The following is a 57671-nucleotide window of genomic DNA, read 5'->3' on the forward strand; positions in this document are numbered from 1 at the left end:
TGAACGAGCCGCCGGACCACACCGCGGAGTTCAGCGACGCGAACTTGTTGTCACCCACCGGGATGACGGTGCCGAAGTACTCCTTGAAGAGCTCCGGGTGCTCCTTGAGCGCCGTGTCGGTGTCCATGAAGATGACACCCTGCGCCTCGAGCTCTTCGTTGATCTGGTGGTAGACGACCTCGGACTCGTACTGGGCCGCGACACCGGCGACGAGGCGCTGCTTCTCCGCCTCCGGGATGCCGAGCTTGTCGTACGTGTTCTTGATGTCCTCGGGCAGGTCCTCCCAGGACTCCGCCTGCTTCTCCGTGGAGCGCACGAAGTACTTGATGTTGTCGAAGTCGATGCCCGACAGGTCCGAACCCCAGTTGGGCATGGGCTTCTTCTCGAAGAGGCGCAGGCCCTTGAGGCGGAGCTTGGTCATCCACTCGGGCTCGTTCTTCTTCGAGGAGATGTCGCGGACGACGTCCTCGTTGATGCCGCGCTTGGCAGAGGCGCCGGCCGTGTCGGAGTCGGCCCAGCCGTATTCGTACTTGCCCAGGCCCTCGAGTTCGGGGTGAGCAGTCTCCGTGGGGAGCGTCATGCGGGGTTCCTCCCGGCCGTGCTTGCAGATGCGTTATGAGTGGTTTGCGAAATCTTGGGGATGAACGTCGTGCACACCCCGTCGCCGTGGGCGATGGTGGCCAGCCGCTGGACATGCGTGCCGAGCAGCTGGGAGAAGAACTCCGTCTCCGCCTCGCACAGCTGCGGGAACCGCTCGGCGACATGCGCGACCGGGCAGTGGTGCTGGCAGAGCTGCTCGCCGACCGGTGCGCTGCGCGCCGTGGCAGCGTACCCGTCGGCACTCAGCGCCTTGGCCAGCGCTTCCGTGCGCTCCTCGGGGGTCGCGGCCTCGACGGCCGCGCGGTACGCCCCGGCCTGCTCGGCGATCCGGGCGCGGGCGAAGGAGAGGATCGCCTCGTCCCCGCCCTCGCGCTCGGCGATCCAGCGCAGGGCGTCCTCGGCGAGCTTGTCGTAGGACTGGTCGAAGGCGTCCCGGCCGCAGTCGGTCAGGGCGAACACCTTGGCGGGACGTCCGCGCGTACGCGCTCCGTAGACCCGCTGCTCACGTGCTTCCACGACGTCGTCGGCGACCAGCGCGTCGAGATGACGGCGTACGGCGGCGTGGGTCAGCCCCAGCCGGCCCGCCAGGTCGGCGACGGTCGACGGGCCGTGGTCCAGGATGGACCGCGCGATCCGGTTGCGCGTCGAGCGCTCACCGGTCGCGAGTTCCTCCTGCGGGGCACCCGTGGGGGTCTCCCGAGCCTCGCCAACGTTTTTCACAACACCATTGTTGCGTAATTCCTCAGGCCCTGACAAGCCGCGCCCTCCGGGGTGGGCGGTGCGCTGCATCACTTAGGTATACCTAATGCGACCTGGGCAAACGATCTTTGATCGATCAATTCGCTGGCTTACGAAGCGTCTCTCAGGAAGACTCCCGGACCATGCCGACACCCCCTCCGACCGGCCCACTCGTCACCCGGGACACCCTCGCCGGGGACCTGCGCACCCTGGGCGTACGAACGGGAGAAACGCTTCTTGTCCACTCCTCGCTCAGCGCCCTCGGCTGGGTCAACGGCGGGCCTGTAACCGTTGTAAAAGGACTGCTCGACGCCCTCGGTCCGCACGGCACCCTGGTGGTCCCGACCCAGTCCGGCGACCTCTCCGACCCGGCCCTGTGGAGCCGTCCGCCGGTTCCCGAGGAGTGGTGGCCGACCATTCGGGCGACGATGCCCGCCTACGACCCCCGCGTGACGCCCTCCCGCGGGGTCGGCGTGATACCCGAGACCGTCCGCAACTGGCCGGGCGCCCTGCGCAGCGCGCACCCGGAGACCTCGTTCGCGGCGCTGGGCCCGGGTGCGGCGGCGGTCGTCGACGGACACGCGCCCGACTGCCGGCTCGGCGAGCGCAGCCCGCTGGCCCGCCTGGAGGCCCGCGGCGCCCGCGTCCTGCTGCTCGGCGCGGGCTACGACACCTGCACCAGCTTCCACCTGGCCGAATACCGCGTCCCCTCACCCGTCGTGGAGGTCGGACGGCCGTCCCCCACGGGCTGGGAGACCGTACGGGAGGTGTCGATCACCTCCGAGCTGTTCGAGGAACTGGGCTCCGACTTCGAACGGGACCGTCCCGTCCTACGGGGCACCGTGGGCGCGGCCGCGGCGCGGCTCTTCCCGGTGGCCGACGCGGTGGCGTACGCCGAGCGGTGGCTGCCACTGCACCGGCCGCGGGACCTGTCGGTGGATGCGGCCCCCGGCGGGTCCGTGCGGCGCGGACGTCCCTAGACTTGCTCCTCATGCGAAGCGAGCCCGTGGTCCAGGTCCAGGCACTGGTGAAGCGGTACGGCACGAAGACCGCGGTGGACGGCCTCGACCTGGTGGCCACGGCGGGCATCACCGCCGTACTCGGACCCAACGGCGCGGGCAAGACGACCACGGTCGAGACCTGCGAGGGGTACCGGAAACCGGACTCCGGCACGGTGCGCGTCCTGGGCCTCGACCCGGCGAGACAGTCCGGGGAGCTGCACACCCGCATCGGCGTGATGCTCCAGTCCGGCGGCGTCTACTCGGGCGCCCGCGCCGACGAGATGCTCCGCCACATCGCGAAACTGCACGCCGACCCCCTGGACGTGGACGCGCTCATCGAGCGGCTCGGCCTGGAGGGCTGCGGCCGCACGACGTACCGGCGGCTCTCGGGCGGCCAGCAGCAGCGCCTCGCGCTCGCCATGGCGGTCGTCGGCCGCCCCGAGCTGGTCTTCCTGGACGAGCCGACCGCCGGCCTCGACCCGCAGGCCCGCCGCGCCACCTGGGACCTGGTCCGCGACCTGCGGTCCGACGGCGTCTCGGTGATCCTCACCACGCACTACATGGACGAGGCCGAGCAGCTCGCCGACGACGTCGCGATCATCGACGCGGGCCGGGTCGTCGCCCAGGGCTCCCCCGAGGAGCTGTGCCGCGGCGGTGCCGAGAACACCCTGCGCTTCACCGGCCGCCCCGGGCTCGACGTGGGCTCCCTGCTGAAGGCCCTCCCCGCGGACTGCACGGCGGCCGAGCTGACACCGGGGGCCTACCGGGTCGGCGGCAAGGTCGACCCCCAGCTGCTGGCCACCGTGACGTCCTGGTGCGCCCAGCACGGTGTGATGCCGGAGAAGATCTCGGTCGAACGCCACACCCTGGAAGACGTCTTCCTGGAACTGACCGGCAAGGAGTTGCGCTGATGAACCAGGCTCGACCGCGCGACGGCCGGGGGTCCGGGGGCTGTCCTCCGGAAGGGCACAGTTTGGCACCGACCGGCAAGGAACTGCGTTCATGAGTCAGGCACAGCTTGGAGCCGACCGGCAAGGAGCCGCGTCCGTGACCACCGCCGGCACGTACACCCCGAAGCCGGGCGCCGCCCCGCTGCCCCGCATGATCCGCGCGCAGGCCGCGCTGGAGACGAGGATGCTGCTCCGCAACGGCGAGCAGCTCCTCCTCACCGTCGTCATCCCGACGCTGCTGCTCGTCCTGTTCAGCTCGGTCGACATCATCGACACCGGTGCGGGCAAGGCGGTCGACTTCCTGGCGCCGGGCATCCTGGCGCTCGCCGTGATGTCGACGGCGTTCACCGGCCAGGCCATCGCCACGGGCTTCGAGCGCCGGTACGGCGTCCTGAAGCGGCTCGCCGCGTCCCCGCTGCCCCGCTGGGGCCTGATGACCGCGAAGACGGCGTCGGTCCTGGTCACCGAGATCCTTCAGGTGATCCTGCTCACCGTGATCGCCTTCGCGCTGGGCTGGTCGCCGCACGGCAACCCGCTCGCCGTCCTGTTCCTGCTGGTCCTCGGCACGGCGGCCTTCTCCGGACTCGGCCTGCTCATGGCGGGCACGCTCAAGGCCGAGGCGACGCTGGCCGCCGCCAACCTCGTCTTCCTGCTGTTCCTGGTCGGCGGCGGGGTGATCGTGCCCCTGGACAAGTTCCCCGCCGGCGCCCAGGACGTGCTCGGTCTGCTGCCCATCTCGGCGCTCTCCGACGGTCTGCGGGACGTGCTCCAGCACGGGGCCGCGATGCCTTGGGCCGACCTGGGGATCCTGGCCGTCTGGGCGGTCGTGGGGCTCGGCGCGGCCGGCCGGTTCTTCCGCTGGGAATGACCGGGCTGAGCACCCCGGGGCGGCCCCTCGTGAAAGCGTGCACAAGCGGCCCCCTACGATGGTGCGCGTGCCGAACCTGACCCGAGCCGACGCCCTCAGCGCGGTGCGCAACCCGCTCGCCTTCATCGCCGAACGCTGGACCCCGACCTCCCGGACGGTGCAGCGCGCGGCCCTCTCCGCGCTCGTCATGGCGGTCGTCATCGTGGTCACCGGCGGTGCCGTGCGGCTCACCGGCTCCGGCCTCGGCTGCCCGACCTGGCCCAAGTGCACCGACGACTCGCTCACGACGACGAGCGCGATGGGCCTGCACGGCGCCATCGAGTTCGGCAACCGGATGCTGACGTACGTGCTGTGCGCCGCCGTCGGATGGGCGATCATCGCGGCGCGTTCGCAGAAGCCGTGGCGGCGGAGCCTCACCCGGCTCGGCTGGGCCCAGTTCTGGATCGTCATGAGCAACGCGATCCTCGGTGGCATCGTCGTCCTGGTCGGCCTCAACCCCTACACGGTCGCCGCCCACTTCCTGCTCTCCACCGCGCTCATCACCGTCGCCGCGTTCATGTGGCAGCGCACCCGCGAGGGCGACGCGGCGGCACGTCCGCTCGTCGGCAAGTCGGTGCAGCAGCTCGTCTGGTTCCTGGTCGTCGCCGCCGTCCTGCTGATCGCGGTCGGCACGGTCGTCACCGGCGCCGGCCCGCACGCGGGTGACTCCAGCAAGGTCGACCGCATCCACCTGAGCTGGGAGACCGTGGCCAAACTGCACGCCGTGCTGGCCTGGATCGTCGTCACCCTGACCTTCGCCCTGTGGTTCGTCCTCAAGGCGGTCGACGCCCCCCAGGGCCCCCTGCGGCGCACCCGCGACCTGTTCCTGATCCTCCTGTCCCAGGGCGTCATCGGCTACATCCAGTACTTCACCCATCTGCCCGAGGCCCTGGTCGCCCTGCACATGCTCGGCTCCTGCCTGGTGTGGATCGGGGTGCTGCGCGTCCTGCTGGCCCTGCGCGAACGCCCGGAGACCGTGGCGGACCTGCCGGGCCCCGCTACCCAATCGGCGCTCACGCGCGCGTAGCCCTCCGCGGGCGCGTACCACCGGACACGGCACCTTCACCCGCGCGTGGACCCCTCGTAGGCGGCCACCAGGCCGTCGATCGCGGGGCCGAGGAAGTCTCTCGTCAACTCGGCCCGGCGACGCGCCCACCCGGGAGTGGGCGGCACGGCGCTCCCGTAACGCCGGCTCCTGATGTCGTCGACGACCTCCACCGGAGCCCCGAGCCCGGGGAGCAGGCCCAGTGCCTCCCCCTTGGAGATCAGCCGCCCGTCCCGCAGCGTCGCCTTCGCCCGGGCGAAGGTGACCGTGCCCAGGTCGACCCACACGTCCTGGGTCCACAACCCGGCCTTGTCCACCGCGGGGCGCCAGAACTCCTTCTGGTCCCGGACGACGAAGGCGCGCAGTTCCCCCTCCGGAACAGCCGGCAGCAGGTCCGCCGGGGGTACGCCGTGCAGGACGTGACCGAAGGCGTGCAGCTCACGGCGGGTGACCGGAGTGACCGGCCGTCGCAGCGGACCGTTGTGGGCCCAGGTGATGTACGACCGCTCGGCGTCGGCCGCCGTCCCGGGCGTGAGGTAGCTGCAGTGCAGCCGCGCGGCCAGTGGCTCCTCGGCGCGCAGCCGCCGGTGCAGCCTGATCAGCGCGCGTACGGTGCCGAGCCGGACGGGGTCCTCCAGCACCGCGATCAGGTCGAGGTCGCTGCGCCCCTCCTGGTAGTCGCCACCGGCCAGCGATCCGTGTGCCCACACGGCGACCGGGTCGAGGGCGCGCAGACCGGTGAGGAAGCGGTCGAGCAGCCGGGCGGTGACTTCGTCGGTCATCAGGACAGTCTGGTGCGGCCCGGCACTCCGGGGAACGCATCCGGCCGCATCCGGCGATCGCACCCCCGGCGCTCACTCCACCGCGTACACCCGTCGGGCGTTCCCCGCCGCGATCAGGGCCGCCACTCGCTGGGCGTCGGTCAGTGACCAGGCTCCCTCGGCGACCCAGTTGCCGAGCACCCGTTCGAGTGCGTCGCGGAACAGGCGGGCACCGATCACATGGAGTTCGGGCAGCCCGTGTGCCCCGCTGGAGAACAGGAGCTTGCCGAAGGGTGCCAGCTCCAGGATCTCGGCGAAGACGGCCGCCGCACGGGCGCCGGTGCGGACGAGGGCGGCGCCCAGGTCGGCGTACACATGCGGGAAGACCCCGGCGAGGTGGGCCGCGTGCCGGTGGTACGGGTAGCCGTGCAGCAGGACCAGGTCGGTGCCGAGACCGGCCGTGGCGCGGACGAAGTCGGTGAGCAGCACGGGGTCGGTGCGGTCGATGCGCATCCCGGGCTCGCCGAGTCCGGCGTGCAGTTGCAGGGGCAGCCCCGACGCGACCGCGATCCACAGCAGATGGCGGAGCAGGACGGGGTCGGTGAGCGTGCCGCCCACCCGGCGGCCGGCGAGCCAGCGGCCCGCCGCGCCCCGTACCTCCCCGGGCCCGGGCGGTTCGGGCGCCAGCGCCAGACCGTGCCGCACACCGGCCACGGAGGTGAAGGCCACGGCGTTCACGGCGGCTCCGTGGACGGACTCGGCGAGATTGGCGAGAAAGCACTCGACGGTCCCGGAGGTGTCGGCGACCTGTTCGGCGAGCAGTTCCAGACGGACGATCTCGTGCGCCCTGGCGGCTCCCGCGGAGGCCATCTCGCCGGGCCCGGTCAGATCTCCGGGCAGCCCGGTGTCGACGAGATACGTGGTGATGCCGCTGCCGCGCAGCAGTCTGCGGCCCGATTCCAGGACGCCGAGTTCGCGGCGCCGGGCCAGATAGAGGGCGGGCGTGCAGTGGGGTTCGAGCCCGAGCAGGGGTGGGCACCAGCGTCGTAGGGCGAACCCGGTCTGGGTGTCGAAGAACGTGGTGCCGGCGGCCGGCGGTCCCTCGGTCCTGGCGAGGTGGGCCTCGAACGTGCCGAGGCCCAGCTCCGTCCGCAGCACGCCGTGGCAGTACTGGTCCACCAGGGACGGCGTTTCGATCATCCGGACTCCCCGCGAATGGACCGTTGCTTTCAGGTCCTAACGGCTGAGCCGGGTGTCAGGTGTTGGTCGCTCACACCCCGTGCGAACGGCCGATGATTGTCGGCCGTCCGTGCGACGGGTGATCCGTCAGCTGTTGGAGGGGCCACCGAGCTGGATGCCGGCCATGCGCTTCCATTCGTAAGGACCGGTCTTCACCTTGGCCGCGAACTCTCCGTCGAAAGCCTCGTGGACGGTGATCCCGGCCTTCTTCACGGCCTCCTCGGCGATCTCGTAGCTCGTCGCGACGAGGTCGCCCCAGCCGCCGTCCTCGCCGACGAGGACGATGCGGGCGCCGCGCTGTCCGATGTACGCGACCTGCGCCTCGGCCCCGCCGTGTGCCTTGGAGAAGGCGGCGATCCGCTGGGCGAGCTTGGCGGCGGCACGGTCGGCCTTGGGGTCCTGGACGGTGCCGGGGGTCTCGTCGATCTGCTGGATGTCTGCCATGGCCAGGATGCTACCGACGGGTAGATCGAACGGCGACGGGAGGGGTGCGTGGCCTTGGCCACGCGGCCCCGGGCGGTCCGGGCGGTCCGGGCGGTCCGGGCTGTCCGGGCCTCTGAGGGGCCTAGCGGAGGAAGGGGTCCACCGCGACGGCCACGAAGAGGATCGACACATAGGTGATGGACCAGTGGAACAGCCGCATCTCCTTGAGCTTGCCGCCCGTCACCTCGGCCTTGGCGCGGTTCTGCAGACCGTGCGCCTCCCACAGCCAGAACCCGCCCGCGCCGAGCGCGACCACGGTGTAGAACCAGCCCGTGTACCCGAGCGGGGTGAGCAGCAGCGAGACCGCGACCATCACCCAGCTGTAGATGACGATCTGGCGGGCGACCACCTTGTTGCTCGCGACGACCGGCAGCATCGGCACGCCCACGCGCGCGTAGTCGTCCCGCACCTTCATGGACAGCGGCCAGTAGTGCGGCGGCGTCCAGAAGAACATGACGAGGAAGAGGATGACCGGCGCCCACGACATGGAGTTCGTGACGGACGACCAGCCGATGAGCACGGGCAGGCAGCCGGCGATGCCGCCCCACACGATGTTCTGCGAGGTACGGCGTTTGAGAATCATCGTGTAGACGACGACGTAGAAGAGGAGCGCTCCGAGCGACAGCCAGGCGGACAGCCAGTTGACGGCCAGACCGAACAGCAGTGTCGACACGACCGCCAGCGTGATGCCGAAGGCGAGGCACTCACGCGGGCTGACCATGCCGGTGACGAGCGGCCGCTGCGAGGTGCGCTCCATGAGGGCGTCGATGTCGCGGTCGATGTACATGTTCAGCGCGTTGGCGCCGCCCGCGGACAGGTAGCCGCCGAGGCAGGTGAGGAGCACCAGCTTCAGGTCGGGCACGCCCTGCTGGGCCAGGAACATCACCGGAACCGTGGTGATCAGCAGCAGTTCGATGATCCGCGGCTTGGTCAGCGCCACGAACGCCTTCAGACGGGCCCCGAACGACCGCTGGCCCCGGCTGCTGCTCGTCCCGAGCTCCCCCACAGCCCTAACGGCGTGGGAGGTGCCCCCAGCCGCTGGACGGGATTCGACGGCCGTCACGCACACCCCTGACAGAGACATCCCAGCAAGCCCCGGGAATGAATTCCCCGTTAAGGCTCACGCGTACCACGCCACTGTAGACGTTGCCCAGACCCCGGCATTCGCGGGGGTGCGCTCGTGTTGAGGAGTGCCGCTGGAAGAGCTGATCGACACTCGATTGAGCACTCGGACGAGCGGCTCCGTATTCACGTGTCGAACACGGAACGGCCCAGTCGGGAGGCGGATCCCGATGAGTCCCGGCAGTCTGGAATGACTCGAAAAAACGCACGTACTCACGGGGGTAGGCTCGACAACGGCCGGGGCGCCCAGTGCACCGGCATTTCGACATGTGTGACATGTGGAGAGGAGCCCTGACCCAGGGTGAGCACCAAGCCGACCACCACAGACCTCGAGTGGACCGAGCTGGACCAGCGGGCGGTCGACACCGCCCGCGTCCTGGCCGCCGATGCCGTACAGAAGGTCGGCAACGGCCATCCCGGTACGGCCATGAGCCTGGCGCCCGCCGCCTACACCCTCTTCCAGAAGGTGATGCGGCACGACCCGGCGGACACCGACTGGGTTGGACGCGACCGCTTCGTGCTGTCCGCCGGCCATTCGTCCCTGACCCTCTACACCCAGCTCTACCTGGCCGGGTTCGGCCTGGAGCTGGAAGACCTCGAGTCCTTCCGGACCTGGGGCAGCAGGACCCCCGGGCACCCCGAGTACGGCCACACGCCGGGCGTGGAGACCACGACCGGTCCGCTCGGCCAGGGTGTCGCCAACGCGGTGGGCATGGCGATGGCGGCCCGCTACGAGCGCGGCCTGTTCGACCCGGACGCGCCGCAGGGCGAGTCCCCGTTCGACCACTTCATCTACGCGATCGCCGGTGACGGCTGTCTCCAGGAGGGCATCTCCGCGGAGGCCTCCTCCATGGCGGGGCACCAGAAGCTCGGCAACCTCGTCCTGCTGTGGGACGACAACCACATCTCGATCGAGGGCGACACCGAGACCGCGGTCTCCGAGGACACGGTCAAGCGCTACGAGGCGTACGGCTGGCATGTGCAGCGCGTCGCCCCGAAGCCCGACGGCGACCTCGACCCGCACGCCATCTACAACGCCATCGAGGCCGCGAAGAAGGTGACGGACAAGCCGTCGTTCATCGCGATGCGCTCGATCATCGCCTGGCCCGCCCCGAACGCGCAGAACACCGAGGCCGCGCACGGCTCGGCGCTCGGCGACGACGAGGTCGCGGCCACCAAGCGCGTCCTCGGCTTCGACCCGGAGAAGTCCTTCGACGTCGCCGCCGAGGTGCTGGCCCACACCCGCCAGGCCCTGGACCGGGGTGCCCAGGCCAAGGCCGAGTGGGAGAAGGGCTACGCCGCCTGGCGTACCGCCAACCCGGCGCGCGCCGCGGAGTACGACCGCATCGCCGCGACCGAGCTGCCGGCCGGCTGGGAGGAGAAGCTCCCCGCCTTCGAGGCGGGCACGGGTGTGGCCACCCGCGCCGCGTCCGGCAAGGTGCTGCAGGCCCTCGGCGCGGTCATCCCCGAGCTGTGGGGCGGCTCGGCCGACCTGGCCGGCTCGAACAACACCACGATCGACAAGACCAGCTCGTTCCTCCCGGCGGACAACCCGCTGCCGGAGGCCGACCCGTACGGCCGCACGATCCACTTCGGCATCCGCGAGCACTCCATGGCCGCGGAGATGAACGGCATCGCGCTGCACGGCAACACGCGCATCTACGGCGGCACCTTCCTGGTGTTCTCCGACTACATGCGCAACGCGGTCCGCCTGTCGGCCCTGATGCACCTGCCGGTGACGTACGTCTGGACGCACGACTCGATCGGCCTCGGCGAGGACGGCCCGACGCACCAGCCGGTCGAGCACCTCGCCTCGCTGCGCGCCATCCCCGGCCTGAACGTCGTCCGTCCCGCGGACGCCAACGAGACGGCCATCGCCTGGCGCGAGATCCTCAAGCGCTACACCAAGGTGTACGGCAAGGGCGCCCCGCACGGCCTCGCGCTCACCCGTCAGGGTGTGCCGACGTACGAGGCGAACGAGGACGCCGCCAAGGGCGGTTACGTGCTGTTCGAGGCCGAGGGCGGCTCGCCCGAGGTCATCCTGATCGGCACCGGCTCCGAGGTGCACGTGGCCGTCGAGGCGCGTGAGCAGCTCCAGGCCGCCGGCATCCCCACCCGGGTCGTTTCCATGCCGTGCGTGGAGTGGTTCGACGAGCAGGACCAGGGGTACCGGGACAGCGTCCTGCCGCCCTCGGTGAAGGCCCGTGTCTCGGTCGAGGCCGGAATCGGTCTCACCTGGCACCGATTCGTCGGGGACGCCGGACGCATTGTTTCGCTGGAGCACTTCGGTGCTTCGGCCGACGGCAAGGTGCTCTTCCGCGAATTCGGTTTCACTGCCGAGAACGTCGCCGAAGTCGCCCGGGAATCGATCGCCGCAGCCCAGCGCTGACGCCGACAAACGACACGTAGGAGATGCAATTTCCATGACAGACGCACTCAAGCGCCTCTCCGAGGAAGGCGTCGCGATCTGGCTGGACGACCTGTCGCGCAAGCGGATCACGTCCGGCAACCTTGCCGAGCTGATCGACCAGCAGCACGTCGTGGGCGTCACCACCAACCCGTCGATCTTCCAGAAGGCGATCAGCAGCGGAGACGGTTACGAGCAGCAGGTTTCCGAACTCGCCGCCCGCAAGGTCACCGTCGAGGAAGCCATCCGCATGATCACGACGGCGGACGTCCGCGACGCCGCCGACATCCTGCGCCCCGTCTTCGACGCGACCGGCGGCCAGGACGGCCGGGTGTCGATCGAGGTCGACCCGCGTCTGGCGCACAACACCCCCGCGACCATCGCCGAGGCCAAGCAGCTGGCCTGGCTGGTGGACCGCCCCAACACCCTCATCAAGATCCCGGCCACCAAGGCGGGTCTGCCGGCGATCACCGAGGTCATCGGCCTCGGTATCAGCGTCAACGTCACGCTGATCTTCTCGCTGGAGCGCTACCGCGAGGTCATGGAGGCCTTCCTCCTCGGCCTGGAGAAGGCCAAGGACCGCGGCCTGGACCTGTCGAAGATCCACTCGGTGGCGTCCTTCTTCGTGTCCCGTGTGGACACCGAGATCGACAAGCGGCTCGACGCGCTGGGCACCCCCGAGGCCAAGGCCGCCCGCGGCAAGGCGGGCGTCGCCAACGCCCGGCTCGCGTACGAGGCGTACGAGGAGGTCTTCTCCACCGACCGCTGGGCCGTCCTGGACCGGGCGCAGGCCAACAAGCAGCGTCCGCTGTGGGCCTCGACCGGCGTCAAGGACCCGGCGTACAAGGACACCCTGTACGTCGACGAGCTGGTCGCGCCCAACACGGTGAACACCATGCCGGAGGCCACTCTGGAGGCCACCGAGGACCACGGTCAGATCACCGGCAACACCATCGCCGGTACGTACGAGCAGTCCCGCGCCGAACTCGACGCCGTCGAGAAGCTCGGGATCGCCTACGACGACGTGGTCCAGCTCCTTGAGGACGAGGGCGTCGAGAAGTTCGAGTCCGCCTGGAACGACCTGCTCAAGTCGACCGAGGCGGAGCTCCAGCGCCTCGCCCCTTCGGAGGGCTGAAATCTTGTCGAGCAGCAACCCGCTGCGTGACCCCGCAGACCGACGGCTCCCGCGTATCGCGGGGCCGTCGGGCCTGGTCATCTTCGGCGTCACGGGCGATTTGTCACGTAAAAAGCTGATGCCCGCGGTGTATGACCTCGCCAACCGGGGACTGCTGCCGCCGGGCTTCTCCCTCGTCGGGTTCGCCCGTCGCGAGTGGGCCCACGAGGACTTCGCCCAAGAGGTCCACGACGCGGTCAAGGAGCACGCCCGGACGCCCTTCCGCGAGGAGGTCTGGCAGCAGCTCGTCCAGGGCATGCGTTTCGTCCAGGGCACCTTCGACGACGACGACTCCTTCGAGCGGCTGCGCTCCACCATCGACGAGCTGGACAAGGCACAGGGCACGGGCGGCAACTTCGCCTTCTACCTGTCCGTGCCGCCGTCCGCCTTCCCGGTGGTCATCCAGCAGCTCAAGAAGCACAGGCTGGCGGACCAGTCGAACGGCTCCTGGCGCCGCGCGGTCATCGAGAAGCCCTTCGGCCACGACCTCAAGTCGGCCGAGGAGCTCAACGCGATCGTGCACGAGGTCTTCGCCCCGGACCAGGTCTTCCGCATCGACCACTACCTGGGCAAGGAGACGGTCCAGAACATCCTGGCGCTGCGCTTCGCCAACACGATGTTCGAGCCGATCTGGAACCGGTCCTTCGTCGACCACGTGCAGATCACGATGGCAGAGGACATCGGTATCGGCGGCCGGGCCGGCTACTACGACGGTATCGGCGCCGCCCGTGACGTCATCCAGAACCACCTGCTCCAGCTGATGGCGCTGACCGCCATGGAGGAGCCCTCCTCCTTCGACGCGGACGCGCTCGCCGCGGAGAAGACCAAGGTGCTCGGCGCGACCCGGCTGCCCAAGGACCTGGGCAGGAGCACGGTCCGCGGCCAGTACGCGGCGGGGTGGCAGGGCGGCGAGAAGGTCGTCGGCTACCTCCAGGAAGACGGCATCGACCCCAAGTCGAAGACCGACACGTTCGCCGCGATCAAGGTGGAGGTGGACAACCGCCGCTGGGCGGGAGTCCCGTTCTATCTGCGCACCGGCAAGCGTCTGGGCCGCCGCGTCACCGAGATCGCGGTCGTCTTCCAGCGCGCCCCGCACTCCCCCTTCGACCACACGGCCACGGAGGAGCTGGGCCAGAACGCGATCGTCTTCCGCGTCCAGCCCGACGAGGGCGTCACGGTCCGCTTCGGCTCCAAGGTCCCCGGCACCTCCATGGAGATCCGGGACGTCTCGATGGACTTCGCGTACGGCGAGTCCTTCACCGAGTCGAGCCCGGAGGCGTACGAACGTCTGATCCTCGACGTGCTGCTCGGTGACTCGAACCTCTTCCCGCGCACGGAGGAGGTCGAGCTGTCCTGGAAGATCCTCGACCCGATCGAGCGGTACTGGGACAAGCACGGCAAGCCCGCGCAGTACCCCTCGGGCACCTGGGGTCCCGTCGAGGCGGACGAAATGCTCGAGCGAGACGGACGGAGCTGGCGTCGCCCATGAAGACCGATCTCACGGACACCACGGCCAGCAAGGTCAACAAGGCGCTCGTACAGGGCCGCCGCGCCATCGGCACCCCCGCCGTCGGCATGGTGCTCACCCTCGTCATCGTCACCGACGAGGAGAACGCCTACGACGCCCTGAAGGCCGCCAACGAGGCCTCGCGCGAGCACCCCTCGCGCACCCTCGTGGTCATCAAGCGCGTCTCCCGCTCGCCCCGCGACCGCACGAAGTCGCGGCTCGACGCCGAGGTGCGGCTCGGGGCGGAGGCGGGCACCGGCGAGACGGTGGTGCTGCGCCTGTACGGCGAGGTGATCAACCACGCCCAGTCGGTGGTCCTGCCGCTGCTGCTGCCGGACGCGCCGGTCGTCGTCTGGTGGCCGGTGAACGCGCCGCTCGACCCGGCGAAGGACCCGCTCGGCTCGCTCGCCCAGCGCCGGGTGACCGACACCTACGCCGCCGAGGCTCCGGTACGGGAGCTCAGCGCCCGCGCCGACGCCTACACCCCCGGTGACACGGACCTGTCGTGGACCCGCATCACGCCCTGGCGTTCGATGCTGGCCGCGGCCCTGGACCAGGTCACCTGCGACGTGGACGCGGTCGAGGTGGAGGGCGAGGAGTTCAACCCGAGCTGCGAACTGCTCGCGATGTGGCTCGCGGACCGGCTGGAGGTCCCCGTCAAGCGGTCGCTGTCCTCGGGCCCCGGCCTCACCGCGGTGCGGCTGGAGACGAGCTGCGGCCCGATCGTCCTGGACCGCGCCGACGGCACGCTCGCGACGCTGTCCATCCAGGGGCAGCCCGACCGCGCGGTGGCGCTCAAGCGCCGCGAGACGGCCGAGCTGATGGCGGAGGAGCTGCGCCGCCTCGACCCGGACGACACCTACGCCTCGGCGCTGCGCTACGGGGTGGGCCGACTGAACGCGGAGGCGGACACCGCCGGGGCCGGGTCCGCGGGCGGTACCGCGACCGCCACGAAGACGACCCCGGCCGCCAAGGACTCCCCCGCGGGCGTGGCCGAGACACTCGCCAAGAAGGCGGCGGACAAGGCGGCCGCCGAGTGAACACTCCGCAGCTCGTCGTCCACCGCGACAAGGAACTGATGGCCCAGGCCGCGGCGGCGCGGCTGATCACGAAGATCGTGGACGCGCAGGCCTCGCGCGGCTACGCCTCGATCGTGCTCACCGGCGGGCGCAACGGCAACGGGCTCCTCGCGGCGCTCGCGTCCGCGCCCGCGCGGGACGCGGTCGACTGGGCGCACCTCGACCTGTGGTGGGGCGACGAGCGGTACCTCCCCGAGGGCGATCCCGAGCGCAATGACACGCAGGCCCGCGCGGCCCTGCTCGACGCGGTGCCGCTGGACCCGGCCCGGGTGCACATGATGCCCGCGTCCGACGGTCCGTACGGCGCCGACGTGGAGGCGGCGGCGGAGGCGTATGCGGCGGAGCTCGCGAAGGCCGCCGGGCCGGAGAACCACGGCTCGGTTCCGTCCTTCGACGTCCTCATGCTGGGCGTCGGTCCCGACACCCACGTGGCCTCGCTCTTCCCGGAGCTGCCCGCGGTGCGGGAGACGGAGCGGACGGTGGTGGGCGTGCACGGCGCGCCCAAGCCGCCGCCGACCCGGATCTCGCTGACCCTGCCCGCGATCCGCTCCGCCCGCGAGGTGTGGCTGCTCGCGGCCGGCGAGGACAAGGCGCAGGCCGCAGCGATCGCCCTGTCCGGCGCGGGTGAGATCCAGGCCCCGGCGGCGGGCGCGTACGGCCGCTCCCGCACCCTGTGGCTCCTGGACGCGGCGGCGGCGTCCCAGCTGCCGCGGTCGCTCTATCCGCCGGCTTCCGCCTGAGCGGCGGGCGGGACAGCGTTACGGGAAGCGGGCGGACTCCCACCGCCCGCTTCCCCGCATCAGGGGCCTAACGGCCGCGCAGCGTGCGGTACTTGGCGACCAGGGCCTTGGTCGACTCGTCCAGTCCCGGCACGTCCGCGCCCTCGGTCAGGGCGGGCTCGACGCGCTTGGCGAGCACCTTGCCGAGCTCGACGCCCCACTGGTCGAAGGAGTCGATGTTCCAGATCGCGCCCTGGACGAACACCTTGTGCTCGTAGAGGGCGATCAACTGGCCGAGGACCGAAGGGGTCAGCTCCCGCCCGAGGATCGTGGTCGTCGGGTGGTTGCCCTCGAACGTCTTGTGCGCCACCAGCTCCTCGGGCACCCCTTCGGCGCGTACCTCGTCCGGGGTCTTGCCGAAGGCCAGCGCCTGCGTCTGCGCGAAGAAGTTGGCCATCAGCAGATCGTGCTGGGCGACCAGACCCGGCAGCAGGTCGGCCACGGGCTCGGCGAAGCCGATGAAGTCGGCGGGGATCAGCTTCGTGCCCTGGTGGATCAACTGGTAGTACGCGTGCTGGCCGTTGGTGCCGGGCGTGCCCCACACCACCGGTCCTGTCTGCCACTCGACCGGACGGCCGTCACGGTCCACGGACTTGCCGTTGGACTCCATGTCGAGCTGCTGGAGATAGGCCGTGAACTTCGACAGGTAGTGCGAGTACGGCAGCACGGCGTGCGACTGCGCGTCGTGGAAGTTGCCGTACCAGACACCCAACAGACCCAGCAGCAACGGGACGTTGGACTCCGCGGGGGCCGTACGGAAGTGCTCGTCGACCAGGTGGAAGCCGTCGAGCATCTCACGGAAGCGGTCCGGGCCGATCGCGATCATCAGCGAGAGGCCGATCGCCGAGTCGTAGGAGTAGCGGCCGCCGACCCAGTCCCAGAACTCGAACATGTTGGCCGTGTCGATCCCGAAGCCGGAGACCTTCTCGGCGTTCGTCGACAGCGCCACGAAGTGCCGCGCCACCGCCTCCGGCCCGGCCTTCAGACCGGTCAGCAGCCAGTCGCGCGCGGAGGTGGCGTTCGTGATCGTCTCGATCGTGGTGAACGTCTTGGAGGCGACGATGAACAGCGTCTCCGCCGGGTCCAGGTCCCGCACGGCCTCGTGCAGATCCGCGCCGTCCACGTTCGACACGAACCGCACGGTCAGCGAGCGGTCGGTGAACGAGCGCAGTACCTCGTACGCCATCGCCGGGCCCAGGTCGGAGCCGCCGATGCCGATGTTGACGATGTTCTTGATGCGCTTGCCGGTGTGCCCGGTCCACTCGCCGGAGCGGACCCGCTCGGCGAAGCCGGCCATCTTGTCGAGCACGGCGTGCACGGCCGGCACGACGTTCTCCCCGTCGACCTCGACGACCGCGTCCCGCGGCGCCCGCAGCGCGGTGTGCAGCACCGCCCGGTCCTCGGTCACGTTGATCTTCTCGCCCCGGAACATCGCGTCCCGCAGCCCGAACACATCGGTCGCCGCGGCCAGCTCGCGCAGCAGCCGCAGCGTCTCGTCGGTGACCAGGTGCTTGGAGTAGTCGACGTGCAGATCGCCGACCTGGAGCGAGTAGCCGGAACCGCGCCCGGGATCGGCCGCGAACAGGTCGCGCAGATGGGTGTCCGCGAGCTCCTCGCGGTGCTTGGCCAGAGCGGTCCACTCGGGTGTCTGGTTGAGCCGGGTACGGCTTTCTGCGTTCATCTCGGACTTCCGCCTTCTTTCCTGCCTGTGCTGCTGCGTACCTTGCCCCGCTGCCGGTCCCAACCTAATTGATCAGGGCTGGACACGAGCTGTCGTCGTGCGTCCTCCGGCTCAACAACAGATACGTCCCGCTTGACCTCAGGTGTCAGCGCGATGACGGCGAGGGAGAGGAATCCGGCCGCGAACAGTGCGGCTCCGCCCGTCCGCGGGCCGCTCCACCCGTGCCGCCCGGCAGGCCCTCGGAGCCGGCCCCGATGCCGGGACCGCGCGGAATACCGGGCCGACGCGCACCGGCGTGAATTCCGGTCCGCGCTGCTGCATCAGCGTGACCGGATCGAGCATCCGCGCGCGGTACGAGAACCGGGCGCGGTACGCATACGAACATCCGGACGCGGCAGAGCGATCGGCCCGGGACTCGGGCAGCAGGTGATCAGCCTCCGAGCGCGGGCAGCCGAGCGATCAGCTCGGAACGCAGGTGGCCGAGGCGTCGGCCCGCGGCGCAGGTGTCCGGGCGCGGCGGACCCGGCGACGGGGCGGTGTCCCGGCCTCGACGTCGCCGTGAAACGGTTCCGGCCAGACACCCGAGGGCGCCCGGCCGGCTCTCAACTCCTAGATTTCGCCCCGCAGTTTGGCGAGCGCCTCGGCGAGGATCGCCTCGCCGTCCGCGTCGCTGCGGCGCTCCCGCACGTACGCGAGGTGCGTCTTGTAGGGCTCGGTTCGCGGCGGGTCCGGCGGGTTGTCCCGGTCCTGTCCGGCGGGGAAGCCGCAGCGCGGACAGTCCCAGGTGTCGGGAACCTGCGCGTCGCTGGCGAAGCTGGGCTGCGTCTCGTGCCCGTTGGAGCACCAGAAGGAGATGCGCAGCCGCGGCGCGGACTCGCCGCGCTCGGCCTCACCCATCGGCCCCGCCCCGACCCGGCTTCCTCGGATCGCGTTGCCACTTGCCACGGTCGTAACTCCCTGCGTGATGGTGCCGCGAAGCGAGTCGGCGTGACGCTTCGCTGCGAGCGCCTCAGTCTACGTAAGGCCCAACGCGCGTCCAGTGATTGGAGTTACATCCCCACCCCTAGACGCAAGCCCCATGATAGGCGGCGCCTGGAGGCGCGTACCGGACATGGGGCCTTACGTGCGGAATGTGCTTGCGTAATGTGCAGTTGTGCTGCTGTAACGATGCCGGCCGACGATCAGTTGTTGATCTTCATCAGGATACCGAGCGCGACGATGCACGCGAACCAGAGCAGACCGATCATCAGAGTGATGCGGTCGAGGTTGCGCTCGGCGACCGAGGAACCGCCGACGGACGACTGCATGCCTCCACCGAACATGTCGGACAGGCCGCCGCCCTTTCCCTTGTGCATCAGCACCAGCAGCATCAGCAGCAGGCTGAAGACGATCAGGGCGATCTCGAACCCCAAAACCACGGCTGGACCAACTTCCTCGGAACTGGATGGACGACGGGGGCCCGGCGCGATGGCACCAGACCCCCGCAAGGGTACGACGAATCGCCGCTACCGCATACTTACTGGTCGCGGAACCGGACGATCTTGACGAACTCGTCGGCGTCGAGCGACGCGCCACCGATCAGAGCGCCGTCGATGTCGGACTTCGCCATGATCTCGGCGACGTTTCCGGACTTCACCGAGCCGCCGTACTGGATACGGACCTGGTCGGCCAGCTCCTGGGAGTACAGCTCGGCGAGCTTGGCGCGGATCGCGGCGCAGACCTCCTGCGCGTCGTCGGCACCGCAGACCTTGCCGGTGCCGATGGCCCAGACAGGTTCGTAGGCGATCACGACGGACTCGGCCTGCTCGGCCGGGAGGTCCTTCAGGCCGCCCTCGACCTGCGCGAGCGTGTGCGCGACGTGGTTGCCCGCCTCGCGGACGTCCAGTTCCTCGCCCACGCACAGGATCGGGGTCAGACCGTGCTTGTAGGCGGCCTTGACCTTGGCGTTCACGATCTCGTCGGTCTCGTTGTGGTACTGGCGGCGCTCGGAGTGGCCGACGGCCACGTACGTGCACTTCAGCTTGGCCAGCATCGAGCCGGAGATCTCGCCGGTGTAGGCACCGGAGTCCTGCGCCGAGAGGTCCTGGGCACCGTACTTGATCTTGAGCTTGTCGCCGTCGACCAGGGTCTGCACGGAGCGCAGGTCGGTGAAGGGCGGAAGGACGGCGACCTCACAGGCCTCGTAGTCCTTGTCCGCCAGGGCGAAGGCGAGTTTCTGGACGTGCGCGATGGCCTCGAGGTGGTTGAGGTTCATCTTCCAGTTGCCCGCCATCAGCGGCGTGCGCGTGCTCATCTAGGTCAGTCCTCCAGTGCGGCGAGGCCGGGGAGCGTCTTGCCCTCGAGGTATTCGAGGGAGGCGCCGCCACCGGTCGAGATGTGGCCGAATGCGGTCTCGTCGAAACCGAGGGTGCGCACCGCGGCGGCGGAGTCGCCCCCGCCGACGACGGTGAAGCCCTTGGACTCGACCAGAGCCTGGGCGACCGCCTTGGTGCCCTCGGCGTAGTCGGGGTGCTCGAAGACGCCCATGGGACCGTTCCAGAACACGGTCTCGGCGTCGGTGAGCTTGGTCGCGTACAGGGTGCCGGTCTTCGGGCCGATGTCCAGGCCGAGCTGCCCCTCGGGCATCTTGTCCGCGTCGACGGCGGTGTGCTCGGTGGGCGCCTTGGCCTTCAGGTCCGGGAATCCGGGGGAGACCACGACGTCGACCGGGAGCACCAGCTCGACGCCCAGCTTCTCGGCGCGCTCCATGTACTCGGTGACGGCCGGGATCTGGTCCTCCTGCAGGAGGGAGGAGCCGACCTCGTAGCCCTTGGCCTTGAGGAAGGTGAAGGCCATGCCGCCGCCGATCAGGATGCGGTCGGCCTTGCCGAGGAGCTGGTCGATGACGGCGAGCTTGTCGGAGACCTTGGAGCCGCCGAGCGCGACGACGTAGGGCCGCCGGACGTCCTCGGTGAGCTTCTTCAGGACGCCGACCTCGGTGGCGATGAGGTAGCCGGCGTAGTGCGGCAGCCGGGCCGGGAGGTCGTACACGGAGGCGTGCTTGCGGTGCACGGCGCCGAAGCCGTCGCCCACGTAGACGTCGGCCAGGGCGGCGAGCCGGTCGGCGAACTCGCCGCGCTCGGTGTCGTCCTTGGACGTCTCGCCGGCGTTGAAGCGGAGGTTCTCGATGACCGCGACCTGGCCGGGCTGCAGGCCGTTGACCGCGTCGTGGGCGGCGGGGCCGACGGTGTCCTGCGCGAACGCGACCGGCGCGCCCAGCAGTTCACCGAGTCGCTCGGCGGGCTGGAGGAGGGAGAACGCCGGGTCCGGGGCACCCTTGGGGCGGCCCAGGTGCGAGGCGACGATGACCTTGGCGCCCGCCTCGGCCAGGGCCTTGACGGTCGGGAGGACGGCGCGGATGCGGCCGTCGTCGGTGATGAGGCCATTGGCCAGCGGCACGTTGAGGTCGGCGCGGACGAAGACCCGCTTGCCGTCCACGCCTTCGGCGAGAAGCTCGTCGATCGTCTTCATAAAGGGACTCCTAGGGAAGGCTCTTCAGATCCGAGAGGGCTGATCGATCACTACGTAGCACAGGGCCCGGACAGCGCGGCGTCGCGCTGCCCGAGCCCTGGCTCACATCGAGGTGCCTGCTCTGGGAGTTAGAGCCGGCCGCCGACGAAGACCGTGAGGTCGACGAGGCGGTTGGAGTAGCCCCACTCGTTGTCGTACCAACCGAGGATCTTCACCGTGTTGCCCTCCTGGACCATGGTCAGGGAGGAGTCGAAGGTGCAGGAGGCCGGGTCGCTGACGATGTCCGAGGAGACGATCGGGTCCTCGGTGTACGCCAGGTAGCCCTTGAGGTCGCCGTCCTCGGAGGCCTTCTTGAACGCGGCGTTGACCTCGTCCTTGGTGACCTCGCGCGCCAGCGTCACGACCAGGTCGGTGGCCGAGCCGGTCGGGACCGGCACGCGCATGGCGATGCCGTCCAGCTTGCCCTTGAGCTGCGGGAGGACCAGGGCGGTGGCCTTGGCGGCACCGGTCGTGGTCGGGATGATGTTCTCGGCGGCGGCGCGGGCGCGGCGCAGGTCCGAGTGCGGGAAGTCCAGGATGCGCTGGTCGTTCGTGTACGCGTGAACCGTCGTCATCAGGCCCTTGACGATGCCGAAGTTCTCGTCGAGAACCTTGGCCATCGGCGCCACACAGTTGGTGGTGCAGGAGGCGTTGGAGATGATGTTGTGGTTCGCCGGGTCGTACTGGTCCTGGTTGACGCCCATCACGATGGTGATGTCCTCGTCCTTGGCCGGAGCCGAGATGAGGACCTTCTTGGCGCCGCCGGCGATGTGCTTCTCGGCGTCGGCCTTCTTCGTGAAGATGCCGGTCGACTCGATGACGATGTCGACACCCAGGTCGCCCCAGGGGATGTCCGCCGGGTTGCGCTCGGACAGGACCTTGATCGTGTGCCCGTCGACGGTGATCGTGTCGGCGGTGTGCGACACCTCGGCCTTGAGGCGGCCCAGGATGGTGTCGTACTTGAGCAGGTGGGCGGTGGTCGCGGTGTCACCCAGGTCGTTGACAGCCACGATCTCGATGTCAGCACCCTGCTCCAGCAGCGCGCGGAAGTAGTTACGACCGATGCGGCCAAAGCCGTTGATGCCTACGCGGATCGTCACGAACCGATCTCCTCGTTAGGTACGCCGACTCAGATGTCGGCGAGTTGTATGGGATGTCCCCGACCGAGTCCGACCCTACCTCCCTGGAGCGCCCGGAGTGACATCGAGTAGGGCCATACACGGCAGGGCGATCCGTACCCGTCAGTAGGGGTACGGATCGCCCGCGCTGTTCATGCGATTGTCACGCTCGGTCAGCTCTGCAGCGCCGAGAGCGCCTTTCCGATCAGTACCGCGCGCTCGGCCGCCGTACCGACGTGTTCCAGGCCGAAGCCCAGCAGTACGGAGTCGTCCGTGGTGACCGCTCCATAGGTCTTGAAGAGTTCACCGGTGCGCGCCCAGTCCCGCAGGACGGCCGGGCTGCCCGCGGGCGGCCCGGCGACGCTCCAGGAACCGAGCGAGGACTCGAAGCCCTCCGTCTCGGTGGCGGTGCCGCCGACCACGAGGGAGGTGTTGTCGAGGAGGAGGCCGTGGCCGCCCGTGCTCGGGTCGGTGATGTAGCTGAACGAGACCTCGATCGACTTGCCGGCGTACGCGCTCAGGTCGAAGGCGACCGGCTGCCACCCGGTGGAGGCGCCGGTGAAGCTGTTCCACGCGCCGCTGGTGCCCGTGGCGGTGCAGCCTGCCGTGCTCACGGTCAGGTAGTGCTTGATCCACGGGTGTTCCCGGGCGAGGAAGCCGGCCTCGCACTCGGTCGGGACGGTGGCCGAGGTGGCACCGCCCGCCTCGGGAAGCGTGGTCCAGTCGTCGGCCCCGGTGGTGTGGACCTCGACGATCGCGTGGTCGTAGCCGGGCTCGGTGTCCCAGAGCATCTGGGAACGGAGCGTCGGCTTGTCGGCGGCGCCGACCCCTGTGAGGTCGATGGTGCGGGTGAGGCGCTTGTAGGCGTCGTCGGTGTGGACCGCGGCGGCCATGTACGAGCCCGCGTAGGGCCCGTACGGGTTGACGGTCCCGCTGAACTGGCCCGCTCCCGCGCTGGAGGCGAACTGCGGGTACTGCGCCGCGGCGAGCGAGTCCGAGGTGACACCGTAGGTGCCCGCCGCGTTGAGCGGGTTGCCGGGCGCGTCGCCGAGCGCTCCCGTGGCGCCGCCGAGCTTCCCCGAGCCGGTGAACCCGCTCGCGCCGGGAGTGGACGTACGGGAGTAGGCGCCCAGGTAGTACTGGCTGAAGTCGTTCGAGAAAGTGCCGCCGCCGAGGTCGACGCTGCCGCCTGCCTGTTCGCCCGCCTCGACGAGCTTGCCGCCCTCGTTGAGGAAGGCCCGCAGCTGGAGCTGGGTGGCGTTGCCGGGCCGCAGGGCGCCGGTGTAGTGGACGACGGTCCCGAAGTGACCGAGGACGCCGAGCGCGTCCGGCGCGCCCTGGGTGGCGACGTCCCAGACGAGGGCCTTCCTGCCGTTGGCCTTCAGCGCGTCGACGTAGGTCTGCGCCTGGGTGGCGGTCGCGCCCTCCTCGGCGACCACGAGCACGTCGGCCCGGGGCCGCTGGGCCACGGTGTACGTGAAGTGGGTGCTGGAGGTGGGCTTTCCGCTCCTGGTCTCGCCGGTGAACCAGACCTCGACCTTGTCGCCCGGGTCGCCGTCCTTGACCTTGGCGCGGTACTCGTCGAAGTAGAGGTTGTCCGTGCCGCCGTAGGTGTCGCCGCCCCGCCAGGGCCTGAGCGTCATGTCGAGCGTACGGCCGCCGTTGATGCGGTACTTGAGTTCCTTGTCGCGTACGGACTTGCGGACGACGACGGAGACTTCCTGGTCGGCGCCGCGCGAGTACGAGGTGGAGAAGGCGGCGGGGGTGAAGTCCGGCGCGTCGAGGCCGACCGAGGAGGACGGCTGGTCGGGGTGGACGGCGGTCTCGGCGACGGAGAGCGCGAACGGGACGTTCTTCTCGAACTCCTGCTCGATCAGCTTCTCGTCGTCCGGGAAGGTGAAGACGGAGGCGCAGTCCGCCGCGTTCCAGGCGTCGTTCGGGTCGAGGTCCGACGCGGTCTGACAGGTCGACATCTCAGGGGTGAACATCGCCATGCCGTTGACGTTGCCCGCGTGGCCGTCCGCCTCGCCGTTGGTGGTGTACAGCTCCGAGGAGACCTGCGGGTGGTACCCCGGGATCGCGGACTTCTCGGGGGTTCCGGCGAGCGCCTTGTAGAGCACGTCGTCCGGGGTGGGCGTCGCCACCTGCCAGCCGACTCCGTAGAGGAGCAGTTCGGCGGCGGAGTGGTAGTTGATGCCGTACGTGAAGCCGACACGCTTCTCGAAGGCGTCCAGCGCCTTGGTCTCGGGCTCGGAGCCGGGGCTCGCGCCGCGATAGGTCTCACTGGTGGGGTTGGGGGACGAACCCTCGTCGTCGTAGCCCCACTTGTAGGCGAAGTTGCGGTTGAGGTCGACACCGTCACCGGTGGAGATGACCCCGTCGCCGTTCACGTCCCGCATGTTCTTGCGCCACTGGCGGGCGTCGGCGTCCTTGAACGTGTAGTCGTAGCCGTCGGGGTTGGCCGACAGGACGAACCACAGCTCGGTGGAGTCGACGATCTTCTTGATGCGTTTGTCCGTGGCGTAGTTGTCCAGGTAGTAGTGCATCAGCCGCCGCGTCATCTCGGGCGTGATCCACTCGCGCGCGTGCTGGTTGGACATGTACAGCACCGACGGCTTGGCGCCGTCCCTGGTCGTCCTCGCGCCCTTGGTCAGTTTGAGCGCGAGGATGTCCTGGCCGTTCACGGTCTTGCCGATGGAGACGACCTTGGTCAGGCCGGGGTTGGCCTGACCCGTCCTGACGATCTCCTCCTCGAGGTTGCCCTTTCCGCTGTAGGGGCGGAACACTCCCTGGGCGGCGTCCTCGACCCGGTTCTCGGCCTTGGCGGAGAGCGTGTGCTCCTTCAGGTCGACGCCCTGCTTCTCCAGCTTCTTGGCCTGCTGGTCGGTGACGTAGACCTCGACCGTGCTCCTGCCGTTCTTCCAGGTCGTGTCGCCGAGCTCGTGACCGTCCTGACCGGCCGCGAGCAGCAGGGGTACCTGCTGCTTCGTGACCTCGGCGCGGAACACCTTCACGGCGTTCGCGTCGGGCTTGGGTGAACTGTCGTTCTGCGCCTGGGCGATCGGCGCCACGGCCGCACCGCCCAGCAGGAGCGCGCCGGTAGCGAGAATCGCGCTCGCTCTTCGTCTCATGAGCCCCCCTTGCACTGGTCCGCCACAGCAGCGAACAGATGCCAGGCTCATGACACTTCAAGGTCAAGTCAAGGGCGCCTCGCGGGCCGACAGACACCGGTGCCGACCTCCCAAGTGGGCGTCGGCACCGGCATATTGAGCTTCTGTCAGATAATCCCGCACGTTTTTCACACCGTCCCGCGGGTCCGGGTCAGCCCGCGAGGTTGTCCGCCATCTCCTCGGACAGACTCGACTCCGTCCCGGGGATCCCGAGGTCCTGCGCCCGCTTGTCGGCCATCGCCAGCAGCCGGCGGATGCGGCCCGCGACGGCGTCCTTGGTCAGCGGCGGGTCGGCGAGCGCGCCCAGCTCCTCCAGGGAGGCCTGCTTGTGCTCCATGCGCAGCCGTCCGGCGGCGGCGAGATGCTCCGGCACCTCGTCCGCGAGGATCTCCAGAGCGCGCTGGACACGGGCCCCGGCGGCGACGGCGGCGCGTGCCGAGCGGCGCAGGTTGGCGTCGTCGAAGTTGGCGAGCCGGTTCGCCGTGGCGCGGACCTCGCGGCGCATCCGCCGCTCCTCCCAGGCCAGCACCGACTCGTGCGCGCCGAGACGGGTCAGCAGCGCGCCGATCGCGTCGCCGTCGCGGACGACCACGCGGTCCACCCCGCGCACCTCGCGGGCCTTCGCGGCGATCGACAGCCGGCGGGCGGCGCCGACCAGCGCGAGCGCGGCCTCCGGCCCCGGGCAGGTCACCTCGAGGGACGAGGAGCGGCCGGGCTCGGTGAGCGACCCATGGGCCAGGAAGGCCCCGCGCCAGGCCGCCTCGGCGTCGCAGGTGGCCCCCGAGACCACCTGCGGCGGGAGTCCACGGATCGGGCGGCCCCGTCCGTCCACGAGCCCGGTCTGGCGGGCGAGCTGGTCGCCGCCCGCGACGACCCGCACCACATAGCGCGAGCCGCGGCGCAGCCCGCCGGGCGCCATCACGATCAGTTCGGAGGTGTGGCCGAAGATCTCCAGAATGTCCCGCTTCAGGCGGCGCGCCGCCATGGCGGTGTCCAGCTCCGCCTCGATCACGATCCGGCCGCTCACCAGGTGAAGGCCACCGGCGAACCGCAGAATGGCGGAGACCTCCGCCTTCCTGCAGCAGGTCCGGGTGACGGGGAGCCGGGAAATCTCATCCTTCACCGCTGCCGTCATCGCCATGGGCCGATCCTTCCATGCATCCGAAAAATACGGTCGTACGCGGCGGCCAACAGCTCCGGGTCGTGCCGCGGAGATCCGTCGGTCCGGGCCACCGGCGCCAGCTCGACCGCGGCGCCGAACCGTTGGGCGGCGTCGGCGAGAGAGTCGCGGTCGGGCACGGCGGCCTCGTCGGCCAGCACCACGTCCAGGGCGAGTTTAGGGGCGTGTCGTCCCAAAACCTCCAAATGACGCTGCGGGGAGAAGCCTTCGGTTTCTCCGGGCTGCGGGGCGAGGTTCAGGGAGAGTACCCGGCGCGCCCGGGTCTGGCTGAGGGCGTCCAGAAGTTCGGGCACCAGAAGGTGCGGGATGACCGACGAGAACCAGGAGCCGGGGCCGAGAACCACCCAGTCCGCGTCGAGGACCGCCGCCACGGCTTCGGGCACCGCCGGGGGGTCGTGCGGTACGACGTGCACGGACTGTACCTCGCCGGGGGTGAGCGCCACGTTCGCCTGGCCCCGGACGGTGCGGATCTCCTCGGGCCGGTCGGGGTCGTGCCCCTTGACCAGGGCCTGGAGCTCCAGGGGCACCGCGGACATGGGCAGCACCCGTCCGTGCGCGCCCAGCAGCTTGCCGACCAGGTCCAGGGCCTGGACATGGTCGCCGAGCTGTTCCCACAGGGCGACGATCAGCAGATTGCCGACCGCGTGTTCGTGCAGTTCGCCCTTGGACTGGAAGCGGTGCTGGATGACGCGGGCCCAGGTCTGGCCCCAGTCGTCGTCGCCGCACAGCGCCGCCAGCGCCTTGCGCAGGTCACCGGGCGGGAGGACGCCCAGCTCGTCGCGCAGACGGCCGCTGGAGCCGCCGTCGTCGGCCACGGTGACGACGGCGGTGAGGTCTCCGGTGATCCGACGCAGCGCGGCGAGCGAGGCGGACAGCCCCATGCCGCCGCCGAGGGCGACGACCTTGGGCTGGGCGCCGCGGCGGCGCGGCTTGGCGCCGCGCGCCGCGACCGGCTGGGTGGCTCGGACCCCGGGGATCTCCCGGCGCAGCCGGCTCAGCCGCAGGGTAGTACGTCCGGTCACTCGCGCCCCATGTCCCGGTGCACGAGCACGGTCTCCACGCCCTGGGAGGCGAGGCGGGCGGCGAGCTTCTCGGCGGTCGCCACCGAGCGGTGCTTGCCGCCGGTGCAGCCGACCGCGATGGTCACGTAGCGCTTGCCCTCGCGCCGGTAACCGGCGGCGATGAGCTGGAGCAGTTCGGCGTAGCGGTCGAGGAACTCCTTGGCTCCGGGCTGGTTGAAGACGTACGCCGAGACCTCTTCGTTGAGGCCGGTGAAGGGGCGCAGCTCGGGGACCCAGTGCGGGTTGGGCAGGAAGCGCATGTCCACGACCAGGTCGGCGTCGACCGGAAGGCCGTACTTGAAGCCGAAGGACATGACGGTGGCCCGCAGCTCGGGCTCCTCGTCGCCCGCGAACTGGGCGTCCATCTTGGCGCGCAGCTCGTGCACGTTCAGGCTGGAGGTGTCGATGACCAGGTCGGCGTCACCGCGCAGCTCGCGCAGCAGTTCGCGCTCGGCGTCGATCCCGTCCACGATGCGGCCGTCGCCCTGGAGGGGGTGCGGCCGGCGCACGGACTCGAAGCGGCGCACCAGGGCCTCGTCGGAGGACTCCAGGAAGACGATCCGGCGGGTGACGCCCTTGGACTCCAGGTCGGCGAGGGATTCGCGGAGGTTGTCGAAGAACCGCCGGCCGCGGACGTCGACGACGACCGCGATCCGGGCCACGTTGCCCTGGGAACGGGCGCCGAGCTCCACCATCGTGGGGATCAGCGCGGGCGGCAGGTTGTCGACGACGAACCAGCCGAGGTCCTCCAGACACTTAGCGGCCGTGGACCGGCCGGCTCCGGACATACCGGAGATGATCACCAACTCGGGGATGACGGCGTCCGGAACTCCCGTTCCGGCCGTCTCGTTGCCCGTACCCACCTGTGCTCCGTCTTCCCGTGGTGCTTCCCGCTCCGCGTGATCTTCGCTGGTTTCCGTGTGTTCTTCCTGGCCCTGCGCCGGGCGTTCCTCTTCACGCGCGTCGTTCTCGGTCATGTCTCCTGCCCCCGTCGCTCGTCCGAGGCGCCCGCGGTCACGGGCTCCCCCGCGGGGCCCGCCGTCGTTTCGGGCGCCGCGTCTTCGTCGTCTTCCATGATCTCTCCGGTCGCCGTGTTCACGGCGGGTGCGGCCGGAGCCGCCTCGGCGAGGGCCACGGCGATGGTCTCAGCCGTCTTGCGCCCGATGCCGGGAACCTCGCAGATCTCGTCGATCGTCGCGGACCGGAGCTTCTTCACGGAGCCGAAGTGTTTGATCAGTGCCTGTTTGCGCGACTCGCCCAGGCCCGGCACGTCGTCCAGGGGGCCCGACCTGAAGCGCTTGGCCCGCTTGGCGCGCTGGTAGGTGATCGCGAAGCGGTGGGCCTCGTCCCGGACCCGCTGGAGCAGATACAGGCCCTCGCTGGTGCGCGGCAGGACCACCGGGTCGTCCTCGTCCGGCAGCCACACCTCCTCCAGGCGCTTGGCGAGTCCGCATACGGCGATGTCGTCGATGCCGAGCTCGTCGAGGGCCCGCTGGGCCGCGGCCACCTGCGGCCGGCCACCGTCGACGACGACGAGCTGCGGAGGATAGGCGAAGCGCTTGGGCCGGCCGTCGTCCTCGGCGAAGCCGCTCCCGGAGAAGGGGGCCTCGGCGAGCGGGGTCCCGGCCATGGGGGTCCCGTCCGGCGAGGTCCCGGAGGCGGAGGAGGCGGGGCTCTCGGACGCCGAGGTGCCGGAGGCGGAGGAGGCGGGGCTCTCGGACGCCGAGGTGCCGGAGGCGGAGGAGGCGGGGCTCTCGGACGCCGAGGTGCCGGACTCGGGGTCCTCGGACCCGGAGGTTCCGGAGGTTCCGGAGGTTCCGGAGGTTCCGGAGGCGAGGGGGCCGGACGCGGAGCTGCCGGAGGCGAGGACGCCGGACGCGGAGCTGCCGGAGGCGAGGGCGCCGGACGCGGAGCTGCCGGAGGCGAGGGCGCCGGACGCGGAGCTGCCGGAGGCGAGGGCGCCGGGCGCAAGGGTTTCCGAGGTGGCTGGGACGGCGTCCGCGCCGTCCGTCCACTCCCCCGTCCTCTCCTTCTCGACGAGGTAGCGCTTGAAGCGGCGGGTGATCACCTCGTGCATGGAGCGCACGTCGTCCTGGCCGGCGAAGCCCTTGATCTGGAAGCGCCGGTACTCGCCCTTCCGCTGGAGCCCGTCCTCGAAGACGACCATCGAGGCAACCACGTCATCGCCCTGGAGGTGCGAGATGTCGTAGCACTCGATCCGCAGCGGAGCGCTGTCCAGGTCGAGCGCCTCGGCGATCTCCTCCAGGGCGCGCGAGCGCGTGGTCAGGTCGGAGGCGCGCCTCGTCTTGTGCAGGCCGAGCGCCTGGAGCGCGTTGCGCTGCACCGTCTCCATGAGCGCCTTCTTGTCGCCGCGCTGCGGGATGCGGAGCGACACGTTCGAGCCGCGGCGCGCGGTCAGCCACTCCTGAACGGGCTCCACCGGCTCGGGCAACGCCGGGACCAGCACTTCCTTGGGGACGGAGTCGCCCGTCTCCTCGCCGTAGAGCTGCTGGAGCGCGTGCTCGACGAGGTCACCCGTGGTGACCGCCTCCACCTTGTCCGTGATCCAGCCCCGCTGGCCGCGCACACGTCCGCCGCGCACATGGAAGATCTGTACGGCGGCTTCCAGCTCGTCCTCGGCGACGGCCATGAGGTCGGCGTCGGTCGCGTCGGCGAGGACGACCGCGCTCTTCTCCATGGCCTTCTTCAGAGCCTCGATGTCGTCGCGCAGCCGGGCCGCACGCTCGTACTCCATCTCCTCGGCCGCGTCCATCATCTGCTGCTCCTGGCGACGGATGTACGTCCCCGTACGGCCCGCCATGAAGTCGCAGAACTCCTCGGCCAGATCCCGGTGCTCCTCGGGCGAGACCCGGCCCACGCAGGGGGCGGAGCACTTGCCGATGTAGCCGAGGAGGCACGGCCGGCCGGTGCGGGAGGCGTTCTTGAAGACACCGGCGGAGCAGGTGCGGACAGGGAAGACGCGCAGCAGCAGGTCGACGGTGTCGCGGATGGCCCACGCGTGCCCGTAGGGCCCGAAGTAGCGCACGCCCTTCTTCTTGTGGCCGCGCATCACCTGCACACGCGGGAACTCCTCGTTCATCGTCACGGCGAGGTAGGGGTAGCTCTTGTCGTCGCGGTACTTGACGTTGAACCGGGGGTCGTACTCCTTGATCCAGGAGTACTCCAGCTGAAGGGCCTCGACCTCCGTGGACACGACCGTCCACTCCACCGACGCGGCCGTGGTGACCATGGTGCGGGTGCGCGGGTGAAGATTCGCCAGGTCCTGGAAGTAGCTCGCCAGGCGCTGGCGCAGGCTCTTCGCCTTCCCGACGTAGATCACCCGGCGGTGCTCGTCGCGGAATTTGTACACCCCGGGAGAGTCCGGGATCTGTCCCGGCTTGGGGCGGTAGCTGGAGGGGTCGGCCATGTCACACACCCTACTGGCGTGGGCCGACAGCGCGGTCGGCTCCCGGCCCTCCTGTGGACAGAGCTCGGGGGACCGCGCCGGTGGGCCCCCGGGACCATCGGCCCAGCCGGTGACGGCGGTGACCGTCCCGGCCCGCACGGCGGCGACCACCACGGCCGGTCCGGAGGCGGAACCGTCCCGGAACCCTCCCGCCGGGCTTCTCGACGGCGCCTCGCGATGTCAGTCGCGGGGTCGGCACAGCGATGTCAGCCGCGGCGTCGCGCCGTCACGGGTCAGCCGCGGCGTCGGCGCAGCGCCCTGGAGACGCTCAGGACGAGCGCCACGAGGGCGCCCGCACCGGCCGTCGCCGAGGCCACCACGACGAACGGGTCGGTCGGATCGGCACCGCCGCCCCGGCCCCTTCCGCGCCCGGGCCCCCTGTCCCCGCCCGGACCCCGGTCGTCCCCGTGCGCGCCGCGCTCCGTCCGCGGTACGCCGAGTCCGGCCACAAGGAGTGCGCCGCGCGCGGCCTCCGCGTCGAGTGGTCTCGAATCGGCGCCCGGAAGCCCTCCGGAGTGCGCGGACGTGCCGGGGTGGCCGGCCGCGCGCCCGACGGCCGCGGTGGCCGGGGTGGCGCCCAGGGCGGCCAGAACCGCGGCGAGAGCGACGAGTCGTCGTGTGTGGCGCATCGTGTGTGCTCCCGAGTGGGGGTCGAGGAGAGAAGGAGCGCGTCCGGGGGGCTGCGGTGAGCCATGTTGAGCATCAGGTGTTGTCGGGACTTGGTCAACACGCTTCAATGCGGGGGAACTCGGGGCGTGCACGGCGAAACCACGTGTGAGCAGCACCCGCGCGCCCACCGGGCGGCGCCGACACACCGCTCGAACGGTCTGACCAGCCGGAGTGAACATCCACAGAAAGGCCCCTGCATGCTGCACGGCACACACCACGCGGACGTCGCCACGGCGGAACTGGAAACGGCCCTGCGGGGCGGCCCTTTCCATGTCGCACTGCGCGCCGCGATCACCGCCCGCGGGCTGCCGCTGCAACGCGTCCAGCACCATCTGTCGCGGTACGGCGTCAAGGTCGGGGTGACGAGCCTGAGTTACTGGCAGCAGGGCGCCCGGCGCCCCCAGCGTCCGGAGTCGTTGCGGGCGGTCCGCGCCCTGGAGGAGATCCTCCAGCTCCCCGACGAGTCCCTGATCAGACTGCTGGCCGAGGCCGAGGAACGCTCGGATCCGGAGCGCCCCACAGGGCGTTCGTACCGCTCCCTGGTGGAAGCGTCAGGGGTTCTGGAACGGCTGCTGGCCGAACTGGAGTCCCCGCTCGACGGTGGTCTGCACACAATCGGCCATCACGAACAGGTCCGCATAGGCGCCCGTCGCGAACTGCTGGGCCGCGAATCGCACCACATCGTGCGCGCCCACAAGGATGGTGTGGACCGCTATGTGGCCATCCATCACGGCGATCCCGGATGCGTACCGGAGCGGACGGCGGTCCGGGCTCTGGAGAACTGCCGTACGGGCCGGGTGCGCTGGCACCGCGGCACCGGTGTGCTCGTCGCCGAACTGCTCTTCGACACCCGGCTCCGGGCAGGCGATACGTTCCTCTTCCGCTACGCCTTCGAGGACGGCACGGCCGGGGCGTCCAGTGAGTACGTCCGCGGGTTCGGTTTCGCGGGCGGGCAGTACGCGCTCCAGGTGCACTTCGCCGAGGACGCGCTGCCCGTGCGCTGCCACCGCTTCACCCAGCACTCCGCGGCGGCGCCGCGCAGCGGCCGCCAGGAACTGACGCTGAGCGGCCGGCACCGCTCGGTGCACCTGGTCGAGCCGCGCGTGCGGTCGGGGATCGTGGGGATCGGATGGGACTGGGAGTGACCGGTCGCGCGGGTGCGACCCACGGGCCGGTCCCGACCGCATCCGGGCTCAGGTCCCCGGCCGGCACGTGAGCTCGAACGCCGTACCCGCACTCGGGCTCAGGCGCCCGGCCCGGCGACGATCTTCCCGTCCGTCTCCTCGACGGGCAGTTCGTGGAGCGGCACGGTGGCCGGTGCCCGCAGCACCTTGCCGTTCATGGCGTCGAACTCGCTGCCGTGGCACGGGCATACGAGCGTCGTGCCCCGCAGCTTGTTGATGGCGCACCCGGCGTGGGTGCAGATCGAGCTGAACGCCTTGAGGGAACCGTTCTCTGCGCGGCTGACCACGACGTCATGGTCCTGGTACAGCTGAGCACCACCCTTGGCGACCTCGCTCTGCGCGCCCAGGACGACGGGAGCGGTCGGCGTCGCGGAGGCTCCGCCGCCACTGCCGCCGGAACACGCGGCGAGGCCGAGCCCGGCGACCGGGGTGAGCGCCGCTCCGCGCAGGACGGTACGACGGCTCGCGGACGGACGGCCGGACATGGCAGCTCCACTGGTCGAGGATGCCCGGCGGACACCCCGCCGGGCACGGCAACGCCGAACACGGCGACACCACAAAGGGTTTCGCGGTGTCGCGGACCGACCATACCGGCACAGATCATTCCGCTCGATCCTGGACAGGTCGACGCGACCACAGACGCAGACGCCGACGCGAATCCTGACGCACCGATGGACGTAAACGCTTACGTAAACGCATGCGTAAGCGTTTACGTCTGTGGTCGGATGAGATACGTTCGCCCGCGAGCGACCCGGTCCTAGGCCCGGGGGAGGGAGTGTCATGGCGACGATGGCCGATGTGGCCCGTCGGGCGAACGTGTCCATCGCGACCGTCTCGCACGTCCTCAACGACACCCGCCCGGTGCTGCCCAGGACGCGCCAGGCCGTTCTCGACGCGATCGACGAGCTGGGCTACACGCCCAACAGCCTCGCCCGTTCGCTCGTCACCTCACGCACGCGTTCCATCGGGCTCGCGGTGTCGGCGATCACCAACCCGTACTTCACGGAGATCCTCCAGGGTGTCGAGGCCGGAGCCCTGGAACACGGCTACGGCCTGCTGATCGCCGATCCGCACGACGACCCCGAGCACGAGCGCACCGTGGTCCAACTGCTGCACGAGCGACGCGTGGACGGGATGATCATCGCTCCGTCGGCGACCCCGGACGCGCTCCTGCGGTACCTCGGGCGGCACGACGTACCCACGGTCTTCCTGGACCGGCTGGTGAGCCCTCCCGTCGGGAGCGGTTTCCGCCACGACCAGGTCTGCGCCGAGAACACCGAGCCCATGGCGGCCCTGGTCGCGCACCTCGCCGAGCGGGGGCACCGGCGTATCGGACTGGTCGCGGGCCTGCCCGGACTCAGCACCACGACCGAGCGGATCACCGGCTACCGGCACGGCCTCGCGCACGCCGGACTCCCCTACGACGAACGGCTCGTGGCGCACGGCGACTCCCGGACGGAGACGGCCGAGGAGGCCACTCATCGGCTGTTGTCCCTCGGGGCACCGCCCGGCGCGCTCGTCACCGCCGACAACGCCATGACCATCGGCGCGCTGCGGGCCCTGCGTGAACGGGGCCTGTCCGTGCCCGACGACCTCGCGCTGTGCTGCTTCGACGACTTCTCCTGGGCGGATCTCTTCACACCCCGCCTCACCGTGATCGCCCAGCCCGCCAAGGAGATCGGCGCCACGGCCGTCCACCTGCTCCTGGAACGGCTGGCGTCGCCGCAGTTGGAGAGCCGCACCGTCCGGCTGCCCTCCGCCTTCGTCCACCGCAGTTCGTGCGGCTGTCCCGAGAGCGCCGTACCCCCCGAAAACCACGAGACACCGAGGAAAGGACCCGCATCGTGATCGTCGTCGCCGGTGAGGCCCTGATCGATCTGGTGCCGCAGGGCCCGGGCGCCCTGGCAGGCCTGCTGCCCCGTCCCGGCGGCGGCCCCTACAACACGGCGGTGGCGCTCGGCCGCCTCGGCTCCCCCACCGCCTTCTGCTCCCGCGTGTCACGCGACGCGTTCGGCGAGGCCCTCCTGCGCGGACTCGGCGACGCGGGTGTCGACGTGTCGTCCGTGCAGCGCGGCAGCGAACCGACGACCCTGGCGGTCGCCACGATCGGCACGGACGGCTCGGCCGCTTACTCCTTCTACGTCGACGGCACGGCGGACCGCCTCTTCGCGGCCCCTGACCGACTCCCCCACGGGACGCGGGCGGTGTCCTTCGGCACCTGTTCACTCGTCCTGGAACCGGGCGCGAGCGCGTACGAGGAACTGATGAGCGCCGCCGCCGGGCGAGGAGTTTTCACGGCCCTCGACCCGAACATCCGTGCCGGTCTGATCCCCGACCCGGACGCGTACCGCGCCCGGTTCAAGAGCTGGCTGCCGTCGGTGTCCCTGCTCAAGCTGTCCGAGGAGGACGCCCGGTGGCTGGGCGGCACCCCGCGCGAGTGGCTGGCCGCCGGACCCGCGGCCGTCGTCATCACCCAGGGCGGCGACGGTCTCACCGCGTTCACCCGGGACGGCTCGGTCCACTCCGTACCCGGCGAACCGGTCGACGTCGTGGACACCATCGGCGCCGGCGACACCGTGAACGCGGCCCTGCTGCACGGTCTGGCCGCCCGGAACGCCCTGTCCCCGACCGCACTCGCGCAGCTGGGCCCCACGGGCTGGACCGAACTGCTGCGCCTCGCGGCCCGCGCGGCGGCCGTCACCTGCTCCCGCGCCGGAGCCGAACCCCCGTACGCCCACGAACTCGGCGAACTCGCCGCACCACGCGACGTGTAGGAACGCCCGGCCGCCACACCTCGGTCCTCGAACCGCGACGGGCGGGGCTGCCCCTTGCACAACGGACGGCGCCCCGGAGGGAATTCCCCTGGGGCGCCGTGCGGTGCGCAGTGGCCGGTCCGACGCGTCGGACCGGTCGGGTCAGGCCTTGCGGGCCCGCGTGGTCTTCTTCGCGGGGGTCACCTTCTTGGCGACCGACTTCGTGGCGGTCTTCTTCGCCGCGGCCGCCTTCTTGGTGGCCGTGCTGTCGACGGTCTTCGTGGCCGCCTTCCTCGCCGCCGTCCCCGCCGCGACCGTCTTCTTGGCGGCCGTCTTCCGAGGTGCCTTCACGGGAGCGGCGTCGCTGATCCGGTCGGCGCCGAGGATGTCGCGCAGGAACTTGCCGGTGTGGCTGGCCGGAACGCCGGCGACCTCCTCGGGCGTGCCCTCGGCGATCACGAGACCACCGCCGTTGCCACCCTCGGGGCCCATGTCGATGACCCAGTCCGCGGTCTTGACGACATCGAGGTTGTGCTCGATGACGATGACCGTGTTGCCCTTGTCGACCAGACCGGACAGCACCGTGATGAGCTTGCTGATGTCCTCGAAGTGCAGACCGGTGGTCGGCTCGTCGAGCACGTACACGGTGCGGCCGGTGGAGCGCTTCTGGAGCTCGCTGGCGAGCTTGACGCGCTGTGCCTCACCGCCGGACAGCGTCGGCGCGGACTGGCCGAGCCTGACGTAGCCGAGGCCGACGTCGTTGAGCGTCCTGAGGTGGCGGGCGATCGCCGGGACGGCCTCGAAGAAACCGAGCGCTTCCTCGATCGGCATGTCCAGGACCTCGGAGATGGACTTGCCCTTGTAGTGGACCTCCAGGGTCTCCCGGTTATAGCGCGCCCCGTGGCAGACCTCGCAGGGGACGTACACGTCCGGCAGGAAGTTCATCTCGATCTTGATGGTGCCGTCGCCTGAGCAGTTCTCGCAGCGGCCGCCCTTGACGTTGAAGGAGAAGCGGCCGGGCAGATAGCCCCGCACCTTCGCCTCGGTGGTCTCGGCGAACAGCCTGCGGACGTGGTCGAAGACTCCGGTGTACGTCGCCGGGTTGGACCGGGGCGTACGGCCGATGGGCGACTGGTCGACGTGCACGACCTTGTCGACGAGGTCGTCGCCCTCCACGCGCGTGTGCCGCCCCGGTACGTTCCTCGCGCCGTTCAGTTCGCGGGCCAGGTGCGTGTACAGGATGTCGTTGACCAGCGTCGACTTGCCGGAACCCGATACGCCGGTGACGGCCGTGAGGACGCCCAGCGGGAAGGACACGTCGATGTCCTGGAGGTTGTTCTCGCGGGCGCCGTGCACCGTGAGCCTGCGGCCGGGGTCGGCGGGACGGCGGATGTCCGGGGTCGGGATCTGCCTCGTGCGCGACAGGTACTGGCCGGTGATCGACTCGGGGTTGGCGAGGAGTTCCTTCAAGGGTCCACTGTGCACGACCTTGCCGCCGTGCTCGCCCGCGCCGGGACCGATGTCGACGACCCAGTCGGCGACCTTGATGGTGTCCTCGTCGTGCTCGACGACGATGAGCGTGTTGCCCATGTCGCGGAGGCGGACGAGGGTCTCGATCAGCCGGTGGTTGTCCCGCTGGTGCAGACCGATGGAGGGCTCGTCGAGGACGTACAGAACGCCGACGAGTCCGGAGCCGATCTGGGTGGCCAGGCGGATGCGCTGGGCCTCACCGCCGGAGAGGGTACCGGCCGCCCGGTTCAGCGACAGGTAGTCGAGGCCGACGTCGACCAGGAAGCGCAGTCTTTCGTTGACCTCCTTCAGGACGCGCTCGGCGATCTTCTTGTCGCGCGCGTTGAGCTTCAGCTTCCCCAGGAAGTCCGCGCAGTCGCTGATGGACATGGCCGCGACCTCGGCGATCGACTTCTCCATGACCGTGACCGCGAGGACGAGCGGCTTGAGGCGCGTGCCCTGACAGGTGGGGCAGGGCACCTCGCGCATGTAGCCCTCGAAGCGCTCACGGCTGGCGTCGCTCTCGGACTCACTGTGCCGCCGCTTGACGAAGGGGACGGCCCCTTCGAAGGGCGTGGTGTACACACGCTCGCGTCCGTACCGGTTGCGGTAGCGGACCTCGATCTGTGTCTTGTGGCCGTAGAGCAGTGCCTTCTTGGCGCGCTGCGGCAGCCCGGCGAAGGGGATGTCGGTCCGGAAGCCCAGCGCGTCCGCGAGGGCGCCGATCAGCCGGCCGAAGTAGTCCTTGGTGTGCCCGTGCGACCAGGCGTGGATGGCGCCCTCGTCGAGCGACTTGTCCTCGTCCGGGACGATCAGCTCGGGGTCGACCTCCATGCGGGTGCCGATACCGGTGCACTCGGGGCAGGCGCCGAAGGGCGAGTTGAAGGAGAAGGAGCGCGGCTCCAGCTCCTCGAAGGACAGATCGTCGTACGGGCAGTACAGGTGCTCCGAGTACATGCGCTCGCGCTCGGGGTCGTCCTCGGGGAGGTCGACGAAGTCGAGTACGACCATGCCGCCGGAGAGGCCGAGGGCGGTCTCCACGGAGTCGGTGAGACGGCGCTTGGCGGAGTCCTTCACCGTGAGGCGGTCGATGACCACCTCGATGGTGTGCTTCTCCTGCTTCTTCAGTGTCGGCGGCTCGGTGAGCTGGATCGTCTCGCCGTCGACCCGGGCACGGCTGTACCCCTTGGTCTGGAGGTCGGCGAAGAGGTCGACGAACTCTCCCTTGCGCTCACGCACCAGCGGCGACAGGACCTGGAAGCGGCTCCCCTCCGGGAGCTCCAGAACCTTGTCGACGATGGCCTGCGGCGACTGGCGGGAGATGGGACGGCGGCACTCGGGACAGTGCGGCTTGCCGATGCGCGCGAAGAGCAGCCGGAGGTAGTCGTAGACCTCCGTGATGGTGCCGACCGTCGAGCGCGGGTTGCGCGAGGTCGACTTCTGGTCGATGGAGACAGCCGGGGAGAGACCTTCGATGAAGTCCACATCCGGCTTGTCCATCTGGCCGAGGAACTGCCGGGCGTACGAGGACAGGGACTCCACGTAGCGCCGCTGGCCCTCGGCGAAGATCGTGTCGAAGGCGAGGGAGGACTTGCCCGACCCCGACAAGCCCGTGAAGACGATGAGCGAGTCGCGCGGGAGGTCGAGCGAGACATTCTTGAGATTGTGCTCGCGCGCTCCACGGACGATGAGACGGTCGGCCACGCCGGTCCGCACCTTTCTTGAGAGAAGTGACAGGGGCCGCAGGCCCCCGTCTTCTCAGACTAGGGGGAGCCACTGACAGCGCCGGTTGCTTTCCCTGGTTCACAACAATCCCGGACCATCCAGCATGCCCGACGCCACCGCCGAGCCTATAGCACGCACATTCGATTTGCGGGGGTGGTGGACCGCCTTCACCCGAACGTGTGGCGGAGCTAGGGTCGACCTCATGATGGATCATGTGCGCGACCTGGCGTCTGTACGTGACGCGACCGAGCGGCTGCTCACCGCAGCCGCCGAACTGGACAACGCCGCAGTGGCCGAGCCGTCACGGCTTCCGGGCTGGAGCCGTGGGCATGTGCTCGCCCACCTGGCCCGCAACGCGGACGCCCTGGTGAACGTTCTGGAGGGGCGCCCCATGTACGCCTCCGCGAACACCCGGGACGCCGACATCGAGCGGGACGCGCCGCGTCCGCTGGACGCACAGCTCGCCGACCTGCGCGAGAGCGCTGCCCGCTTCGAGGAGACCGGAGCCGCTCCCGCTGACTGGTCCCGCACGGTGGAGCTGCGCAACGGGGTCACGGACTCCGCCGCCCGGGTCCCGTTCCGGCGGTGGGTCGAGGTCGACCTGCACCATGTGGATCTGGGAATCGGATACGAGCTCGAGGATCTTCCGGAGGAGTTCGTGACCCGGGAGATCGACTTTCTCGCGGAGCGGTTCGGCGGCCACAAGGACGTGCCGTCCACGGCGCTGGACACGGGTGACGGCCGGGTGTGGACCACCGGCGGGGGCGCCGCGGGCGGACCGATCGCGGTCCGGGGCCCGTCGGCCGATCTGCTCGGCTGGCTCTGCGGCCGCCGCGACGGCACCGGCCTGACGGTTCGCGGCGGCCCGCTTCCGGCCCTCCCCCCGCTATAGGCTGCCGTCATGACGTACAGCGGAGCGGTGACGGTCGGCGGTCCCGCCGACGTGCACGAGCTGCAGAACCTGATGATCTCCAAGGTCGCGGTCGGCCCGATGGACAACAACGCGTATCTGCTGCGCTGCCGGGCAACCGACGAGCAGCTCCTGATCGACGCGGCGAACGACGCCTCGACGCTGCTCACCCTGATCGGTGACGACGGCATCGCGTCCGTCGTGACCACGCATCAGCACGGTGACCACTGGCAGGCGCTCGCCGAGGTCGTCGCCGCGACGGGCGCGCGCACCTACGCGGGCCGGGACGACGCGGACGGCATCCCGGTGCCGACCGACATCCCTCTCCGGGACGGCGACACGGTCAAGGTGGGGAACGTGGAACTCACCGCGCGCCACCTGGTCGGGCACACGCCGGGCTCGATCGCCCTCGTCTACGACGACCCGCACGGCCACCCTCACGTGTTCACGGGCGACTGCCTCTTCCCCGGCGGGGTGGGCAACACGCGCAAGGACCCGGAGGCCTTCGCCAGCCTCATCCACGACGTCGAGACGAGGATCTTCGACGTACTGCCGGACGAGACGTGGGTCTACCCCGGCCACGGCAACGACACGACGCTGGGCGCCGAGCGCCCGCATCTGCCGGAGTGGCACGCGCGCGGGTGGTGAACGCGAGCGCAAGGCGGCACGCGGGGCTCAACTCCTCGCGTGCGCGCCCGGCGCGCGGCAAGAACGCGCGCCCCGTGTGAAGCAACTCCTGTCCAGGGTGTTCACAGGACTGCAACACCCGTTCCCACCATGCGGACAATTGTTGCCGTGACCTGGACAAACAGCAGGGTTCGCTGTCACTCTCCCGCCATGCATCTCGCCCAACACGCCCTGCGCCGCGCCGCGTCCGCCAGCACTGTCGCCCTGCTCGCCCTCGCCGTGGGCTGTGCCCCGCAGCCGGAGGAGAAGGCGTCCGGCAAGGCGTCGGGGAGCACCGCCGCGACCTGCGCCAAGGGCTCGTTGAGCACGCAGACCACGGGCAAGCTCACCATCGCGACCGACGAGCCCGCGTACGAGCCATGGTTCAAGGACGACAAGCCCGCCAACGGCAAGGGCTTCGAGTCCGCGGTGGCGTACGCCGTGGCACGGCAGCTCGGCTACGCCGAGGGTCAGGTCGTCTGGCAGAGCGTGCCCTTCAACAAGGCCTTCGCGCCCGGTGCGAAGACCTTCGACTTCGACATCAACCAGGTGTCGATCAGTGCCGAGCGCAAGAAGGCCGTGGACTTCTCGTCCGGCTACTACGACGTGCGCCAGGCCGTCATCGCGCTGAAGGGCTCCAAGGCCGCGAAGGCGAAGAGCCTCGCGGACCTCAAGGGCCTGAAGCTGGGCGCCCAGGTCGGCACCACCAGCCTGAACTACATCGACGACGTGGTGAAGCCGGCCCAGCAGCCGGCCGCGTACGCGAAGAACGACCAGGCCAAGTCGGCGCTGAAGAACGGCCAGGTGGACGCCATCGTCACCGACCTGCCGACCGCCTTCTACATCACGGCCGCCGAGGTGACCGACGCGAGGATCGTCGGACAGTTCGAGAACCAGGGCGGTACACCCGAGCAGTTCGGGCTCGTCCTCGACAAGGGCAGCGCGCTGACCTCCTGCGTGACGAAGGCCGTGGACGCCCTGCGCGCGGACGGCACGCTGGCGAAGATCGAGAAGCAGTGGCTGTCCGAGGCCGTCGACGCCCCGGTGCTCAAGTGACGGAGATGACGGAGGAGTCGGGAGAGGACACCGCCGAGGGCGACATGCACGGCGGGGGCGAGGTGTACGCCCCCTCCCGGCGGAGGATCGAGCGCGAGCGCCATCGGCGCGCCCGGGCCCGCCGTTCGGCGGCCGTCGCGGCGCTCTCCACGCTCGCCACGGCCGTGGTGCTGTACCTCGTCGTCGTCGACGCGCCGGGCTGGCCGCGCACGAAGGAGACGTTCTTCGACGCGTCCTTCGCGCGTGAGGCCTTCCCTAAGGTCCTCGAAGGCCTCTGGCTGAACCTCCGGTTGTTCGTCGTGTGCGGTGTCGTGGTGCTGGTGCTCGGCACACTGATAGCCGTGGCGCGCACCCTGCGGGGCCCGATGTACTGGCCGGTGCGCGCCCTCGCCACGGCGTACACGGACTTCTTCCGCGGTCTGCCGCTGATCATCTGTCTGTCGATCGTCGTGTTCGGCGTCCCGGCGCTCCAGTTGCAGGGCGTCACCAACGACCCCGTCCTGCTCGGCGGCACGGGCCTGGTCCTGACCTACTCGGCGTACGTCGCCGAAGTCGTCCGCGCCGGCATCGAATCCGTCCATCCCTCGCAACGGGCCGCGGCACGTTCGCTGGGCCTCACCACGCGACAGACCCTGCGCCATGTGGTGCTGCCGCAAGCCGTACGCCGTCAGGTGCCACCGCTCCTCAACGACATGGTGTCCCTGCAGAAGGACACCAGCCTCGTCTCCATCGGCGGCGCGGTGGAGGCGATGCGCTCCGCGGACATCATCGTGGGCCGCAGCCTCAACTACACGGCGTACATCGTCGCGGCGCTGCTCTTCGTCGCGCTGACCATCCCCATGACGCGCTTCACCGACTGGGTCACCGCCCGTATGGACCGGCGCCGCAGCCAGGGAGGCATCGTATGAGCAAGGCCCCCGTCCCCGGCGGACCGATGTTGCGGATGGAGTCCGTCCGCAAGACCTTCGGCGACTCGGTCGTGCTGCGGGACGTCGGTCTGGAGGTCGCCCCGCACACCGTGACCACGCTGATCGGCGCCTCCGGATCCGGCAAGTCCACGCTGCTGCGCTGCGCCAACCTCCTGGAGGAGATCGACGACGGCGCGATCTGGCTGGACGGCGAGGAGATCACCGACCCGCGGGCCGATCAGGACGCCGTACGCCGTCGGATCGGAGTCGTCTTCCAGGCGTACAACCTCTTTCCGCACATGACCGTCCTGGAGAACATCACCCTCGCGCCGAGACGGGTGCACGGCGTGAGCCGCGCGGAGGCCGAGGAACACGCGCGTGAGCTGCTCGAACGGCTCGGGCTCGGTGCCAAGGCGGGCGAGTACCCGGACCGGTTGAGCGGTGGCCAGCAGCAACGGGCCGCGATCGTCCGGGCCTTGGCCGTGCGCCCCAAGCTGCTCCTCCTGGACGAGATCACCGCCGCCCTGGACCCCGAACTCGTGGGCGAGGTCCTCAGCGTCGTCCGCGATGTGAAGGAGGACGGCATGACCATGGTCCTGGCCACGCACGAGATGGGCTTCGCCCGTGAGGTCGCGGACCAGGTCTGCTTCCTGGACGGCGGCGTGATCCTTGAGCGCGGCACGGCCGAGCAGGTCTTCGGCGACCCACAGCAGGAGCGCACACGACGCTTCCTCAAGCGGATCGTGGAGGCCGGACGCCTCTGACCTCAGGCGTCCGCGGCCTGAGGCGTCCGCGGCCTGAGGCGTCCGTACGTCAGGCGCCGTGCCCTCAGGCGTCCGCGGCCTCTGGCGGACGCCTCCGCGGTCAGGTGTCCGCGCGTCCCGTCCCCGCGAGCGCCGCCACCCGCTCCACCGCGAACGCGTACCCCTGCACGCCGCAGCCCGCGATGACCCCGTCGGCACGCAGCGAGACATACGAGTGGTGCCGGAACTCCTCCCGCTGGTGGATGTTGGAGATGTGGACCTCCACCACCGGAAGTCCGTCACAGGTGTTGAGCGCATCAAGGATGGCGACGGAGGTGTGCGAGTAGGCGGCCGGGTTGATCACGATCCCCGCATGGTTCAGACGGGCCTCGTGGATCCAGTCCACCAGCTCGCCCTCGTGGTTGGACTGCCGGAAATCCACCGTGCCACCGTGCGCGGCCGCAGCCTTGGCACACAGCGCCTCCACGTCCGCGAGCGTGTCGGAGCCGTAGATCTCCGGCTGCCGCTGCCCGAGGAGGTTCAGGTTGGGCCCGTTGAGAATCATGATCGGGGCGTTGGCGAGGGTGCGGGGCACGTTTCCTCCGGTCCTTCGGGTCTGCCGGCCCGTCAAGGACCGCTGCTCGGACCCGGTTTATCACGATGCACCGAAAGGGTGACGGCTCGTAGGCTCTCTCCATGACGGCGCCCGCGTACCCTCCCAAGCCCGTACCCGGCGACAGGGTGGCGGTGATCTCGCCGTCCAGCGGACTGCCCGGCCGCTTCCCGCTCCCGTACGAACTGGGCCTGGAGCGGCTGCGCAAGGACTTCGGCCTGGAACCGGTCGAGTACCCGGCGACCCGGAAGACTGGTTCGACTCCCCGGGAGCGGGCCGACGACCTCCACGCGGCGTTCGCCGATCCGACGGTCAAGGCGGTCATCGCGTCCATCGGGGGCGACGACCAGATCACCGTGCTGCCGCTGCTGGACCGCGCGTTGATCCGGGCGAACCCGAAGCCGTTCTTCGGATACAGCGACAATACGAACTTCCTCGTCCACCTGTGGAACGCCGGGATCGTCGGCTATCACGGCGCGACGGTGATGTGCGAGCTCGGCCGACCGGGCGCCATGGACCCGCTGACCGCGGAGTCGCTGCGGGCGGCCCTGTTCACGTCAGGGCCGTACGAACTGCGTCCCGCCGACCGGTTCCGCGATGTCGACGTGCCCTGGGACGCGCCGGAGAGTTTCGCGGCCGAGCCGCGGACCGAGCCGGGCACCGGCTGGACCTGGCTCCGCCCGGACCGGGTGGTCGAGGGCCGCTCCTGGGGCGGCAACATCGAGATCCTGTCGTGGTTGCTGATGGCCGACCGCGAGATCGCCCGCGATCCTTCCGTGTACGACGGTCATGTGCTGTTCCTGGAGACCTCGGAGGACATGCCCGGGGCCGACGAGGTGTTCTGGATCCTGCGCAGCATGGGCGAGCGCGGCCTGCTGCGACGCTTTCCGGGACTCCTCATGGGCCGCCCGAAGGCATGGTCGTTCGAGCGGCCCCTCGATCCGCAGGCCAGGGCTCGTTACGCGCGTGACCAGCGCGAAGCGGTCCTCCGGGCCGTCGACACATATGCCCCGGACATGATGGTCGTCTTCGATGTGGACCTCGGTCACACCGATCCGCAGGTCGTCATCCCCTATGGAGGGATGGTCCGCGTCGACGGCCCGGCCCGGCGCATCACCGTCACCTACTGACGCACGCCGCGCTCCCGTGCGCCCCCGTAACTGCCAGTCACTGTGGGTAGTTGATCCGGCATGCACGACGTACGCACCGTAAGGGCACCCTCCATGCTGCGGCTCGCCGCCGCCTCGCTCGCCGGGACGGCCATCGAGTTCTACGACTTCTTCGTCTACGGGACCGCCGCCGCGCTGGTTCTCGGACCACTGTTCTTCCCGACGTTCTCGCCGCTGGCGGGGACACTGGCGGCCTTCGGGACGTTCGGCGTCGGTTTCCTCGCCCGGCCCCTGGGCTCGGTGCTGTTCGGGCACATCGGGGACCGGCACGGGCGCCGGCCGGTCCTGCTGGCCTCACTGCTGCTGACCGGCGCGGCGACCGTCGCCGTCGGCTGTGTTCCGACGTACGACCGCATCGGCGCCGCCGCTCCCGTTCTGCTTCTGGTGCTGCGCTTTCTGCAGGGGCTGGGGCTCGGCGGCGAGTGGGGAGGGGCCGTACTGCTGACGGCCGAGCACGCGCCCGCCGAACGGCGCGGGCTGTGGTCGAGCTTCCCCCAGATCGGTCCGTCCTTCGGGTTCGTCCTGGCCAATGGCGTGATGCTGGCGCTGTCGGCGACGCTGTCCGACGCGCAGTTCTCGCAGTGGGGGTGGCGGGTGCCGTTCTGGGCGGCGGGGGTGCTCGCGGCGGCGGGGCTGTGGCTGCGCGGTTCACTCGAGGAGAGCCCGCGGTTCCTGGAAATGGGGGACCACGCGCGCGTGCCGTTCGTCGAGGTGGTGCGCGACCACTGGCGGCCGGTCCTGCTGACAGCCGGCGGGCTCGCCGTCGGATACGCCGTGTTCTACGCGGTGACGACCTGGGCGCTCTCCTACGGTGTCGAACGGCTCGGCGTGAGCCGCACCGTCATGCTGACCTGCATCATGGCCGCCGTGGTCGTGCAGGGAGCCCTGACACCCCTGGTGGCCCTGCTGGGAGACCGCTACGGGCGCCGGCCCCTGTGCATGGCGGGATGCGCCGGCGCCGCGCTGTGGATGTTCCCGATGATCGGGCTGCTGTCGACCGGCGAACCGCTGCTGATGTTCCTCGGCTTCCTGGTGGCACTCATCGCGTTCGTGACGATGTTCGCGGTGATCGCCGCGTATCTGCCGGAGTTGTACGAGCCGCGGCTGCGCTGCACGGGCGCGGCCGTCGGATACAACCTGGGCGGGGTCCTCGGGGGCGCGCTCACCCCGGTCGTGGCGACGGCGGTGGCGAGCGGGGAGCGCGTGCCGTGGGGCGTGGCCGCCTATCTGACGGGGATCGCGCTGCTGAGCCTCGGCTGCTTCGCGCTGCTGCCGGAAACCCGGCCGGTGCCCCGGCTGACGGTCGTACCCGTCGCCGAGTGACTGCCGGTCAGGGATTGATGGCCAGATCCAGGTAGGCGGCGAACACGACCAGATGGACGCCTCCCTGGAGCGGGGTGGCCCTGCCGGGAACGACCGTCAGGGAGCTCACCACCACGGTCAGCGCGAGCAGCACCATCTCGGTGGGGCCCAGGCCGAGAACGAGTGGTCCGGAGAGCCAGAGTGATGCCAGGGCGACGGCGGGGATGGTCAGTCCGATGCTGGCCATGGCGGAGCCGAGGGCGAGGTTCAGGCTGGTCTGCACCCGGTCCCGGCGGGCGGACCGCAGGGCCGCGATGGTCTCGGGGAGCAGGACGAGCAGAGCGATGATCACACCGACCACGGAGTGCGGCATCCCGGCCGCTTCGACCCCGGACTCGATGGTGGGCGACACACCCTTGGCGAGGCCGACCACGCCGACCAGGGCCAGGCCGAGCAGTCCCAGGCTGATTCCGGTCTCCCGGGCGGACGGGGCATCGGCGTGGTCGTCCACGTCGATGACCTGGCCCTGTCGGGTGATCGGCAGGAAGTAGTCGCGGTGCCGCACGGTCTGGGTCGTCACGAACAGCCCATACAGCACCAGGGAGGCGATCGCGGCGAAGGTGAGCTGCGCGGTGGAGAACTCCGGGCCCGGCTTGCTGGTGGTGAAGGTCGGGAAGACGAGGCTGAGTGTGGCCAGGGTGGCGACGGTCGCCAGGGCGGCTCCGGTGCCTTCCGCGTTGAAAACGGCCAGCCCGTGGCGCAGCGATGCGACGAGCAGGCACAGGCCGACGATCCCGTTGCAGGTGATCATCACCGCCGCGAACACCGTGTCGCGGGCCAGCGTCGAACTCTTGGCGCCGCCGTCCGCCATCAGGGTGACGATGAGGGCGACTTCGATGATCGTGACCGCGACGGCGAGGACGAGGGATCCGAAGGGTTCACCCACCCGGTGGGCCACAACCTCGGCGTGATGCACGGCGGCGAGCACGGAGCCGGCGAGGACCAGGGTCACCAGTGCGACCACCGCGGCGGACAGGTCGCGCCCCCAGGTGAACGCGAGCAGCACCACCGCGATCGCGGGGACCACCGTGGTCCATCGCGACGCGAGTGACCTGAGCCGAACGATCATGCCGCGATCGTCCCAGCCGGGAGCCTGCCCCGCACTCCGGCGGCGCGGGGCACGTCCGGGACCGCGGCGGACGAGTCCGCCCCCGGGAGAACCGCTACTTCAGCTCGGTCATCTCCTGTACGTCGCAGTCCGTGAAGGACGGCGGCCGGGTGCACAGCGCTGCCATCTGCTCCGCCATCTTGCTCGTCTCCGGGTCGTTGCTGTTGCGCATGGCGTCCTCGTACGACTCGAACTCGATCAGTACGAGGTAGCGGTTGGGCGTGTTGCGGTCCTGCAGGACGAGACGGTGGGTGGGGCCGCCCGCGCGGCCGACATTGCGCTGTTCCGCCTGCTGGACGAGTTGACGCATCTCGTCCATCCGCTCGGTTTCGATGTCGATGATCTGCACGAACTTCATTGGTTCCTCCACCCGGCCCGGGCGCTCCCGGGAGGGAGACGCTCGGGATCCAAGCAAGCACCGGGAACGGTGGTCGGCAATTCGCCACGCACCGCTCCCGGGGGTGGTTGTCGCTACGTTCGACGTGGTCAGGCGTCGATGCTTTCCTTCGGAGCGCCCTCGGCCTGCTCGCGCGCCGCCTGCCTCCTGGTGGCCGTCAGGCTGGTGATCGTGGTGACCACGAGGACCGCGCAGATCACGCCGAGCGAGACCGGGATGGATATCTCGGGAACATGAACGCCGGACTCGTGCAGCGCGTGCAGGACGAGTTTGACGCCGATGAAGCCGAGGATGACGGAGAGGCCGTAGCTGAGGTGGACCAGTTTCTTGAGCAGGCCTCCGATGAGGAAGTACAGCTGTCGCAGGCCCATCAGCGCGAACGCGTTGGCCGTGAAGACGATGTACGGGTCCTGGGTCAGGCCGAAGATCGCGGGAATCGAGTCGAGCGCGAAGAGCACGTCCGTGGTGCCGATCGCCAGCATCACGACCAGCATCGGCGTCATGACACGCTTGCCGTTCTGCCGGATCCACAGCCTGGTGCCGTGATAGCGGTCGGCCACGCCGAACCGCTGCTCGGCGGCCTTGAGCAGCCTGTTCTCCTCGAACTCCTCATCGTCCCCGTCGGCCCGCGCCTCCTGGATCAGCTTCCAGGCGGTGTAGATGAGGAACGCGCCGAAGATGTAGAAGACCCACGCGAAGTTCGCGATGATCGCGGCGCCGGCGGCGATGAATATCGTGCGCAGCACGAGGGCTATCAGGACGCCCACGAGGAGCACGCGCTGCTGGTACTTCGAGGGCACCGCGAACTTCGCCATGATCAGGACGAAGACGAAGAGGTTGTCGACGCTCAGCGACTTCTCGGTGATGAAACCGGCGAAGAACTCTCCGGCGGGCTTCCCGCCGGCGAAGAGGAACAGTCCGAGTCCGAACAGCCCGGCGAGGGCGATCCAGACGACGGTCCAGATTCCGGCTTCCTTGATCGATACGTCGTGCGGCTTGCGGCCGATGAAGAAGTCGACCGCGATCAGTGCGGCCAGCCCCACGATGGTCAGGACCCACAGGGCCAGGGAAACATTCACTGCGCCTCCGGCAGTACGTAACGGCAGATTTCAGCGTCGTTCGCCACCGGAGGTCTCTTCCACCCGAGGCCGCCGGGGCGCTGGGTGCGCCCGGGAGCCTGCGGGCCGACGTCCCGGGATCTGACTCGATCCGTGTTGACGGGTGCGTCGCAGCAGGTAGGGAGTACTCCCCTCCGTATGGAAAAAAAGAGTACCCGAATCACCAAGGAAAGGTAAAGGGATAGGTAAAAGAAGAGCCAAGTCCCCAGCTCAGAGCACTTTACGGATGCTTGGTGAAGCGCCTTGACCCCTGAGGTCCAGGGTCCGAGGGAGTCGGGGTCAGCGGTTCCACGACCGGCGGGCCGCCGCCACCTGCGTGAGGATCTGCTGCAGCACCTGGCTGTTCGCGGGAACGAGTGCGGGCTCGTACGTCCACGCATGTCCGACCCATGGGTCGGCGAGATGGTCGTCGGGTACCGGCGTGATCCGCAGCAGTGACCGCCAGAGGGGGTCGAGCAGCGGTCCGTACGCGGCCGCGTCCTCCCGGTCGGCCACCATCATCAGATGGACGCCGACCGCCGGCCCCTCGTCCGCCAGGTAGCGGAGCTGGGTCACGGCGCGGTCGTCGAAGCCGTGCGGGAAGTCGTTGACGATCAGCAGCTGCTCGGCGGTATCGAGGCCCGGCGGCAGCGAGTCGGCCGCTCCCCCGCGCAACGCCATCTGCACCAGGTCGACGCGCTGGGTGAGACGGGTCAGTACGTCCGCCACGCCCGCGGCACCCGCGGCCGGAGAGCTGCCGAGCACCCCGGACCGCGTCAACGGCGCCAGGGCTGAGGCCCCGGCGCCGGCCGGGTCGATGACATGCACAGTGAACTCGCCCGCGGGATACACGGCGAGCAGTCGGGCGGCGTGCGCGACGGCGGTGTCCATGGCCAGGCGGCGCACCTGGTCTGAGTCGGCGAGCGTGCCCTCCAGGGAGGCGTGCCCGCTGTCGATCCACAGGCCGCGCTCCAGCGGCAGGCGCACCAGCATGGGGACGCTCAGGTTCTCGCTCTCGGGCAGCCGGAGGTCGCCGAGGCGCAGTGCCATGGGGACTTCCATGGGTGCGCGGTAGCCGTGCCAGACCGGGTTGTCCCAGCGTGCGTAGGCCATCGGCAGCGCGGGCTCCACGACCTCGGCCTCGGCGGTGAGCTGGGCGAGGTCCCGGTCGAGAACGGCTCGGGCCTGGTCGACCAGGTGCGCGTGTTTGGCGTGGGCGGCTTCGCGCGCGACGTCGCCCTGCCCGCCGATCCGGCTGCGCGGGTCGGAGAGGACGTGGTCGAGCTCCTTCTCCATGCGTGAGTCGGCGAAGTCGACGGCGCTGCGATACGCGGCGACGGTCCGGGCCAGGTCCTCGAACATCCCCCACACCTGGTTGTACAGCCGCTCCTCCATGGACCAGCCGGTCGCGTCTCCCGCGACGGGCTGGGCGGGCTGCCCGGGCTGGGCCGGAGGCGCGGTCGGTGGGGGCGGCGGGGCGGCGGTCTTCCGTCCGGGGTGGCTGTAGTCGACCGGTCCACCGGCGGTGGGCGAGGAGGGCTGGGTGACCGAGGAGGGGTCGGGCTGCGCAGCACCCCCCGGACGGCCGGGCTGCGAAGCCGTGGCTCCCTGCGGACCGGGTGTGTCGTACGGGGACTGCTGCGGTGTCACGGTCCCGGGGGTGCCCTGCGGTCCGGAACCGGTGTACGGCTGATCGGGACCGGGCGCCGAGGCGGCGGTCTGGCGTGACCGGTCCGCGTCCGGGGTGCGCGACGGCGGTACCGCGACGGACCGCGCCAGGCCCTGGGCCACCGCTTCGTTGATACTGCCCGCGAGCTGCCGTGCCTCGGGAAGCCCCTGGTCGGTGAGGAGTTCGGCGAGTCCGCCCGCGTAGCCCTGGCCGACCGCGCGGACCTTCCAGGCCCCCTGCCTGCGGTACAGCTCCAGGGCCACGACGGCCGACTCGGCGTCCAGGCCGGTGAGGGTGTAGCTGGCGACCTCGGAACCGTCGAGACCGGTGACCGCGACGAAGGGTGCGGCGACGGCGCCGAACCGGACCGGGCCGCCGACCCCGGTGGGCAGCGCGAGCAGCACGCTGACCCGGTGCACGGCCGGCGGCAGAGCGTCCAGGTCGAAGGCCAGGCGATGATCGGCCGCCGCCTGCTTGGAGACCTCTAGCCCGGGAAGCGTGGGCGCGCCCGGGTGGGCCACCCACTCGACGCCTCGGACCCTGCCCTGCTCGTCGCCGAGCGTGGCCCCGGCCACAAGCGGTTTCCCGGCTGAGACACGGACCTCGAGACGGACCTGGGAGAGCGGGTGGTTCTGCCCCCTGACCAGCTCGGCCGTCATCGTCTTGTCCCCCTATGTCGCTGTGTGCGGGTGCGTCGGCCGCCTACAGGTGCGGCAGGATCGCCGGCATGAGGTCCTGGAAGGTGCGGCCGTTGGCCGGCGTACCGAGGGCCGTCATCTGCCAGCCGGTCCCGGCACGGTGCACCTTCGCCATGATCTGGGCCGTGTACTGGCCGCCGCCCGCCAGCGTGTAGCGGGCGAGTTCCTGGCCGTTGGTCTCGTCGACCAGCCGGCAGAACGCGTTCTGCACCTCCTGGAAGGTCTGGCCCGTGAAGGAGTTCACGGTGAAGACGATCTGGTCGATGTGGACCGGGATGCGCTGCAGGTCGACGAGGATGGCCTCGTCGTCGCCGCCCTGGCCGACGCCGCCGACGAGGTTGTCACCGGTGTGCCGCACCGAGCCGTCGTCGCTGACGAGGTGACGGAAGAACACCACGTCGACGGGCTGCTTGTCCGCGAACAGCACGGCGGAGGCGTCGAGGTCGATCTCCCGGGTGCGCGAGCCGAACAGGCCGCGCCGGGGGGCCGCCTGCCAGCCGAGTCCCATACGGACCGCGGTCAGCGTGCCCCCGTCGTTCTTCTGCAGACTGATGGCCTGACCCTTGGTCATGTTGACCGTCACGCGCTGTTCCCCTCTCGAGCTGTCCCCTGTTGCCGCGGAGTCCGCGGATGAGCAGAACCCTACGCAGCGGCACTCACAGCGCCGAACCCTGGGGCGTACTTTGTGTCGGTCTTGCAACACACCGCGCATCAGCCGAAGTCCGGCGCCATCGAGGTGACCGTCAGGCGATTCCCGCCTCCTTCATCTGCCGCAGCTCCTTCTTCATCTCGGACACCTCGTCGCGCAGCCGGGCCGCGATCTCGAACTGGAGGTCGGCCGCCGCGGCGCGCATCCGTTCCGTCATCTCCTCGATCTGCTGGGCGAGTTCGGCCGCGGGACGGTCGGTCGGCACGGTGTCCTTGCCCTTGGCGGACTTGGCGGCCCGGGTCGCCTTGCCGCCCAGCGCGGGGACGGGGGCCTTGGCGCCCTTGCCGTCCTTCGTCTTGCGGTAGCCGGAGCCGAGCAGCTGCTCGGTGTCGACGTCCTCACGGGCGATCTGCGCCACGATGTCGTTGATCTTCTTGCGGAGGGGCTGCGGATCGATGCCCCTCTCCTTGTTGTAGGCGATCTGCTTCTCCCGGCGGCGATTGGTCTCCTCGATGGCCTTCTCCATCGCCGGGGTGATCTTGTCGGCGTACATGTGGACCTGGCCTGAGACATTGCGCGCCGCGCGGCCGATGGTCTGGATCAGGGAGGTTCCCGAGCGCAGGAAGCCCTCCTTGTCGGCGTCGAGGATCGCCACCAGGGAGACCTCGGGGAGGTCGAGACCCTCGCGCAGCAGGTTGATGCCGACCAGGACGTCGAACTCGCCGGCGCGCAGTTCGCGCAGCAGCTCGACACGGCGCAGGGTGTCGACGTCGCTGTGCAGGTAGCGGACCTGGATGCCCAGTTCAAGGAAGTAGTCGGTGAGGTCCTCGGCCATCTTCTTGGTGAGCGTGGTGACCAGGACCCGTTCGTCCTTCTCGGTGCGCTGCCGGATCTCGTGCACCAGGTCGTCGATCTGGCCCTCGGTGGGCTTGACGACGACCTGGGGGTCGATGAGGCCGGTGGGCCGGATGATCTGCTCGACGAAGCCGTCCGAGCGGGAGAGCTCGTACTTCCCCGGGGTCGCCGAGAGATAGACGGTCTGGCCGATGCGCTTCTGGAACTCCTCCCACTTCAGGGGGCGGTTGTCCAGGGCGGAGGGGAGCCGGAAGCCGTGGTCGACGAGGGTGCGCTTGCGGGAGGCGTCGCCCTCGTACATCGCGCCGATCTGCGGAACGGTGACGTGCGACTCGTCGATGACGAGCAGGAAGTCGTCCGGGAAGTAGTCGATCAGTGTGTTCGGCGGGGAGCCGGGCTCACGGCCGTCGAAGTGCATCGAGTAGTTCTCGACACCGGAGCAGGAGCCGATCTGGCGGAGCATCTCGATGTCGTACGTCGTCCGCATGCGCAGGCGCTGGGCCTCCAGGAGTTTGCTCTGCTTCTCCAGCTCGGCGAGGCGCTCCCCCAGCTCCTTCTCGATGTCGTTGACGGCGCGCTCCATGCGTTCGGGACCCGCCACGTAGTGGGACGCCGGGAACACGTAGATCTGGTTGTCGTCGCTGATGACCTCACCGGTGAGCGGGTGCAGCGTGGACAGCGCCTCGATCTCGTCGCCGAACATCTCGATGCGTACGGCGAGCTCCTCGTAGACCGGGAAGATCTCGATGGTGTCGCCGCGGACGCGGAAGGTGCCGCGCGCGAAGGCCACGTCGTTGCGCGTGTACTGGATGTCGACGAAGCGGCGCAGCAGGTCGTCGCGGTCGATCTCGTCGCCGACCTTGAGGTTGACCATCCGGTCCACGTACTCCTGCGGAGTACCGAGGCCGTAGATGCAGGACACCGAGGCGACCACGACGACGTCGCGGCGCGTCAGCAGCGAGTTGGTCGCGGAGTGGCGCAGGCGCTCCACCTCCTCGTTGATCGAGGAGTCCTTCTCGATGTAGGTGTCCGACTGCGGGACGTAGGCCTCGGGCTGGTAGTAGTCGTAGTACGAGACGAAGTATTCGACCGCGTTGTTCGGCAGCAGCTCGCGGAACTCGTTGGCCAGCTGGGCGGCCAGCGTCTTGTTCGGTGCCATGACGAGCGTGGGGCGCTGAAGCTTCTCGATCATCCACGCGGTGGTGGCCGACTTCCCGGTGCCGGTCGCGCCCAGCAGGACGACATCCTTCTCACCTGCGCGGATGCGCTTCTCCAGGTCGGCGATGGCCGTGGGCTGGTCACCGCCCGGCTGGAAGGAGCTGACGACCTCGAAGGGCGCCACCGAACGTTCGATCTTGGATACGGGCCGCATGGATCCACCGTACGACCCCGCACTGACAACCGGGCCCGATCACCTGCTCTGCGGGGTACGGGACCGTCGGTACGCACGCTCCTGCACGGGACGGACGGCCGGACGACGGCCGGCGTGGACGACGACGGGATGGGCCGGGATGCCCGGTCGCCTGATCTCCGCGGGTCGCCGGTCGGGCTTGCCCATGACCATCTGCGGATCGAACATCACGACGACGCCCGCCAGGCAGAGGAAGGCCAAGGGGCCGATCATCATGGGCGCGAGCAGCGTGGCCGCCGCGTCCCCGGCGGGGGTGACGCCGGTCGAGCCGTGCAGGTGGACACTGAGCGCGGCCATGCCCATGTAGTGCATACCGCTGACGGCCAACCCCATGACGAGGCTCGCTCCCACACTCCAGAGGAATCCACGCACCTGTCCCGCGGCCCAGAGGGCGGCGGTGGCGGCCACGACGGCAATGACGACCGAGGCGGAGACGGTGAGGGTGTTGTACGCGAGCTTGCCGTTGAGCCGCATTCCGGCCATGCCCAGGTAGTGCATCGAGGCGATGCCCAGGCCGGTGACCGTCCCGCCGGTGAAGAGCGCCGTCCCGGAGGCCCCCTGGTACCCGACGATGAAGATCCCGGCGCCGACCATCAGGACGGCGACCCCCAGACTCGCGAAGGTTGTCGGCTGGTCGTAGTGGACGGGGGTCTCCTCGACGGTGAATCCCATCATCGCGATGAAGTGCATCGTCCAGATGCCGGACGCGATCGCGACCGAGCCGAGCGCGAGCCAGCCGGCCCGCCAGGAGCCGGCGACGAGCAGGGATCTGGTGGTGCAGCGAAGCCCCAGCGCTCCGCCCAGGCAGGCCATGAAATACGCCACCAGCGGTGTGACGAGTCCGTACGTGAAGCCGTCGACTGTGCCTTGCATGCGCGGCTGCCTTTCCCGCCCTGTTACTGCTGGAACTGTCCTGAAATGCCCCCGCCCTCCGGACCGCCGGAGCGGACCGGGTTGAGGCGAGAGTATGACCCCCACCGGAATGGTCGAACGATAATCCGGCAAAGAATCACGACCTCTCCTCACTTGTGCGGCGGCAGTGAGCGGACTTGGACAACTCCATTCAATCCGCGGCCATCTCGCCTCCCCCCTCCGTCGACTCTCTGCTGTCAATCTTGTGCTGTCCGTGATCGTCCGACGCGAGGAGAACGCATGCACGCGCGCGTTGCCGCCGCCACGACCGCCGCGCTTCTTGGGGGAGCCGTTTTGATACTGCCCAGCCCGCACGCCAAGGCCGGCGGCCGGACCACGGCACCGCTGGTCGTCGCCCACCGCGGCGCCTCGGCCTACGCTCCCGAGAACACTCTGGCCGCCATCGACCGCGCTGCCGAGCTCGGGTTCGACTGGGTCGAGAACGACGTCCAGCGCACCGGAGACGGTCAGCTCGTCGTCCTCCACGACGCCTCGCTGGCGCGCACGACCGACGTCGAGCAGGTGTATCCCGGCCGGAGTCCCTGGAAGGTCAAGGATTTCACCGCGGCCGAGATCGCCCGCCTGGATGCCGGAAGCTGGTTCGGCCCCCGGTTCGCGGGCGCGAAGGTGCCGACGCTGCGGGAGTACATGGAACGTGTCTCGCGCAACCACCAGAAGCTCGTGCTGGAGATCAAGAATCCCGAGCTCTATCCGGGCATCGAGCGGCAGACGCTCAAGCTCCTGAGCAACGAGGGCTGGCTCGATCCGGCGCACCTCAGGGACAGGCTGATCGTCCAGAGCTTCAGCGCGGACAGTGTCCGGACGGTGCACCGGCTGCGGCCCGGCATCACGACGGCCTTCCTGGGGACCCCTCCGATCGCGCGGCTGCCCCAGTACGCGGAGTTCACCGACCAGATCAACTCGGATCACCGGTCGCTGTCGTCCGACTACGTCGCCGCGGTGCACGCCCTCCACGGTCCGCACGGCCCGATGAAGGTCTTCGCCTGGACCGTCGACGACGTGGCCACCGCGCGGCGCCTGGCGGGCTTCGGCACGGACGGCGTCATCACGAACGTGCCCGACGCCATCCGAGCGGCTCTGAGCTAGCGTGCCATCGCCCGGGACGCGGACGGGCGCCGGTGTACGCGCCCCGGGTGTTGTCAGTGGCGGGCCGTACGGTGGATCGCATGGACAGCCACGGGCGGTACGAGCAGCAGGTCGTGTGGGCCGTCGTCGGCACGGACATCGGTCCGCTGCTCCTCGCGGCGACGCCCCACGGCCTGGTCAATGTCGTTTTTCACGCGTCGGACGCGGTGCGCGACAAAGCGCTCGACCGGCTCGCGTCCCGTCTGGGCAGCGAGCCCGTCGAGGCGCCCGGGTCCCCGCTGCTGGCCGAGGCGATACGCCAGATCCAGGCGTACTTCGCGGGCGAGCGGCACGACTTCGACCTGCCGCTCGACTGGTCGCTGATCTCGGGGTTCAACCGCGAGGTGCTCCGCGAGTTGAACTCGGGCGTTCCGTTCGGTTCCGTCGTCGCCTACGGCGACCTGGCCGGGCGGGTCGGGGAGCCCCGGGCGGCGCAGGCCGTGGGGGTGGCCATGGGCTCGAATCCGCTGCCGGTCGTGGTGCCCTGCCACCGGGTGGTCGAGAGCGACGGCGGTATCGGCGGCTTCGGGGGCGGTCTGGAGACCAAGCGGAAGCTGCTGGCGCTCGAGGGAGTCCTCCCGGAGCCGCTTTTCTGAGGTCGCGGCGGGACCGGCGGCACCCCTCCCGCCTTCGAGCGGAGGGCGGAGGGGTGTGCCGTGCGTGCGGCGGAAGCGTCCGCTCCTGAGGCCCTCAGGTCCTCAGAGGCTGATGTGGTACGCCTTGCGAAGCGTCTCGTGCACGGTCCACGTCGTGCGGTCGCCCTCGCGCAGGAACGCCGCGTCGCCCGGACCCACCTCGATGACGTCGCCGCCCTCCACCGCGATGGTGGCGCGGCCACTGACGACGACGAAGAGTTCGTTCGCCTCGGTGTCGGTCACCACGCCGGGCGTGATCTGCCAGATGCCGCGCAGTTGCTTGCCGTCGGCGGACTCCCACAGCACCTTGCCCGTCACAGCGGGATCGCCGGAGACGATCTGGGCCGGGTCCAGCGGCTCGGGTTCGAGTTCGGCGTCGGGAATGTGCACGGCGAAGGACGGCGTGGCCTGGGAGTTCATGGTCATGAGCGGACACCCTAAGGGCTCGCCCGCCGCCCGGGACGACGAGGGTCTCCCCGTCAGGTCCGGCGCCGCACGGCACTTCCGGAAAGTCCTGACGCGGAGGGTGGCCGTAACGCGCGGCCGGTAGCAGACTCCGCCCCGCGAACAGCCGCTGGCATCCGAGTCACGGAGCCGAAGGGACGGCGATCACGCATGAGCGGAAGCGGAAACAGGGCAGTCGCGTATCTCAAGCCGGGTGCGGTGGAGGTCAGGACCATCGACCACCCGACGCTTGAACTGCAGGACGGGCCAGGCGTGGCTCGCGAGAACGTCGGCCGCACGTGCCGGCACGGAGTCATTCTCAAGGTGCTCGCCAGCAATATCTGTGGCAGTGACCAGCACATGGTG

The 57671-nt window shown here is 69.9% G+C and carries 51 protein-coding genes (2 of these 51 cut by a window edge); 22 read left to right on the forward strand and 29 right to left on the reverse strand.

The genetic code is table 11. The annotated features are described in order from the left end of the window. Positions 1-580 carry the 5' end (the start) of a Fe-S cluster assembly protein SufB gene (sufB, locus tag ACIQRL_RS00820; protein ID WP_401325215.1) on the reverse strand. It extends 842 nt beyond the left edge of the window, so only the first 580 of its 1422 coding nucleotides appear in the window; its start codon is at positions 578-580; its stop codon lies beyond the left edge, outside the window. Next, positions 577-1320, reverse strand: coding sequence for a helix-turn-helix transcriptional regulator (locus ACIQRL_RS00825; RefSeq protein WP_401325218.1), 744 nt, complete (start codon positions 1318-1320; stop codon positions 577-579). Before ACIQRL_RS00825 ends, sufB begins: the two co-directional genes overlap by 4 nt. A gap of 161 nt (positions 1321-1481) precedes the next feature. On the opposite strand from ACIQRL_RS00825, the gene ACIQRL_RS00830 reads away from it, so the two are divergent. From ACIQRL_RS00830 to ACIQRL_RS00845, 4 genes are all read left to right on the forward strand, one after another. Beyond that, the gene (locus ACIQRL_RS00830) at positions 1482-2318 is read left to right on the forward strand and encodes an aminoglycoside N(3)-acetyltransferase (protein ID WP_401325221.1); all 837 of its coding nucleotides are present in this window, start codon (positions 1482-1484) and stop codon (positions 2316-2318) included. Between the two features lie 11 nt (positions 2319-2329). Then, entirely contained in the window at positions 2330-3250 is a 921-nt protein-coding gene (locus tag ACIQRL_RS00835) for an ABC transporter ATP-binding protein (protein WP_401325223.1), read from the forward strand. A gap of 91 nt (positions 3251-3341) precedes the next feature. Next, a complete protein-coding gene (locus ACIQRL_RS00840; RefSeq protein ID WP_401325226.1) occupies positions 3342-4157 on the forward strand; it encodes an ABC transporter permease in 816 nt (271 codons plus the stop codon). Between the two features lie 58 nt (positions 4158-4215). Then, positions 4216-5223: a heme A synthase gene (locus tag ACIQRL_RS00845; protein ID WP_401325228.1), complete on the forward strand. Its 1008-nt coding sequence runs from the start codon at positions 4216-4218 to the stop codon at positions 5221-5223. Between the two features lie 35 nt (positions 5224-5258). Here ACIQRL_RS00845 and ACIQRL_RS00850 read toward each other — a convergent pair whose 3' ends face one another. The 4 genes from ACIQRL_RS00850 to ACIQRL_RS00865 all read right to left on the reverse strand — a co-directional run bounded on the left by ACIQRL_RS00850 (position 5259) and on the right by ACIQRL_RS00865 (position 8793). Next, positions 5259-6023 (reverse strand): nucleotidyltransferase domain-containing protein, encoded by a 765-nt coding sequence (locus ACIQRL_RS00850; RefSeq protein WP_401325231.1) that lies wholly within the window; start codon positions 6021-6023, stop codon positions 5259-5261. A 72-nt stretch (positions 6024-6095) separates the two neighbouring features. Next, on the reverse strand, positions 6096-7202 hold the full coding sequence (locus ACIQRL_RS00855; RefSeq protein WP_401325233.1) for an amidohydrolase family protein: 1107 nt from the start codon (positions 7200-7202) through the stop codon (positions 6096-6098). 126 nt (positions 7203-7328) lie between these two features. After that, a complete protein-coding gene (locus ACIQRL_RS00860; RefSeq protein WP_401325235.1) occupies positions 7329-7685 on the reverse strand; it encodes a hypothetical protein in 357 nt (118 codons plus the stop codon). Positions 7686-7806: 121 nt separating this feature from the next. After that, positions 7807-8793, reverse strand: a complete 987-nt coding sequence (locus ACIQRL_RS00865) for a heme o synthase (protein WP_401327973.1) — start codon at positions 8791-8793, stop codon at positions 7807-7809. A gap of 354 nt (positions 8794-9147) precedes the next feature. On the opposite strand from ACIQRL_RS00865, the gene tkt reads away from it, so the two are divergent. Genes tkt through pgl form a run of 5 tightly spaced genes read left to right on the forward strand, consistent with a single transcriptional unit; the run spans position 9148 to position 15753 of the window. Continuing rightward, positions 9148-11235, forward strand: coding sequence for a transketolase (tkt, locus tag ACIQRL_RS00870; protein WP_401325237.1), 2088 nt, complete (start codon positions 9148-9150; stop codon positions 11233-11235). 34 nt (positions 11236-11269) lie between these two features. Continuing rightward, positions 11270-12388: a transaldolase gene (gene tal, locus ACIQRL_RS00875; RefSeq protein WP_401325240.1), complete on the forward strand. Its 1119-nt coding sequence runs from the start codon at positions 11270-11272 to the stop codon at positions 12386-12388. Position 12389: 1 nt separating this feature from the next. Beyond that, on the forward strand, positions 12390-13916 hold the full coding sequence (zwf, locus tag ACIQRL_RS00880) for a glucose-6-phosphate dehydrogenase (protein ID WP_401327976.1): 1527 nt from the start codon (positions 12390-12392) through the stop codon (positions 13914-13916). Beyond that, the gene (gene opcA, locus ACIQRL_RS00885; protein WP_401325243.1) at positions 13913-14974 is read left to right on the forward strand and encodes a glucose-6-phosphate dehydrogenase assembly protein OpcA; all 1062 of its coding nucleotides are present in this window, start codon (positions 13913-13915) and stop codon (positions 14972-14974) included. The genes zwf and opcA overlap by 4 nt, the downstream gene beginning before the upstream one ends. Continuing rightward, positions 14971-15753 (forward strand): 6-phosphogluconolactonase, encoded by a 783-nt coding sequence (gene pgl, locus ACIQRL_RS00890; RefSeq protein WP_401325246.1) that lies wholly within the window; start codon positions 14971-14973, stop codon positions 15751-15753. Before opcA ends, pgl begins: the two co-directional genes overlap by 4 nt. Before the next feature lie 67 nt (positions 15754-15820). Here pgl and pgi read toward each other — a convergent pair whose 3' ends face one another. The 12 genes from pgi to ACIQRL_RS00950 form a co-directional block, all read right to left on the reverse strand. After that, positions 15821-17473: a glucose-6-phosphate isomerase gene (gene pgi / locus ACIQRL_RS00895; RefSeq protein ID WP_401325248.1), complete on the reverse strand. Its 1653-nt coding sequence runs from the start codon at positions 17471-17473 to the stop codon at positions 15821-15823. 609 nt (positions 17474-18082) lie between these two features. Next, positions 18083-18418: an RNA polymerase-binding protein RbpA gene (locus ACIQRL_RS00900; protein WP_003957010.1), complete on the reverse strand. Its 336-nt coding sequence runs from the start codon at positions 18416-18418 to the stop codon at positions 18083-18085. A gap of 236 nt (positions 18419-18654) precedes the next feature. Further along, the gene (gene secG, locus ACIQRL_RS00905; RefSeq protein WP_401325251.1) at positions 18655-18891 is read right to left on the reverse strand and encodes a preprotein translocase subunit SecG; all 237 of its coding nucleotides are present in this window, start codon (positions 18889-18891) and stop codon (positions 18655-18657) included. A gap of 98 nt (positions 18892-18989) precedes the next feature. Continuing rightward, on the reverse strand, positions 18990-19766 hold the full coding sequence (gene tpiA / locus ACIQRL_RS00910) for a triose-phosphate isomerase (protein ID WP_401325253.1): 777 nt from the start codon (positions 19764-19766) through the stop codon (positions 18990-18992). Positions 19767-19771: 5 nt separating this feature from the next. Continuing rightward, positions 19772-20983, reverse strand: a complete 1212-nt coding sequence (locus tag ACIQRL_RS00915) for a phosphoglycerate kinase (protein WP_401325255.1) — start codon at positions 20981-20983, stop codon at positions 19772-19774. Between the two features lie 128 nt (positions 20984-21111). Further along, a complete protein-coding gene (gene gap, locus ACIQRL_RS00920; RefSeq protein ID WP_401325257.1) occupies positions 21112-22122 on the reverse strand; it encodes a type I glyceraldehyde-3-phosphate dehydrogenase in 1011 nt (336 codons plus the stop codon). 191 nt (positions 22123-22313) lie between these two features. Continuing rightward, positions 22314-25271, reverse strand: coding sequence for a M14 family zinc carboxypeptidase (locus tag ACIQRL_RS00925; RefSeq protein WP_401325259.1), 2958 nt, complete (start codon positions 25269-25271; stop codon positions 22314-22316). A 190-nt stretch (positions 25272-25461) separates the two neighbouring features. After that, complete coding sequence (whiA, locus tag ACIQRL_RS00930) at positions 25462-26451, reverse strand: DNA-binding protein WhiA (RefSeq protein WP_401325262.1); 990 nt, start codon at positions 26449-26451, stop codon at positions 25462-25464. Next, positions 26442-27512 carry a uridine diphosphate-N-acetylglucosamine-binding protein YvcK gene (gene yvcK / locus ACIQRL_RS00935; protein WP_401325264.1) on the reverse strand — a complete coding sequence of 357 codons (1071 nt, stop codon included), beginning with the start codon at positions 27510-27512 and terminating at the stop codon, positions 26442-26444. Before yvcK ends, whiA begins: the two co-directional genes overlap by 10 nt. Beyond that, positions 27509-28528 (reverse strand): RNase adapter RapZ, encoded by a 1020-nt coding sequence (gene rapZ, locus ACIQRL_RS00940; RefSeq protein ID WP_401325267.1) that lies wholly within the window; start codon positions 28526-28528, stop codon positions 27509-27511. The genes yvcK and rapZ overlap by 4 nt, the downstream gene beginning before the upstream one ends. Beyond that, complete coding sequence (uvrC, locus tag ACIQRL_RS00945) at positions 28525-30978, reverse strand: excinuclease ABC subunit UvrC (RefSeq protein ID WP_401325269.1); 2454 nt, start codon at positions 30976-30978, stop codon at positions 28525-28527. Before uvrC ends, rapZ begins: the two co-directional genes overlap by 4 nt. A gap of 272 nt (positions 30979-31250) precedes the next feature. Then, entirely contained in the window at positions 31251-31646 is a 396-nt protein-coding gene (locus ACIQRL_RS00950) for a hypothetical protein (protein WP_401325271.1), read from the reverse strand. Between the two features lie 237 nt (positions 31647-31883). On the opposite strand from ACIQRL_RS00950, the gene ACIQRL_RS00955 reads away from it, so the two are divergent. Further along, the gene (locus ACIQRL_RS00955; protein WP_401325274.1) at positions 31884-32831 is read left to right on the forward strand and encodes a hypothetical protein; all 948 of its coding nucleotides are present in this window, start codon (positions 31884-31886) and stop codon (positions 32829-32831) included. Positions 32832-32929: 98 nt separating this feature from the next. On the opposite strand, the gene ACIQRL_RS00960 is transcribed toward ACIQRL_RS00955, so the two are convergent. Further along, positions 32930-33355 carry a Rieske (2Fe-2S) protein gene (locus ACIQRL_RS00960; protein WP_401325276.1) on the reverse strand — a complete coding sequence of 142 codons (426 nt, stop codon included), beginning with the start codon at positions 33353-33355 and terminating at the stop codon, positions 32930-32932. 295 nt (positions 33356-33650) lie between these two features. Here ACIQRL_RS00960 and ACIQRL_RS00965 point away from each other — a divergent pair, with 295 nt between their 5' ends. Further along, positions 33651-34718 (forward strand): LacI family DNA-binding transcriptional regulator, encoded by a 1068-nt coding sequence (locus ACIQRL_RS00965; RefSeq protein ID WP_401325278.1) that lies wholly within the window; start codon positions 33651-33653, stop codon positions 34716-34718. Continuing rightward, positions 34715-35644, forward strand: a complete 930-nt coding sequence (locus ACIQRL_RS00970; RefSeq protein WP_401325279.1) for a carbohydrate kinase — start codon at positions 34715-34717, stop codon at positions 35642-35644. The genes ACIQRL_RS00965 and ACIQRL_RS00970 overlap by 4 nt, the downstream gene beginning before the upstream one ends. Before the next feature lie 141 nt (positions 35645-35785). Here the strand turns inward: ACIQRL_RS00970 and uvrA are convergent, their stop codons facing one another. Further along, on the reverse strand, positions 35786-38836 hold the full coding sequence (gene uvrA, locus ACIQRL_RS00975) for an excinuclease ABC subunit UvrA (protein WP_401325282.1): 3051 nt from the start codon (positions 38834-38836) through the stop codon (positions 35786-35788). A 223-nt stretch (positions 38837-39059) separates the two neighbouring features. Here uvrA and ACIQRL_RS00980 point away from each other — a divergent pair, with 223 nt between their 5' ends. From ACIQRL_RS00980 to ACIQRL_RS01000, 5 genes are all read left to right on the forward strand, one after another. Then, complete coding sequence (locus ACIQRL_RS00980; protein ID WP_401325285.1) at positions 39060-39749, forward strand: maleylpyruvate isomerase family mycothiol-dependent enzyme; 690 nt, start codon at positions 39060-39062, stop codon at positions 39747-39749. A gap of 9 nt (positions 39750-39758) precedes the next feature. Then, positions 39759-40415, forward strand: a complete 657-nt coding sequence (locus tag ACIQRL_RS00985) for an MBL fold metallo-hydrolase (RefSeq protein WP_401325287.1) — start codon at positions 39759-39761, stop codon at positions 40413-40415. A 189-nt stretch (positions 40416-40604) separates the two neighbouring features. Then, on the forward strand, positions 40605-41489 hold the full coding sequence (locus tag ACIQRL_RS00990; RefSeq protein ID WP_401325290.1) for an ABC transporter substrate-binding protein: 885 nt from the start codon (positions 40605-40607) through the stop codon (positions 41487-41489). A gap of 5 nt (positions 41490-41494) precedes the next feature. Continuing rightward, complete coding sequence (locus ACIQRL_RS00995; RefSeq protein ID WP_401327979.1) at positions 41495-42397, forward strand: amino acid ABC transporter permease; 903 nt, start codon at positions 41495-41497, stop codon at positions 42395-42397. After that, positions 42394-43161, forward strand: coding sequence for an amino acid ABC transporter ATP-binding protein (locus ACIQRL_RS01000; protein ID WP_401325293.1), 768 nt, complete (start codon positions 42394-42396; stop codon positions 43159-43161). The genes ACIQRL_RS00995 and ACIQRL_RS01000 overlap by 4 nt, the downstream gene beginning before the upstream one ends. A gap of 100 nt (positions 43162-43261) precedes the next feature. Here the strand turns inward: ACIQRL_RS01000 and aroQ are convergent, their stop codons facing one another. Then, positions 43262-43735, reverse strand: a complete 474-nt coding sequence (gene aroQ / locus ACIQRL_RS01005) for a type II 3-dehydroquinate dehydratase (protein ID WP_401325296.1) — start codon at positions 43733-43735, stop codon at positions 43262-43264. A gap of 101 nt (positions 43736-43836) precedes the next feature. Between aroQ and ACIQRL_RS01010 the strand changes: the two genes are divergently transcribed. Beyond that, positions 43837-44883: a S66 peptidase family protein gene (locus tag ACIQRL_RS01010; protein ID WP_401325299.1), complete on the forward strand. Its 1047-nt coding sequence runs from the start codon at positions 43837-43839 to the stop codon at positions 44881-44883. Between the two features lie 60 nt (positions 44884-44943). Continuing rightward, entirely contained in the window at positions 44944-46245 is a 1302-nt protein-coding gene (locus ACIQRL_RS01015; protein ID WP_401325301.1) for an MFS transporter, read from the forward strand. 7 nt (positions 46246-46252) lie between these two features. On the opposite strand, the gene ACIQRL_RS01020 is transcribed toward ACIQRL_RS01015, so the two are convergent. From ACIQRL_RS01020 to ACIQRL_RS01050, 7 genes are all read right to left on the reverse strand, one after another. Beyond that, complete coding sequence (locus ACIQRL_RS01020) at positions 46253-47353, reverse strand: calcium:proton antiporter (protein ID WP_401325304.1); 1101 nt, start codon at positions 47351-47353, stop codon at positions 46253-46255. Between the two features lie 94 nt (positions 47354-47447). Next, positions 47448-47750, reverse strand: a complete 303-nt coding sequence (locus ACIQRL_RS01025; protein ID WP_401325306.1) for a hypothetical protein — start codon at positions 47748-47750, stop codon at positions 47448-47450. A 128-nt stretch (positions 47751-47878) separates the two neighbouring features. Next, entirely contained in the window at positions 47879-48868 is a 990-nt protein-coding gene (locus ACIQRL_RS01030; protein ID WP_401325309.1) for a TerC family protein, read from the reverse strand. Between the two features lie 318 nt (positions 48869-49186). Continuing rightward, positions 49187-51214, reverse strand: a complete 2028-nt coding sequence (locus ACIQRL_RS01035; RefSeq protein WP_401325312.1) for a TerD family protein — start codon at positions 51212-51214, stop codon at positions 49187-49189. Between the two features lie 43 nt (positions 51215-51257). After that, entirely contained in the window at positions 51258-51836 is a 579-nt protein-coding gene (locus tag ACIQRL_RS01040; RefSeq protein ID WP_351131810.1) for a TerD family protein, read from the reverse strand. 160 nt (positions 51837-51996) lie between these two features. After that, positions 51997-54129, reverse strand: coding sequence for an excinuclease ABC subunit UvrB (gene uvrB / locus ACIQRL_RS01045; RefSeq protein WP_401325316.1), 2133 nt, complete (start codon positions 54127-54129; stop codon positions 51997-51999). 39 nt (positions 54130-54168) lie between these two features. Next, positions 54169-55041 carry an MHYT domain-containing protein gene (locus tag ACIQRL_RS01050; RefSeq protein WP_401325319.1) on the reverse strand — a complete coding sequence of 291 codons (873 nt, stop codon included), beginning with the start codon at positions 55039-55041 and terminating at the stop codon, positions 54169-54171. 279 nt (positions 55042-55320) lie between these two features. Here ACIQRL_RS01050 and ACIQRL_RS01055 point away from each other — a divergent pair, with 279 nt between their 5' ends. Beyond that, positions 55321-56187 (forward strand): glycerophosphodiester phosphodiesterase, encoded by an 867-nt coding sequence (locus tag ACIQRL_RS01055; protein WP_401325321.1) that lies wholly within the window; start codon positions 55321-55323, stop codon positions 56185-56187. Positions 56188-56267: 80 nt separating this feature from the next. Beyond that, positions 56268-56822: a methylated-DNA--[protein]-cysteine S-methyltransferase gene (locus ACIQRL_RS01060; protein WP_401325324.1), complete on the forward strand. Its 555-nt coding sequence runs from the start codon at positions 56268-56270 to the stop codon at positions 56820-56822. Positions 56823-56924: 102 nt separating this feature from the next. Here the strand turns inward: ACIQRL_RS01060 and ACIQRL_RS01065 are convergent, their stop codons facing one another. Further along, positions 56925-57287 (reverse strand): cupin domain-containing protein, encoded by a 363-nt coding sequence (locus ACIQRL_RS01065; RefSeq protein WP_389074285.1) that lies wholly within the window; start codon positions 57285-57287, stop codon positions 56925-56927. A gap of 189 nt (positions 57288-57476) precedes the next feature. On the opposite strand from ACIQRL_RS01065, the gene fdhA reads away from it, so the two are divergent. After that, a protein-coding gene (gene fdhA, locus ACIQRL_RS01070; protein WP_401325327.1) for a formaldehyde dehydrogenase, glutathione-independent crosses the window boundary here: on the forward strand, positions 57477-57671 show its 5' portion. 1038 nt of this gene lie beyond the right edge of the window; the window shows 195 of its 1233 coding nt (coding positions 1-195); it begins with the start codon at positions 57477-57479; its stop codon lies off the right edge, out of view.

Origin of the sequence: Streptomyces sp. NPDC091209 (assembly GCF_044757755.1) — a bacterium.
GTDB lineage: Bacteria > Actinomycetota > Actinomycetes > Streptomycetales > Streptomycetaceae > Streptomyces.

Bases quoted from the DNA above. Each gene is read 5' to 3' on its own strand.
- ACIQRL_RS00830 (WP_401325221.1), top strand. From the start codon at position 1,482: ATGCCGACACCCCCTCCGACCGGCCCACTCGTCACCCGGGACACCCTC.
- ACIQRL_RS00835 (WP_401325223.1), top strand. From the start codon at position 2,330: ATGCGAAGCGAGCCCGTGGTCCAGGTCCAGGCACTGGTGAAGCGGTAC.
- ACIQRL_RS00840 (WP_401325226.1), top strand. From the start codon at position 3,342: ATGAGTCAGGCACAGCTTGGAGCCGACCGGCAAGGAGCCGCGTCCGTG.
- ACIQRL_RS00845 (WP_401325228.1), top strand. From the start codon at position 4,216: ATGGTGCGCGTGCCGAACCTGACCCGAGCCGACGCCCTCAGCGCGGTG.
- ACIQRL_RS00850 (WP_401325231.1), bottom strand. From the start codon at position 6,023: ATGACCGACGAAGTCACCGCCCGGCTGCTCGACCGCTTCCTCACCGGT.
- ACIQRL_RS00855 (WP_401325233.1), bottom strand. From the start codon at position 7,202: ATGATCGAAACGCCGTCCCTGGTGGACCAGTACTGCCACGGCGTGCTG.
- ACIQRL_RS00860 (WP_401325235.1), bottom strand. From the start codon at position 7,685: ATGGCAGACATCCAGCAGATCGACGAGACCCCCGGCACCGTCCAGGAC.
- tal (WP_401325240.1), top strand. From the start codon at position 11,270: ATGACAGACGCACTCAAGCGCCTCTCCGAGGAAGGCGTCGCGATCTGG.
- opcA (WP_401325243.1), top strand. From the start codon at position 13,913: ATGAAGACCGATCTCACGGACACCACGGCCAGCAAGGTCAACAAGGCG.
- pgi (WP_401325248.1), bottom strand. From the start codon at position 17,473: ATGAACGCAGAAAGCCGTACCCGGCTCAACCAGACACCCGAGTGGACC.
- tpiA (WP_401325253.1), bottom strand. From the start codon at position 19,766: ATGAGCACGCGCACGCCGCTGATGGCGGGCAACTGGAAGATGAACCTC.
- ACIQRL_RS00915 (WP_401325255.1), bottom strand. From the start codon at position 20,983: ATGAAGACGATCGACGAGCTTCTCGCCGAAGGCGTGGACGGCAAGCGG.
- ACIQRL_RS00925 (WP_401325259.1), bottom strand. From the start codon at position 25,271: ATGAGACGAAGAGCGAGCGCGATTCTCGCTACCGGCGCGCTCCTGCTG.
- whiA (WP_401325262.1), bottom strand. From the start codon at position 26,451: ATGGCGATGACGGCAGCGGTGAAGGATGAGATTTCCCGGCTCCCCGTC.
- rapZ (WP_401325267.1), bottom strand. From the start codon at position 28,528: ATGACCGAGAACGACGCGCGTGAAGAGGAACGCCCGGCGCAGGGCCAG.
- uvrC (WP_401325269.1), bottom strand. From the start codon at position 30,978: ATGGCCGACCCCTCCAGCTACCGCCCCAAGCCGGGACAGATCCCGGAC.
- ACIQRL_RS00950 (WP_401325271.1), bottom strand. From the start codon at position 31,646: ATGCGCCACACACGACGACTCGTCGCTCTCGCCGCGGTTCTGGCCGCC.
- ACIQRL_RS00955 (WP_401325274.1), top strand. From the start codon at position 31,884: ATGCTGCACGGCACACACCACGCGGACGTCGCCACGGCGGAACTGGAA.
- ACIQRL_RS00960 (WP_401325276.1), bottom strand. From the start codon at position 33,355: ATGTCCGGCCGTCCGTCCGCGAGCCGTCGTACCGTCCTGCGCGGAGCG.
- ACIQRL_RS00965 (WP_401325278.1), top strand. From the start codon at position 33,651: ATGGCGACGATGGCCGATGTGGCCCGTCGGGCGAACGTGTCCATCGCG.
- ACIQRL_RS00980 (WP_401325285.1), top strand. From the start codon at position 39,060: ATGATGGATCATGTGCGCGACCTGGCGTCTGTACGTGACGCGACCGAG.
- ACIQRL_RS00985 (WP_401325287.1), top strand. From the start codon at position 39,759: ATGACGTACAGCGGAGCGGTGACGGTCGGCGGTCCCGCCGACGTGCAC.
- ACIQRL_RS00990 (WP_401325290.1), top strand. From the start codon at position 40,605: ATGCATCTCGCCCAACACGCCCTGCGCCGCGCCGCGTCCGCCAGCACT.
- ACIQRL_RS00995 (WP_401327979.1), top strand. From the start codon at position 41,495: ATGACGGAGGAGTCGGGAGAGGACACCGCCGAGGGCGACATGCACGGC.
- ACIQRL_RS01000 (WP_401325293.1), top strand. From the start codon at position 42,394: ATGAGCAAGGCCCCCGTCCCCGGCGGACCGATGTTGCGGATGGAGTCC.
- ACIQRL_RS01010 (WP_401325299.1), top strand. From the start codon at position 43,837: ATGACGGCGCCCGCGTACCCTCCCAAGCCCGTACCCGGCGACAGGGTG.
- ACIQRL_RS01015 (WP_401325301.1), top strand. From the start codon at position 44,944: ATGCACGACGTACGCACCGTAAGGGCACCCTCCATGCTGCGGCTCGCC.
- ACIQRL_RS01020 (WP_401325304.1), bottom strand. From the start codon at position 47,353: ATGATCGTTCGGCTCAGGTCACTCGCGTCGCGATGGACCACGGTGGTC.
- ACIQRL_RS01025 (WP_401325306.1), bottom strand. From the start codon at position 47,750: ATGAAGTTCGTGCAGATCATCGACATCGAAACCGAGCGGATGGACGAG.
- ACIQRL_RS01035 (WP_401325312.1), bottom strand. From the start codon at position 51,214: ATGACGGCCGAGCTGGTCAGGGGGCAGAACCACCCGCTCTCCCAGGTC.
- uvrB (WP_401325316.1), bottom strand. From the start codon at position 54,129: ATGCGGCCCGTATCCAAGATCGAACGTTCGGTGGCGCCCTTCGAGGTC.
- ACIQRL_RS01050 (WP_401325319.1), bottom strand. From the start codon at position 55,041: ATGCAAGGCACAGTCGACGGCTTCACGTACGGACTCGTCACACCGCTG.
- ACIQRL_RS01055 (WP_401325321.1), top strand. From the start codon at position 55,321: ATGCACGCGCGCGTTGCCGCCGCCACGACCGCCGCGCTTCTTGGGGGA.
- ACIQRL_RS01060 (WP_401325324.1), top strand. From the start codon at position 56,268: ATGGACAGCCACGGGCGGTACGAGCAGCAGGTCGTGTGGGCCGTCGTC.
- ACIQRL_RS01065 (WP_389074285.1), bottom strand. From the start codon at position 57,287: ATGACCATGAACTCCCAGGCCACGCCGTCCTTCGCCGTGCACATTCCC.